Source organism: Shewanella indica, from assembly GCF_002836975.1.
Lineage (GTDB): Bacteria > Pseudomonadota > Gammaproteobacteria > Enterobacterales > Shewanellaceae > Shewanella > Shewanella indica.
Genome location: NZ_NIJK01000025.1, coordinates 1 through 57671, shown reverse-complemented (window position 1 = coordinate 57671; position 57671 = coordinate 1). Strand labels below are relative to the sequence as shown.

Annotated in this window: 47 protein-coding genes (1 of these 47 running past the window's edge); 24 read left to right on the top strand and 23 right to left on the bottom strand. The window is 54.0% G+C overall.

The window, feature by feature from the left end:
• From CX650_RS06145 to dauA, 7 genes are all read right to left on the bottom strand, one after another.
• A protein-coding gene (locus CX650_RS06145) for a sensor domain-containing diguanylate cyclase (protein WP_101095301.1) crosses the window boundary here: on the bottom strand, positions 1-598 show its 5' portion. It extends 623 nt beyond the left edge of the window; the window shows 598 of its 1221 coding nt (coding positions 1-598); the start codon lies at positions 596-598; its stop codon lies beyond the left edge, outside the window.
• 68 nt (positions 599-666) lie between these two features.
• On the bottom strand, positions 667-1746 hold the full coding sequence (purK, locus tag CX650_RS06140; RefSeq protein ID WP_039033752.1) for a 5-(carboxyamino)imidazole ribonucleotide synthase: 1080 nt from the start codon (positions 1744-1746) through the stop codon (positions 667-669).
• 1 nt (position 1747) lies between these two features.
• Positions 1748-2239 (bottom strand): 5-(carboxyamino)imidazole ribonucleotide mutase, encoded by a 492-nt coding sequence (gene purE, locus CX650_RS06135; RefSeq protein WP_025010942.1) that lies wholly within the window; start codon positions 2237-2239, stop codon positions 1748-1750.
• 241 nt (positions 2240-2480) lie between these two features.
• Positions 2481-3647, bottom strand: a complete 1167-nt coding sequence (locus CX650_RS06130) for a PQQ-dependent sugar dehydrogenase (RefSeq protein WP_101095300.1) — start codon at positions 3645-3647, stop codon at positions 2481-2483.
• 98 nt (positions 3648-3745) lie between these two features.
• The gene (locus tag CX650_RS06125; protein ID WP_101095299.1) at positions 3746-5137 is read right to left on the bottom strand and encodes an SPFH domain-containing protein; all 1392 of its coding nucleotides are present in this window, start codon (positions 5135-5137) and stop codon (positions 3746-3748) included.
• A gap of 10 nt (positions 5138-5147) precedes the next feature.
• Entirely contained in the window at positions 5148-6233 is a 1086-nt protein-coding gene (locus tag CX650_RS06120) for an alpha/beta hydrolase (protein WP_101095298.1), read from the bottom strand.
• 231 nt (positions 6234-6464) lie between these two features.
• Complete coding sequence (gene dauA, locus CX650_RS06115; protein WP_101095297.1) at positions 6465-8252, bottom strand: C4-dicarboxylic acid transporter DauA; 1788 nt, start codon at positions 8250-8252, stop codon at positions 6465-6467.
• A gap of 322 nt (positions 8253-8574) precedes the next feature.
• On the opposite strand from dauA, the gene CX650_RS06110 reads away from it, so the two are divergent.
• The 4 genes from CX650_RS06110 (at position 8575) to CX650_RS06095 (ending at position 12602) form a co-directional block, all read left to right on the top strand.
• Positions 8575-10545, top strand: coding sequence for a vWA domain-containing protein (locus CX650_RS06110; protein WP_229800091.1), 1971 nt, complete (start codon positions 8575-8577; stop codon positions 10543-10545).
• 119 nt (positions 10546-10664) lie between these two features.
• Positions 10665-11243: a sigma-70 family RNA polymerase sigma factor gene (locus CX650_RS06105; RefSeq protein WP_100145235.1), complete on the top strand. Its 579-nt coding sequence runs from the start codon at positions 10665-10667 to the stop codon at positions 11241-11243.
• Positions 11240-11992, top strand: a complete 753-nt coding sequence (locus CX650_RS06100; protein WP_101095296.1) for a hypothetical protein — start codon at positions 11240-11242, stop codon at positions 11990-11992. The genes CX650_RS06105 and CX650_RS06100 overlap by 4 nt, the downstream gene beginning before the upstream one ends.
• 139 nt (positions 11993-12131) lie before the next feature.
• Positions 12132-12602 carry a cupin domain-containing protein gene (locus tag CX650_RS06095; protein WP_101095295.1) on the top strand — a complete coding sequence of 157 codons (471 nt, stop codon included), beginning with the start codon at positions 12132-12134 and terminating at the stop codon, positions 12600-12602.
• Positions 12603-12807: 205 nt separating this feature from the next.
• Here the strand turns inward: CX650_RS06095 and CX650_RS06090 are convergent, their stop codons facing one another.
• The gene (locus tag CX650_RS06090) at positions 12808-13230 is read right to left on the bottom strand and encodes a ribosomal maturation YjgA family protein (RefSeq protein ID WP_208622106.1); all 423 of its coding nucleotides are present in this window, start codon (positions 13228-13230) and stop codon (positions 12808-12810) included.
• Positions 13227-13565 carry a winged helix-turn-helix transcriptional regulator gene (locus CX650_RS06085; protein WP_101095294.1) on the bottom strand — a complete coding sequence of 113 codons (339 nt, stop codon included), beginning with the start codon at positions 13563-13565 and terminating at the stop codon, positions 13227-13229. Before CX650_RS06085 ends, CX650_RS06090 begins: the two co-directional genes overlap by 4 nt.
• Before the next feature lie 207 nt (positions 13566-13772).
• Between CX650_RS06085 and CX650_RS06080 the strand changes: the two genes are divergently transcribed.
• Together CX650_RS06080 and CX650_RS06075 are read left to right on the top strand one after the other, a co-directional pair.
• Complete coding sequence (locus tag CX650_RS06080; protein ID WP_025010933.1) at positions 13773-14087, top strand: monooxygenase; 315 nt, start codon at positions 13773-13775, stop codon at positions 14085-14087.
• A 135-nt stretch (positions 14088-14222) separates the two neighbouring features.
• Positions 14223-17489 carry a S41 family peptidase gene (locus CX650_RS06075; protein WP_101095293.1) on the top strand — a complete coding sequence of 1089 codons (3267 nt, stop codon included), beginning with the start codon at positions 14223-14225 and terminating at the stop codon, positions 17487-17489.
• A 105-nt stretch (positions 17490-17594) separates the two neighbouring features.
• Here the strand turns inward: CX650_RS06075 and CX650_RS06070 are convergent, their stop codons facing one another.
• A complete protein-coding gene (locus CX650_RS06070; protein ID WP_101095292.1) occupies positions 17595-18038 on the bottom strand; it encodes an OsmC family protein in 444 nt (147 codons plus the stop codon).
• 342 nt (positions 18039-18380) lie between these two features.
• Between CX650_RS06070 and CX650_RS06065 the strand changes: the two genes are divergently transcribed.
• Positions 18381-19943, top strand: coding sequence for a S8 family serine peptidase (locus CX650_RS06065; protein WP_101095313.1), 1563 nt, complete (start codon positions 18381-18383; stop codon positions 19941-19943).
• 82 nt (positions 19944-20025) lie between these two features.
• Here CX650_RS06065 and CX650_RS06060 read toward each other — a convergent pair whose 3' ends face one another.
• From CX650_RS06060 to CX650_RS06050, 3 genes are read right to left on the bottom strand one after another with little or no spacing between them, the layout of a single operon-like run.
• Positions 20026-20349, bottom strand: a complete 324-nt coding sequence (locus CX650_RS06060; RefSeq protein ID WP_044734831.1) for a DUF3325 domain-containing protein — start codon at positions 20347-20349, stop codon at positions 20026-20028.
• Positions 20346-21953, bottom strand: a complete 1608-nt coding sequence (locus CX650_RS06055) for a PepSY-associated TM helix domain-containing protein (protein ID WP_101095291.1) — start codon at positions 21951-21953, stop codon at positions 20346-20348. The genes CX650_RS06060 and CX650_RS06055 overlap by 4 nt, the downstream gene beginning before the upstream one ends.
• Position 21954: 1 nt before the next feature.
• Positions 21955-22257: a DUF3649 domain-containing protein gene (locus CX650_RS06050; RefSeq protein ID WP_025010929.1), complete on the bottom strand. Its 303-nt coding sequence runs from the start codon at positions 22255-22257 to the stop codon at positions 21955-21957.
• 350 nt (positions 22258-22607) lie between these two features.
• On the opposite strand from CX650_RS06050, the gene hpf reads away from it, so the two are divergent.
• The gene (gene hpf / locus CX650_RS06045) at positions 22608-22964 is read left to right on the top strand and encodes a ribosome hibernation-promoting factor, HPF/YfiA family (protein ID WP_025010928.1); all 357 of its coding nucleotides are present in this window, start codon (positions 22608-22610) and stop codon (positions 22962-22964) included.
• 74 nt (positions 22965-23038) lie between these two features.
• Here the strand turns inward: hpf and CX650_RS06040 are convergent, their stop codons facing one another.
• Positions 23039-23761 (bottom strand): YebC/PmpR family DNA-binding transcriptional regulator, encoded by a 723-nt coding sequence (locus CX650_RS06040; RefSeq protein WP_101095290.1) that lies wholly within the window; start codon positions 23759-23761, stop codon positions 23039-23041.
• Between the two features lie 263 nt (positions 23762-24024).
• Here CX650_RS06040 and CX650_RS06030 point away from each other — a divergent pair, with 263 nt between their 5' ends.
• On the top strand, positions 24025-25599 hold the full coding sequence (locus CX650_RS06030) for a methyl-accepting chemotaxis protein (RefSeq protein ID WP_229800093.1): 1575 nt from the start codon (positions 24025-24027) through the stop codon (positions 25597-25599).
• 46 nt (positions 25600-25645) lie between these two features.
• Here CX650_RS06030 and CX650_RS06025 read toward each other — a convergent pair whose 3' ends face one another.
• Complete coding sequence (locus CX650_RS06025) at positions 25646-26227, bottom strand: TetR/AcrR family transcriptional regulator (RefSeq protein ID WP_025888319.1); 582 nt, start codon at positions 26225-26227, stop codon at positions 25646-25648.
• A gap of 183 nt (positions 26228-26410) precedes the next feature.
• On the opposite strand from CX650_RS06025, the gene CX650_RS06020 reads away from it, so the two are divergent.
• Positions 26411-27454: an alkene reductase gene (locus tag CX650_RS06020; RefSeq protein WP_101095288.1), complete on the top strand. Its 1044-nt coding sequence runs from the start codon at positions 26411-26413 to the stop codon at positions 27452-27454.
• A 338-nt stretch (positions 27455-27792) separates the two neighbouring features.
• On the opposite strand, the gene CX650_RS06015 is transcribed toward CX650_RS06020, so the two are convergent.
• Positions 27793-28308: a transporter substrate-binding domain-containing protein gene (locus tag CX650_RS06015; RefSeq protein WP_101095287.1), complete on the bottom strand. Its 516-nt coding sequence runs from the start codon at positions 28306-28308 to the stop codon at positions 27793-27795.
• A gap of 189 nt (positions 28309-28497) precedes the next feature.
• Here CX650_RS06015 and CX650_RS06010 point away from each other — a divergent pair, with 189 nt between their 5' ends.
• The gene (locus CX650_RS06010) at positions 28498-33444 is read left to right on the top strand and encodes a S8 family serine peptidase (RefSeq protein ID WP_101095286.1); all 4947 of its coding nucleotides are present in this window, start codon (positions 28498-28500) and stop codon (positions 33442-33444) included.
• A gap of 159 nt (positions 33445-33603) precedes the next feature.
• Here the strand turns inward: CX650_RS06010 and CX650_RS06005 are convergent, their stop codons facing one another.
• Positions 33604-35988 carry a Lon protease family protein gene (locus tag CX650_RS06005; RefSeq protein WP_101095285.1) on the bottom strand — a complete coding sequence of 795 codons (2385 nt, stop codon included), beginning with the start codon at positions 35986-35988 and terminating at the stop codon, positions 33604-33606.
• A gap of 227 nt (positions 35989-36215) precedes the next feature.
• On the opposite strand from CX650_RS06005, the gene CX650_RS06000 reads away from it, so the two are divergent.
• The 7 genes from CX650_RS06000 to CX650_RS05970 all read left to right on the top strand — a co-directional run bounded on the left by CX650_RS06000 (position 36216) and on the right by CX650_RS05970 (position 43427).
• Entirely contained in the window at positions 36216-37439 is a 1224-nt protein-coding gene (locus CX650_RS06000; protein WP_101095284.1) for a DEAD/DEAH box helicase, read from the top strand.
• 255 nt (positions 37440-37694) lie between these two features.
• The gene (locus tag CX650_RS05995) at positions 37695-38456 is read left to right on the top strand and encodes a phosphatase (RefSeq protein WP_101095283.1); all 762 of its coding nucleotides are present in this window, start codon (positions 37695-37697) and stop codon (positions 38454-38456) included.
• A 69-nt stretch (positions 38457-38525) separates the two neighbouring features.
• Positions 38526-39827, top strand: a complete 1302-nt coding sequence (locus CX650_RS05990; RefSeq protein WP_157822999.1) for an SDR family oxidoreductase — start codon at positions 38526-38528, stop codon at positions 39825-39827.
• Positions 39828-40015: 188 nt separating this feature from the next.
• A complete protein-coding gene (gene cysQ / locus CX650_RS05985; RefSeq protein ID WP_101095311.1) occupies positions 40016-40777 on the top strand; it encodes a 3'(2'),5'-bisphosphate nucleotidase CysQ in 762 nt (253 codons plus the stop codon).
• Between the two features lie 28 nt (positions 40778-40805).
• Entirely contained in the window at positions 40806-41708 is a 903-nt protein-coding gene (gene mak / locus CX650_RS05980; protein ID WP_101095281.1) for a fructokinase, read from the top strand.
• Between the two features lie 196 nt (positions 41709-41904).
• On the top strand, positions 41905-42684 hold the full coding sequence (locus tag CX650_RS05975; protein ID WP_308428166.1) for a YdcF family protein: 780 nt from the start codon (positions 41905-41907) through the stop codon (positions 42682-42684).
• Between the two features lie 68 nt (positions 42685-42752).
• Complete coding sequence (locus CX650_RS05970; protein ID WP_101095280.1) at positions 42753-43427, top strand: DUF2982 domain-containing protein; 675 nt, start codon at positions 42753-42755, stop codon at positions 43425-43427.
• A gap of 106 nt (positions 43428-43533) precedes the next feature.
• Here the strand turns inward: CX650_RS05970 and CX650_RS05965 are convergent, their stop codons facing one another.
• From CX650_RS05965 to galU, 6 genes are all read right to left on the bottom strand, one after another.
• Positions 43534-45801, bottom strand: a complete 2268-nt coding sequence (locus CX650_RS05965) for an OmcA/MtrC family decaheme c-type cytochrome (RefSeq protein WP_101095279.1) — start codon at positions 45799-45801, stop codon at positions 43534-43536.
• Positions 45802-46079: 278 nt separating this feature from the next.
• On the bottom strand, positions 46080-47054 hold the full coding sequence (locus CX650_RS05960) for a LysR family transcriptional regulator (RefSeq protein WP_101095278.1): 975 nt from the start codon (positions 47052-47054) through the stop codon (positions 46080-46082).
• A gap of 151 nt (positions 47055-47205) precedes the next feature.
• A complete protein-coding gene (locus CX650_RS05955) occupies positions 47206-47610 on the bottom strand; it encodes a bactofilin family protein (RefSeq protein WP_071476252.1) in 405 nt (134 codons plus the stop codon).
• Positions 47611-47724: 114 nt separating this feature from the next.
• Complete coding sequence (napF, locus tag CX650_RS05950; RefSeq protein WP_101095277.1) at positions 47725-48204, bottom strand: ferredoxin-type protein NapF; 480 nt, start codon at positions 48202-48204, stop codon at positions 47725-47727.
• 2 nt (positions 48205-48206) lie between these two features.
• Complete coding sequence (gene galE, locus CX650_RS05945; RefSeq protein WP_101095276.1) at positions 48207-49220, bottom strand: UDP-glucose 4-epimerase GalE; 1014 nt, start codon at positions 49218-49220, stop codon at positions 48207-48209.
• On the bottom strand, positions 49217-50128 hold the full coding sequence (galU, locus tag CX650_RS05940; protein WP_101095309.1) for a UTP--glucose-1-phosphate uridylyltransferase GalU: 912 nt from the start codon (positions 50126-50128) through the stop codon (positions 49217-49219). The genes galE and galU overlap by 4 nt, the downstream gene beginning before the upstream one ends.
• Positions 50129-50414: 286 nt before the next feature.
• Here galU and phhA point away from each other — a divergent pair, with 286 nt between their 5' ends.
• From phhA to CX650_RS05910, 6 genes are all read left to right on the top strand, one after another.
• The gene (gene phhA / locus CX650_RS05935) at positions 50415-51206 is read left to right on the top strand and encodes a phenylalanine 4-monooxygenase (protein WP_039033780.1); all 792 of its coding nucleotides are present in this window, start codon (positions 50415-50417) and stop codon (positions 51204-51206) included.
• 54 nt (positions 51207-51260) lie between these two features.
• The gene (locus CX650_RS05930) at positions 51261-51599 is read left to right on the top strand and encodes a 4a-hydroxytetrahydrobiopterin dehydratase (RefSeq protein WP_025010903.1); all 339 of its coding nucleotides are present in this window, start codon (positions 51261-51263) and stop codon (positions 51597-51599) included.
• A 198-nt stretch (positions 51600-51797) separates the two neighbouring features.
• On the top strand, positions 51798-53336 hold the full coding sequence (gene tyrR / locus CX650_RS05925; RefSeq protein ID WP_025888340.1) for a transcriptional regulator TyrR: 1539 nt from the start codon (positions 51798-51800) through the stop codon (positions 53334-53336).
• Positions 53337-53597: 261 nt separating this feature from the next.
• Positions 53598-54587 carry a fumarylacetoacetate hydrolase family protein gene (locus tag CX650_RS05920; protein WP_101095275.1) on the top strand — a complete coding sequence of 330 codons (990 nt, stop codon included), beginning with the start codon at positions 53598-53600 and terminating at the stop codon, positions 54585-54587.
• 165 nt (positions 54588-54752) lie between these two features.
• Positions 54753-55412, top strand: a complete 660-nt coding sequence (gene maiA / locus CX650_RS05915) for a maleylacetoacetate isomerase (protein WP_039033811.1) — start codon at positions 54753-54755, stop codon at positions 55410-55412.
• A gap of 461 nt (positions 55413-55873) precedes the next feature.
• A complete protein-coding gene (locus CX650_RS05910; protein WP_101095274.1) occupies positions 55874-57622 on the top strand; it encodes a S8 family peptidase in 1749 nt (582 codons plus the stop codon).
• Positions 57623-57671: the final 49 nt, after the last annotated feature.

The following is a 57671-nucleotide window of genomic DNA, read 5'->3' as shown; positions in this document are numbered from 1 at the left end:
GAGGGGCGGCTGCATTTAACAATAATGCTTGAGCTTCAGGACTCAGACCACTCTGGGCGTTGAGTTTGCGCATATCGTTGACCACGACTACCCGGTCGCAGCGGCCATTGGTCAACCTGTATGCGAAAGACTGCTCCAGGGTCATATTCAGCCGTTGCAATTTGGTCATATCCAGCCCTAAAGCTGATTCAAAATGTAACTTATTACTGCCGGGGTCCACCAGTATGATAGAGCCCATTTCGGCGCCATCTATCATGGCGACGGCTTTACCCAGCAGGGCATTGAGGAAGGCGTGTTCGGTTTCGTATTGGCTGGAAAGATGCACCAACTCGAAGGTGGCTTCGTTGATACCCAGCACCTGTTCCAGGTGTCGCCACAGCCGGCCCAGGCGCCCTTGGTGGACAAAGTAGCCCAGACTATAGGCCATGAAATAGATGACAGAAACCCCGACCCACTGCAGCCAGGGAAGTTCTCCGGCTGGACTGGTGACCCAAAATAATAAGGCTATCAGTAGCAGCGGCAGTAACATAAGCAGCAGATGATAACGCAGATCCAATGTGTCTATCTTCTGCTTTTTGAGTCCGTTCTGATCCAACAAATCCTGAAAGCCCTAAAGTTATGCCTTGAACAGTCGTAAAAGGCGGGCAACCCTTGCCCGCCCGTTTTTCAGTCAAACTCTGCCTGTATCCATGAGAGTGGTGCCTGATACTGAGTCGGCATCCACTGCTTAAGCTGGCTGATGCTGTTTGCCAGCGCGTTTTTATCCAGTACCGACAAGTTCAGGTGGCCTACCTTGCGGCCGGGGCGCACCTCTTTGTCGTACCAGAATAGCTCGGCATTGGCCAGGCTCAGCCAACGGTCGTCCTTATCTATGCCTATCAGGTTGACCATTACACACTGGAAGTTAACCTGAGGCGTCATCAGTGGCAATTCGCACAGGGCCCGCAGGTGCAGCTGGAACTGATCCATATGAGTGCCTGCCTGAGTCCAGTGCCCTGAGTTATGCACCCTTGGCGCCAGTTCATTGACCAGCAGGTGATCGCCCACCCGGAAACACTCCATCGCCATCACCCCAACATACTCCAGCTCATGCATTATACTGCTGAGCATAGTTTCGGCCTCGGCCTGCAATGGTTGCAACCGGGCCAAGGGGGCTATCGATGCCATCAGAATGCCATCTTGATGCAAATTGAGCGTTAAGGGATAAAAGAAGCACTCGCCGCTGCGGCTGCGAACCCCAACCAGAGACACTTCTTCATCGAAGGGGATCGCCTGCTCGGCAATCGCCTCATTACGCCAATCGGCTGGGATAGTGCTCGACTCGACCTGTTTCAGCCAGTGTTGTCCCTTGCCATCATAGCCGCCGGTGCGGCGTTTCAGTAGAACTCTTTCACCATATTTGTGATAAAGATCATTAACTTGGGTGTTTTCGTCCAGCAGTTCCCAAGGCGCAGTGGCCACCTTGAGCTGATCCAGCAGGGATTTTTGGGTGTATCTGTCGGCGAGGCGGCCAAATACCGGACCATTGATGAAATGACAGTGCTGCGATAATTGCAGGCTCAGGGGTGACTCGGGCCACTGCTCACGTTCGGCAGTAATAATATCTGTGTCTGTCAGCGGCAACTTTTCATCGCTTGGCGCCATGATATCCACCGGGCGGACATCTATCGCCAGCGGTTGGCCGGCATGACGCAACATGGCACCCAGTTGGCCATCGCCCAGTACCCAAACTCTCTTGTCAGCCATCTCAGTCTTCCCTCGGATCCGGATTATCCAGTACCGCGCGGGTCTGAGCTTCGCGGAAGGCTTCGAGGCGCTCGGCCAGTTGCGAGTCCTGAGTTGCCAGCATCTGGCAGGCCAGCAGGCCGGCATTGAATGCCCCGGCTGTCCCTATGGCCAGCGTTCCTACGGCAATCCCCTTGGGCATCTGCACTATCGACAACAGACTGTCCATGCCGCTGAGAGCCTTGCTTTGTACCGGCACGCCCAGTACAGGCAAGCGGGTCTTGGAAGCTATCATACCCGGCAGGTGAGCGGCGCCGCCGGCACCGCCTATGATGACCTTGTATCCTTTGTCTGCTGCTGATGCGGCAAATTCCATCAACTTGTCTGGGGTTCTATGGGCCGAAACCACTTCGACATGGTAGGGCACCTTGAGAGAATCCATGATCTCTGCGGCCGCTTCCATGGTGGGCCAATCACTCTTGGAACCCATTACAACAGCAACGAGGGCTTGCATGATAACTCCTTAACTACTGATTTTATTTATAATATTTTGCCTGTTTCCAGGTCGGGTACAGTAACGGACGGTGCAAACCCGTTCCATGAGTGCTCTGCGTTGGTCTACAGGCCTGGATACAAGGCGTGGTTCGCACCCTCCTTAACCCGGCGTTGTTCCCAAGGCCGGGCGATAATGGCTGCAGATAATATCACGACAGGACGGCGCGCGCTGCCCTTGAACACTGTGTTTCGGACAAAAATCAGCCCGAATAAAAGATGCGATAGAGGCGGCCTTGGGCATCATCGGCTACCAGCAAGGAACCATCCGGTAACTGCAGTACATCGGCGGGGCGTCCGGATACGGTTTCGCCCTTGAGCCAGCCTTCGGCAAACACCTGAGGTTCACCGGCCTTGCCCTGTTTTATCGGCACGAAACGCACTCGATATCCTACCTTGCTGGACCGGTTCCAGGAGCCGTGCTCGGCAATAAAAATGCCGCCGTGATAGGCCTTGGGGAAGCTATCGCCGCGATAGAAGGTCATCCCCAGCGCTGCTACATGGGCGCCCAATTTGACTTCAGGTGGGCTGAAATCGGCAAGCTGCTTACCTTTGCCGAATTCAGGATCCAGGGTATCCCCTTGATGAACGTAGGGATAACCAAAATGCTGGCCGCGTTGACTCAAATGATTGAGCTCATCGGCTGGCATATCGTCTCCCATCATGTCGCGGCCATTGTCGGTAAACCACAGCTGGCCACTGACGGGGTCGAAGTCGAAACCGACACTGTTGCGCACACCGGCAGCTTCGAGTCTTGGTTGTTTGCTTTGGAGGTCCAGGCTGATTATTTTGCTGTAGTCGCTGCCGGCATCACAGATATTGCAAGGTGCGCCTATGGGTATATACAGGCGACCGTCGGCGGCAAACTTGAGGTATTTCCAGCTGTGATGCTTATCTGTGGGTAAGTCATCATAAAAGATTCGGTAGCTCGGGGAAGCATTCTGACTCAGTTGCTGCTCGATATTATCGAAGGCAAGAATTTGGCTCACGGCGCCTACATAGAGAGTCTGGTCCCGAAAAGCCAGCCCGGAAGGCATATTGAGCCCGGAGGCGATCACTTTAACCCTGTCATGGCGGCCATCGGCATCTGTATCTATTGCGGCATAGACTTTACCTTCGCCGCGACTGCCGATAAAGAGTGTGCCCTGGCTGCCAAGCGCCATCTGGCGGGCATTGGCGACATTATCCAGATAGACTTCTATCTTAAAGCCCTGGGGCAGGCGGATATCCTTCAGTACCGATGGCGCTGAATTTTCAGCCAGTGCAGAGCCACTCACGGTAGCTGTCAACAAAGCTGCCGTCGAGAGAGCCGCTGCAAGCGAGATAGCGCGGCGCTGCGGGCGCAGTGAAACGGATGAATGCTTAGACATAAGGCCTCCTTGCGGTTGGGCATATCAGTATGACCTGAAATGAAGGCGAATAAAAAGGGAGACCGAGCCTCCCTAAAATTGACTTTCTAACCAGCCTGTTATTTGGCGGATGCTTTACTGCCAAGGGCGGTGCTTTTTTCCATCAGTCCCAACGCCGACAAGCCGGTGATCACGTCCAGATTGGAGGTCATGCCGTTGCCGCCACTGCCGTTGATATAGTTCTTCGGCATATCCACCTTGAAGTTGGGCAGGTTCTGATACAGGGCGTTGGCTACATCCCGGTTCAGCTCGGCCAGATACACTTTCTCATGAGCACCCAATGCCTTGTATTTCGCCGCCAGTACGTCGGCTTCGGCTATCCCTTTTTCACGGATCGCCTTGGCCTCAAACATGGCCGAGGCCGAGTTGGCTTTCTGGATCTCCAGGTTGGCCTGGGCGATTTCCAGCTCCTTGGCCTTGCTCAGGGTAGCGATATCTTTCTTCTTGCGTTCTTCCACCAGTTCACGCTCGGCGATTTGCCGCGCCACTTCAACCTCTTTTTGCTGGGCAATAACCGCCAGCTCCTTGGCACGCTGGGCATCCTGTACTTCGCGGGTACGCTGGATCTCTTTGCGCAGCTGCTCCGTCTTGGCCTGGGCCTTGGAGGTTTCCTGCTCTTGAATGGTACGGATCCGTTCGGCAACCAGTTTTTTCTTGTCGGTCAATAGCTTGTCCAGTTGATCTTCCGGCTTGGGATCGCCGATAGTGACCTGGGTGACCGTGATGCCATAATGTTTTAGCGGGTTATCCTGACGTACCGGATTACCGCTCTTGTCGGTAATAGGCACTGTCTTCCACACCAATTGCTTGGTGGCTTGCAGCTTGTTGGAATCTTCCTGATCGAAGCCCACCGGCACCAGATCCACCTGCTCGACTTCAACCTGGCGTCGCTCAGTGGTATAGATACCGTTGCTGAGCTGATCCGACAGTTGTGCCTTGAACTGATTGAGGCCGCCCTGGAAAAACTCCTCGCCGGTATATTGGGTTGAGGTGATCACGGTGACGTTGCGGGCGTTTTTGATCAACATGGTGTCAATCAGGTTGTCGTTGGAGCGAAACTCCCGATGCATGGTCTTGAGCTGCTCGGGATCATAAGACAGCTTAAAGCGGAAAGTGGCCGGTACCTGGCCCGTGTACGTATCGGCAAAGCGTACCTGCAGCGCCGGCAGACGTTGGTAGAACACCTCACCTTGATTGTTGCCAAAGGAGACGGTAACGACCTGATCATAGCGGGTTATTTTCGACAGAAACGGCATGCGAAAGTGGATGCCGGGCTCGGTAAACACATCCAAAGAGCCGGTAACATTGTTCTGATGCACATAGGTGTAACCGGCATCTGTCATCAATACTGAGCTTTGGGCAATACCCAGGGCCGCCAATATGCCCACCCCTATCAGAATGCGCTTGGGGGTAAAATAGGATTTAAAACCTGAGGTACTTTTCAGTTCCATCTAATCTTCCTTAATTGAGTTCCAATACGAAATTGACATAATCCGGGTATTTCTGCTGCCAGGCATCATCAAAGAAATGTCCGCCCTGATGCGGTTTGAGCTGCAGTTGATTATCCAGGCTAAAAAATTGTTCCAGCTGTTTATCCAGCGCCAGATTACTGCTGTGTTCCTGTTCGCCGTATGAGATGACCAGTCGCTTACCGGCGGGGGCCGAAGTTTTGAGCTCGGTTTGCATGCCGCCTGCAGACAATAGCAGGGCGCCGACATAATCATTCGGGTGTTTGGCCAGCAGGTGAGCGCTGTGAAGGGCACCCTGGGAAAAGCCCATCAGTGCTACTTTCTGCTTGTTGACAGGGCTGGTCTTTGCCGCCAGGGCTAAAGCCTGCTGCACCGCCCGGTGACTGGACTCGGTTTCTGTTGTGGCCCAGCGGAAGCTGTGCTCATTGAGCTTTTCCGTGCCGTTGATGCCGATAAATATTGCCCGTTCACTCGTCAGCAGTTCGGCCATATGGGTGCTGTTGCTGCCTTCTGTGCCATAGCCGGATAACCAGACTAGCACAGGCCAGCCACCTTCAGGGGCTGTCCCATGAGGGTGGTGGATATAAGCTGTACCGGCATCTTTTGCATGCTGAGGATAACGACGTTTAACCTTTTCCAGCACGGCGCGGTACTCATCCGAGTCTCTGATGGCGTTAAGTTCGTCGTCTTCCTCAAGCATTATCTGTTGCCACAGGCCGCGGCTGTCGGCCAGTTGCAGCATTTCGATAGCCTGGTCTTTAAGTTCCAGCATTGCCAGAGTACCGGCGGCTTGATAGGGCGCCCAGATATTGCTGCTATCGCGTTCTGTGGCCATTAGGTAATAGGCGAGGGCACCGGCGTAGTTGTTGTAGCGGCTTTTTTCATTATCCCCTTGGGCGATGAAGTCTTCCGCGTTGGCTTGACTCAGATACAGGTTGGCTATCGGGCTAAGTGTTTGCCAGCGGATCTCCGCTTCTGTTTTATCCTCATTAGCCTGCGCCAGTTGGCTCAGGCTGAATAGCCCCAGCCCGGCAACCAGCTTTAACAGGTTACAGAGCTTTGTTTGTTTGGCTTGCATTCCCAGTCCTTTGCAATGTACGGCGGCAATTCAATATTGCGCCTTTTTTATCCTGTGCTTTTTAATCAACGCCCTTTTTATCAGCGCGCATACTAGCAGATTGGCTTAAGTGGGGGGATAGCCAATCTCTTACAATTGTGTCAGTAGTTTGCGATGGTTATTACTTTGGCGGGATAAGCGAGCGCCCGGATAAGACCGGGCGCGTGAAGGTATAATCAATGATCAATAGTGCTATTGCGCCGGTTTGCTCTGGGCAGTTTCTGCGCTAGTTTGACCATCTATGCTGAGCGGCACCTGTTCTTCAATCAGCTCTCTCAAAGTGGGATAGAACTTGAGCACACCTTCGATAGGCTGTACCTTGGCCTTGGCCAGGGTCCGGATTGGCTGGAACTGCAGATCGGCAACCAGCAAACGGGTATCGTTACTTTGGCATTTGCGTATCAGCTTGTTCAACGCCGCCATACCACCGGCATCGAGAATGGACACCCCATCCATATAGAGCACTATGACTTGCTTATCCTGGGTCATCTGCGCTATTTCAGCAAAGATGCGCTCCGCCGCGGCAAAAAACAGTGGGCCATTAATCTTAAGTACTACCCAATCGTCCGGTAGTGGCCGGTCAATATAACGTTTATTGTGGCTGATATCGTAGAGGCGGGTCATCTCGGCGATCTCTTTCATAAACAGCAGGGCCGCCAGCATGATCCCGAAAGAGATGGCGATCACCATGTCGAACGCTACCGTCAGGAAAAAGCAGCTTAAAAATACCCAGATATCGCTGCGCGGCGCGGTTTTCAGCAGTTGCCAGGCCTTGGGAGCTTCGCTCATGTTCCAGGCTACAACCAGCAATAAGGCCGCCATGGCCGCCATCGGCAGGAAGGACAGTAAGCCGGCCAGCGCCACCAGCCCCAGGAGTACTACCAGGGAGTGGATAATCGCCGATACCGGGCTAAAGGCACCGGCCTTGACGTTGGCCGCGCTGCGGGCGATGGCAGCTGTAGCCGTGATACCGCCAAAGAAAGGGGCCACTATATTACCTATCCCCTGACCAAGCAGCTCACTGTTGGCGCTGTGACGCTTACCTGTCATGCCATCGAGCACTACGGCGCACAGCAGGGATTCGATGGCGCCCAACATGGCGATGGCAAAGGCGGCTGGGGCCAGGGCTTTTACCATCTGCCAGGAAAGCCCCAGAGGTTCACCATCCGGCCCGGGCTGCAACCAAGGCCACTCAAAGTTTGGCAGGAAGGGGGGAATACCATTGCCCTGGCTACCGTCGGGCAGCAGATAATGGAAGCGGCTGCCTATGGTTTCTACCTCTTGCCCAAAGCTGCCGAGCAGCAGTGCCAGTAGACTGCCGATAATGATGGCCGGCAGATGCGCCGGTACCGGCAATTTCAGTTTTGGCCACAACAGCATCACAGCCAGAGTGACCAATGCGACCACTAAGCTGGGAAAATCGGTTTGTGGCAGTGCCAGTACCAGTACCTGCAGCTTTTCACCAAACTGCTCCGGCATGCTGTCTATCGGGAGGCCGAAGAAGTCTTTCAGCTGTAGAACTGCAATGACTACCCCTATCCCGGCGGTAAAGCCCAGCGTCACCGACTGGGGAATATATTGGATCAGGCGACCAAGGCGCAGCAGCGCCATGGCTATCAGAATCCCCCCTGACATCATCCCCGCCATCAACAGACCGGCGAGGCCAAACTCCTGAGCTATGGGATAAAGCAGCACCACAAAGGCCGCGGTTGGGCCAGAGATTGAGTAGCGTGAGCCGCCGGTAAGGGCGATGATAAAGCCGCCTATGATAGCGGTATAGAGACCATATTGAGGGGCAACACCACTGGCTATAGCCAAAGCCATAGCCAATGGAATGGCGATGATCCCCACTGTGACCCCGGCCATCAGATCCTGGCCAAAGTGTTTACCACTATAGCCTTCCTTGGCGATGACTTCACGCAGGGCATGGCCTAGGCGCAAAGAAAAAAGTTGGGTTCTGAAATTGCTTATGTGAGGCACGTCGACAGGGCTCCAGAAAATCGAACCGGCTTGTGGCCGGAAAAAAAGAGCCGTTATTTTAGGCTTCTGTAAACCCGCCTTGTGTGACGTGTGACTCAAAAGCTAAATTTTAAGCTTTTTTTTGGGGTAAAAGTGTGTTTGGTCGAAAGCAATTCTGTTTTTCACGTTTGCTCTTCTCTTTTTATCTGCCTTGGTCGCTTGGCGTTTCTTAGCCATCATTCACCAGTGCTTTGGCTTATTTGCAAGATTTATTGTGGGTTCGATAACCCTTTTGCTTCTGCTGCCCGTTTGCAATAACAACAGCCGAATAAGGAGAAATGTTATGAAGGCGACAATGTTGCCAGGCAAATGCAAGGTGAGTACCAAAGGGAAGATGGGGATAAATCAAAGCGCCGCCATTGCTGGGCGCCAATATCATCTTAGCCTGTTGGCCATTCTAGTTGGCAGTTTGTGGCTGACTGCCTGTCAGCCACAGCAGTCCCATGAGCCACCCAAGGTAGCCAATCAAGCGAGTGAGCCTCAGTCCTCTGAGGTTGAAACTACTGTGCTGCCAAGCAAAGACCCCGGGCGGGATATCGCGAATGCTATAACCCATGCGCAAGCTCAGAAGTTAGCCGTCAGCGGCGCTGCATCGTCACGGACTTTGTACCAGCCGAGTGTCCAGCCAAGAAGCTTGAGCGTGCCTGCTGAATTGACTCTGGCGGATGTGAATTATCCCAGCGCCACTGTGCTTGCCAATGGCTCGGAGGTGTATATCGCCAACGGCATCATGGTGGCGGGCGAAACACCGTTATCGACCTTTTCCGTCGATGTGGACAGTGGCAGTTACAGCCTGATGCGGCGCAGTATCAACCTGGGAGCATTGCCAGCCAAGGGCACAGTGAGAGTCGAGGAATTGATTAACTATTTCGACTACAACTACCCACAGCCGGACAAAGGCGAGCCTTTCTCCATCAGTACTGAGCTGGCACCGTCGCCTTACAATGAAGGCAAGATGCTGTTGCGTATCGGGCTTAAGGGTTATGAAGTGCCTGCCAGTCAGATAGGCGCCGCCAACCTGGTGTTCTTAATGGATGTTTCCGGCTCCATGTCATCGCAGGACAAGTTGCCGCTGCTGAAATCGGCCATCAAAATGCTCAGCGATACGCTCACCTCTGAGGACAAGGTGTCGATAGTTGTCTATGCCGGTGAGGCCGGCGTCGTACTGGACGGTATCAATGGTGCCGATAAAGAGAGCCTAGACGCCGCTTTGGCTGAGCTTAAGGCCGCCGGCGGCACCAATGGCGGCGAAGGCATCCAAACAGCTTACCGTTTGGCCCGCAAGCACTTTATCAGTGGCGGGGTAAATCGGGTTCTGCTGGCCACCGATGGCGACTTCAATGTGGGTCTGACCAGCAGGCAGGAGCTGCTGGCACTGGTTGAACAACAAAAGCAGCAGGGGATTGGCCTGACGACTCTGGGGGTTGGCCTAGGCAACTACCGCGACAGTATGTTGGAGCAGTTGGCGGATAAGGGTAATGGCCAATACGCTTATATCGATACCTTGAGCGAGGCCCGTAAAATTCTGGTGGAGCAGCGTAGCGGTACCCTGCTGACCATAGCGTCGGATGTCAAAGTGCAGCTCGAGTTCAACCCGGCGCTGGTGGCCGAGTATCGCCTCATCGGCTATGAAAACCGCGCCCTCAAGCGGGAGGATTTCAACAATGATAAGGTCGACGCCGCCGAAATGGGCGCCGGACATGCGGTGACGGCCCTGTATGAGCTCAGCCTTACGGATTCACATAACCTGGCCAACGATGCATTGCGCTATGGTCGCGACCCTGTCAGCGGCAAGGAAAAATACAGCCGTGAAGAGCTTGGCTATCTGAAACTGCGAGCCAAACCGCCCTTGAGTGAGAGTAGCAAAGACAGCAAGAGCCAGCTTTATACTCACGGCATTCGCCTGGATTCTGCCCACAAGTCGCTTGCGCTCGCCAGTGATGATCTGCGTTTCGCCGCGGCGGTAGCCGGGCTTGGGCAACTGCTTAACGGCTCAGTGTATCTGCATGACTTTGACTGGCGCCGGGTCGCCGAGCTTGCCGATTCGGCCAAGGGCGAAGACCCATACGGTTATCGACATGAGTTTGTCAGCCTGGCTCGCAGCGCCGCGCTGTTGGCCGGGCAAGGCGCGCTTAAGCCCGGACGCAAAGTCGTGGCAGATAAAACCAGAGCCGAATCTGTGTCCGAAGCTATGTTTGAACCTATGCCGGCCGACGGATTTAAACCACTGGAACAGGGGCGTAGGCAAAACTGAGATCCAGAGTCGCGCCAGCGGGCTTTACAGCCCAATGGTGTAGAGGCAAACTCTCATCCCAATAACCAATTAAGCTGCCGGTCAGGAGAGAGAATTTGGAACAGCAAAGGCAGACGGGAATGCCAAGTGGAGAGGATGAGACCTGGATGCTGGCTTATGCCGCCGGGGATGCCCAAGCTTTTGAGCGCCTCTATCTTAAACACAAGGGCGGACTCTACCGGTATTTTGTCCGTCAGTTAAGTGACATGGCCTTGGCTGAAGACTTGTATCAGGAAACCTGGAGCCGGGTGATCAAGGCGGCGCAGAGCTATCAACCCAGCGCCAAGTTTACTACCTGGCTGTACCGGATAGCTCACAACCTGCTGATTGACCATGTGCGGGCGGTTAAACCGGTCGACAGCCTCAGCATAGATGAGGATGAGCCGGATGCGCAGGCCAATCTGCTGGGCCCACAAACCGCTGAGCCGGATAGCGAACTGCAGCGAAGTCGTCAGGTCGCCTGGCTCAAGGAGTGCATTGGTCTCTTGCCCCAGGTGCAGAAGGAAGCCTTTTTGCTGAATCAGGAGTCCGGGCTGACGGCGCAACTGATCAGTGAAGTTGTCGGGGCGACGCTGGAGGCCACCAAGAGCCGGATACGTTATGCCTATCAGAGCCTGCGTGACTGTTTGGGGCGCAAGACCCAGGAGAGCATTGAATGACAGAGAACAAACGCGATGATGCTGCCACACCAGAGTCGCAGATAGATGCGCTCTATCGTGAAGGTGCTGTCGAGCAGCCGCCTCTGGCCCTGGATCAGCAAATTCTGCAGCAGGCGAGGGACAACTGCTGTCAAGCGCCAGAGGTGATCCGTCCGGCGCCCGGTTTCTGGCAAAAGCACAGATATGGCCTATCCGCAGCGGCTTCTGTGATGCTGGTGGCAGGGTTGTTTATTCTGAATCCCGAACTGCGAAATGCATCGGCGCCGCAGCCAATGGCCGCTAAGCGAGCGGCACCTCAGGAACAGGCTGTTCAGCAACAGGATATGCTTCTTCAAGAAAGCGCTGCTGCCAAGAATCGCGCCGTGGCAGAACAGAGTGTGCAGCAAAGAGCGGGAATGGCCTCCAGGCAGCAGCAAGCTCTGGCCGCGCAGCCAAGTGATATCGACGGCCGATTGGATCTGCTGACAAGTACCATCGAAGCCGGTGAACTTGAGCAGGCGGCAGTGCTGGTACGAGGCATAGTTGCAGATTATCAACTGACGCTGCCGGATGCTTTAGCCAAGGCCTTGAGCCCAAATGAAGCGGCTCTGGTGAAAGAAGCGGCCCAGCAGCAACTGAAGCAGCAGTCCTTTATCCATCAGGCTACGGCGCCCGAGAATGCGCAAGCGCTTAATCGCGAGCAGAGCGAGCGCTGGCAAGCCTTGCTTGAGCGTCTCGAGCAGAGTCTCGAAGTCAAAGAGAATCACTGAGACGAAAGATTGAGCTTAAAAGAGAGTGACTGAGTTTAAAGAGAGTTACTGGGCTTAAAAAAAGTTACCGGGAAGTCAGTCAGTTTCAATCCATCACAGGGCAGGGAGCCTGCCCTCATTTTAATAACAGGAGTTTTTTATGTTGACCGCCGATGATGTTATCCAGGCACTCGAGCTTGAGCCCCATGTTGAGGGCGGGTATTTCGGTCGTTCATTCGTTTCGGACAGCCGGTTTGATGATAGCCGTAACCTGTGGACCAGCATCTACTTTATGCTCAAGACGGGTGAAGTGTCCCACCTGCATCAACTGACGGCCGATGAGATGTGGTATTTCCACAGCGGTGAGTCGCTGACCATCTATATGCTCTCCGAGCAGGGTGAGCTGACCGAGGCGCAACTCGGGATGGACTTGGCCAAAGGTGAGCGGCCACAGGTCTTGGTGCCCAAAGGTACTATTTTTGGTTCGGCAATGAATAATCCGGGCTATTCGCTGGTAGGTTGTATGGTGGCACCTGGCTTTACCTTCGATGACTTCAAGCTGTTCGGCCGTGATGAACTGCTTGAGCGTTTCCCTCAGCATCAGGCGTTGATAAACCGCCTGACCCGCTAGCGGGCGTTACAAGGTTTAAGCTTATTTTGAGCCGTGATTTTTAAACCGCCTTTTTGAACCGTCAAATCCACGGGGGCAGCTGCCAACCTGCTCCCGGTCTTTTAGCCCGACTTAGCGGGTAATTCTCAGTCCCAATGCTGCCCAGGTGGTGCTGATATTGGCCTAAGCCGGGGTTAAGTACCGAAACTGAGTTTTATTTCAGGGGTTATTCCCGGGCACTTTGAGCTTGTCTCTTCCCCGGGAAAGATAACGCCAGGGAGCCCGGGAGTAACAGCAAACACCCCAGGCTGTATGCCAGCAGATCCAGCCAGTCAAAGTGGCTGCCGATAACGATTCGTGCCAGGCGAATATGGCCCAGCCCCAGCTTATCCACCAAGCCAAAGGCCTGACCAAACTCTATGGCGAAGGCAAATGCCAGCACCAAGGGAAGCAGCAGCCGACTTGCCCAGGGGCTCACGGTTTTAAGGGCGCAAAACATCAGTATTACTACCAGCAGATCGCCGATAAACCCGCGGATGAAGCCGGTCGGGGCGTAGCGGGCTATCAATACTTCAATACCGAACAATAAAAGCGTGGCCAAGGCAAAATGCCAGCGCTTCATGCCATCGAGCCAGGGCACAGGTTTCATTGGGGCTTTCCCGTCAGCAAGTCGGCGTTTTGCTCGGCAAAAAGGTGCATCTGCTCCAGCAGCGGCAACAGTGCCATTCCAAGCACGCTGAGACGATAGTCGACTCTGGGTGGCACTTCAGGGTAGAGAGTACGGGTGAGTACGCCGTCTTGCTCCAGCTCCTTTAGCTGAGCGGTCAGCACTTTTTGACTGACACCGGGCAGATGCCGTTTCAGGTAGCTGAAGCGCTGTGGCTGCTGTTGCAGCAGGAACAGAATGGCGGGTTTCCATTTGCCGCAGATCAGCCGCAGAACCTGATAGGCCGGGCAGAGAGGGGCTTGCTGATTGAGTGTCATAAGGCTGGGCGCAAGTTACTTTAGGGTAACTATGCCACCAATTTGTGCCTCCTTGTAGCGAACGCGCAGCAGTTTTATGATTTCATAAGGAAGGTTCTCATGCTGCTATCTTCCAAGAGAGCAGCATTAACAGTGACAGGCATTCAAGGCCAATCACTTGTTTGCATCTTCCCTGACATTAATCCGCAAACCAAGGGGGAGGGTTGAATGACCACTCTATTGCAAATCGATTTTGAATTTCCCGCCGAAATGATGGGCGATGCCCTGACAGAGCAGGCCAAGCCTCTGGCCGAGTCCATTACCCGGGAGCCAGGTTTCATTGCGAAAATCTGGACTGAAAATCCACGCAGCGGCGAGGCCGGTGGCATCTATCTGTTTGAAGATGAAGCCAGCGCCGAAGCTTACGCCTGCATGCACTCACAACGAGTGGCGGCCATGGGCGCCCACAACATACGCATCAGGCTGTTCGATGTGAATGAATCCTTGAGCAAAATTACCCACGGCTGGCCGCTATCAGTTTGATTTTTCAGTATGCCTGCCGACACATTTGCTAAAACTTCTGTCGTCGGCAACAGCTGAATCCCGCCGCTTTCTCTGCTAACTTGTTGGGCTCGTAAAACCGCGTTAACTGATTAATAACAGAGAATAGAGGCATTGATGAAACTTCGTCACTCCGTGGCCTGCTGTATGCTGGCATTGGGAACTTTGGGCAGTGCAGCCGCCTATGCCGCAGAAGCGGGTCAGGGCTATTACCGTTCGCCCGCGATTCATGACAACACCCTGGTGTTTACTGCCGAAGGGGATATCTGGACTCAGACACTCGGGCAGGAGAAAGCTGCCCGTTTGACCAGCCTGCCGGCCGAAGAGCTGAATGCCAAGATCTCTGCCGATGGAAAATCGCTGGCGTTTACCGCCAACTATGATGGTGCCCAGGAAGTCTATGTGATCCCCATGAGTGGTGGGCTTGCCAAGCGCGTCAGTTTCGAAAACAGCCAGGTTCGGCTGCAGGGCTGGACCGCAAATGGCGAAATTCTCTATGCCACAGACAATGCCCAGGGGCCGGCGAACTACTGGGTGCTGCGTTCGGTAAACCCGGATACTTTGACAACCCGCGATCTGCCGCTGGCCGATGCCATAGAAGGCGTGGTTGACCCAGAAGGTGAGTATGTCTACTTCAGCCGCTTTGGGCTGCAAACCACAGGGGATAATGCCAAGGTGTACCGCGGCGGCGCCATGGGCGAACTGTGGCGTTATCAACTGGGGCAGGACAAAGAGGCCGTGCGGCTGGCCAAAGAGCATCAGGGCTCGCTGCGTCATCCCATGCTGTGGCAGGGGCGGGTCTATTTTGTCTCGGATGCCGATGGCAACGCCAACATCTGGTCTATGGCCAGCGATGGCTCAGATCTTAAACAGTTGACTCAATATCGTGATTTCGAAGTGCGTAGCCCCTATCTGGACGGCGGCCGCATAGTGTTCCAGCTGGGTGCCGATATTCACCTGTGGGACCTGGCTTCCGGGCAGGAGCAGAAGCTGGATCTGCGTCTGGCCTCAGACTTCCCCGAGCGGCGTGAACATTGGGTTAACGATCCGCTCGATTTTGCCACCAGTGCCAGGCTGGCCCCGGCAGGAGACAAGGTGGTCATCACTGCCCGCAGCCATGTGGCGCTGGCGACTACAGATGGTTCCCGCCTGGTAGAGCTGGACTCGGACGGCAAGCATAGAATGCGCAACGCACTGATGAGTCATGACGGCCGTTGGGTCTATGCCATCTCGGATGCTTCCGGTGAGCAAGAGATCTGGCGTTATCCCGCCGATGGCAGCGCTGGCGCCAAGCAGCTGACCCAAGATGGCAACACATTGAGAATGAGCCTGGAGCTGTCGCCCAATGGTCGTTATTTGGCCCATGATGATTATGCCGGTAATTTGTGGCTGCTGGATCTCAAAGACGGCAGTAATAAGAAGATAGTGACCAACAACGAAGGTCTTGGCCCCTATGCCGATATCCGTTGGTCGCCGGATAGCCGCTTCCTGGCTTTGACTCGCTCGGAAGTCGGTGCCCAGCGCAGCCAAGTGATGCTTTACTCACTGGAATCCGCCAAGGGCGAGATGCTGACCAGCGACAAGTACGAGTCTTTTTCGCCCAGCTTCAGCCCGGATGGTCAGTGGCTCTATTTCCTGTCAAACCGTGAGTTCCAGGCCACTCCTTCTTCGCCCTGGGGCGATCGCAACATGGGCCCCGTATTTGACAAGCGTAGCCAAATATTTGCCCTGGCATTGAGTCAGGATGCCCGTTTCCCATTCCAGCGTCCCAACGAGCTGCAAGGCGTTGCTGCCGGTGATGAAAAGGCCGCTGACGATAAGCTGAAAGTGGATTGGCAAGGCCTGAAGTCGCGGCTGTGGCAAGTCCCCATCGAGGCGGGTAACTACCAGAAACTGCAGGTGCTGGACTCTGGGTTCTATCTGCTAGATAGCGATATCACAGGCAAACAGTCGGCGCTCAAGCTGGTGAAGTTTGACCCTTTGAGTCCCAAGTTGGAAACATTCGCAGATGATGTGCGCGATTATCAACTCTCGGCCGATCAGAGCAAGGTATTGCTGCGGAAGCAGAGCAATCCCAAAGAGATGGTGATAGTGCCAGTGGGTGACCAACTGCCGGGCGATCTCAGCAATGCCGTGGTGCAAACATCCCAGTGGCAACTCGCCATTCAACCGCGTCAGGAGTGGCAGCAGATCTTTGAAGATGCCTGGCTGATGCACAGAGACTCTTTTTTCGACAACAAGATGCGCGGGGTCGATTGGCAAGCCGCCAAGGCCAAATATCAGCCATTGCTGGACCGGCTCACCGACAGACATGAGCTGAATGATATCTTCACTCAGATGATGGGTGAACTGGATGCGCTGCACTCGCAAGTGCGCGGCGGTGACTTTGCCAAGGATCCCGATATGCCCAAGGCCGCCGAGCTGGGAGCACGTCTGAGTCAGGTGAAAGATGGTGTCAAGGTCAGCCATATCTATCGCACCGACCCTGAACTGCCGATGCAGGCCTCACCGCTGGCGCGCCCCGGGGTCGATGTCCGTGATGGCGACATCATCACCCATATCAATGGCCGGAAATTGGCTACCCTGGCGCAGCTCACCTCTATGCTGCGTAATCAGGCCGACAAACAGGTGCTTTTGGGACTCAAGCGCGGCAGCAAACAGCACAAGGTAATAGTGCAGGCGATCAGCAACCGTGACAACGCCAAACTCAGGTATCTCGATTGGGTCAATGCCAATGCCGATAAGGTGGCCAAGGCCAGCGACGGCAAGATAGGTTATCTGCATCTGTATGCCATGGGCAGTGGTGATATTGAGAGCTTTGCCCGCGAGTTTTACGCCAACTACGACAAGGATGGTCTGGTTATCGATGTGCGCCGCAATCGTGGCGGTAATATCGACAGCTGGATTATCGAAAAGCTGCTGCGTAAGGCCTGGGCCTTCTGGCAACCTACAACAGGCGCGCCTTATGTCAACATGCAGCAGACGTTCCGCGGCCACCTGGTGGTGCTGACAGATCAGTTGACCTACTCCGATGGTGAAACCTTCTCCGCCGGCATAAAGGCACTGGGATTGGCGCCCTTGGTGGGTAAACAGACGGCGGGCGCCGGGGTGTGGCTTTCGGGCCGCAACAGCCTCACCGACCGGGGCATGGCGCGGGTTGCTGAATATCCTCAGTATGCTATCGATGGCCGCTGGGTGCTTGAAGGCCGCGGTGTCAGCCCGGATATCGAGGTCGACAATCTGCCTCTGGCAACCTTCAAAGGCAAAGATGCTCAGCTTGAGCGGGCTATCAGTTATCTCAAGGATGAACTGGTTCGCGAGCCGATACCGGCATTGAATGCTCGCCCCATGCCTCCCAAGGGTGAAGCGGACGATATTAAGTAAGCATGCAGCGATAAAAAACAGGGGATGCATTTGGCATCCCCTGTTCAGGTGTTAGGGTGTTATCGGCCAAGTGGTTCCCAGGCCGGTGACACCCGTTTTTATTGCTCAGAAATTGATTTCCACTTCGGTATCTGCCGCCAGTGAGTTGGCGATAAAGCAGTTGGCATGTGCCTTTTCGTGGATCTTTTCCAGTGTTTCCCTATCTATCTCAGTGCCTTCGGCAAAAGTGACTTCAGGGTTGAGGCTCATACGGGTCACGGCAATTTTGCCAGACTCCTTCTTGCCGATTTCTGCGGTGGAGTTATCCCGGTAGCTCTCGACCGGTAAGCGCTTCAAGTGAGCTATGGTCAGGAAGGTCAGCATATGGCAGGACGACAATGCTGCCAGCAGACTCTCTTCCGGGTTGACCTTGGCCTCATTGCCTTTGTATTCGGGGGCTGCTGACGCCAGCAGCTGTTGGCCAGTACCAAAGTCTATTTGATGATCTCGATTGAACTCTCCCTCGGGCGCCGGGCTGGTTTGCCAGGATACGGTCAGATGAAAACTCAATTGGATGCTCCTTGAGACGGTTTGCAAAGTAGCGGCCACTATAGCCTATTTGCCAAACCCTTGTCTGCCACAGGTCATCACGATTCCATTTGGCTTATTTGTTTTGGGTGTTTTCAATAATTTTGTTGTTTTATTTGGTTGATTTAATTTGTTATTTTTAATTTTTTACTTCTAATTCTTTAGTCTGATCTCTTTGGTCATTCCACCTACTTTAGTCTTGCATCTGAAGTCTTGCAGCGCTATAACAACATAGTGTGTAAACACTTTGTTTCAATTGTTAATAAAAATAATATTTCGAGATGAATCGAAATGCAGACCAAAAACAAATTGCAGGAGAACATTATGCAGGCATTTTACAAGCCCCTCGCAGCAGCGGTGACTTTGGCGCTGTGCGTCGGTGCACAGGCTGCAGATAACGAGCGCTACATAGTCAAGTTCAAGGAGGGGAAAGGCCCCAGCACTATGGCGCAGATGAAGGCCATGGGTGCCAAAATGGAGCTGGATCTGTCGGCCCACAACGCCGCCGCTTTTTCTATCCCGGCTCAGGCTCTCAAGGGCCTTGCCAACAATCCCAATGTGGAATATGTCGAAGCGGATGTGAAGCGTTTCCCGCTTTCACAGATAGTCCCTTACGGTATTCCCATGGTGCAGGCCGACCAACTCAGTGACGCCCAGACCGGTAATATGAAGGTCTGCATCATAGATTCGGGTTACCAGTTGGCTCATGAAGATCTATCGGGCAACAATGTTGATGGCACTAATGATCCGGGTACCGGCAACTGGTACACAGATGAAAACCATCATGGTACCCATGTGGCCGGGACGATTGCCGCACTCAACAATGGGGTTGGTGTGGTGGGCGTAAACCCCAATGGCAATCTTAACTTGCACATTATCAAGGTATTCAATGCCGATGGTTGGGGCTATTCATCCAGCCTGGTTGCCGCGCTGGACAAGTGTGAGCAGGCCGGCGCCAAGGTGATTAACATGAGCCTGGGTGGCAGTAGGAAGAGCCGCACCGAGGACAGCGCTTTTGCTGCCGCCGACAGCCGCGGCATTCTGAGTATCGCCGCCGCAGGTAACGACGGCAATACCCGCCACTCTTATCCGGCATCTTATAATTCTGTGGTGTCGGTCGCCGCAGTGGATGCCAACAAGCAGCATGCGGATTTCTCACAGCGTACCAGTCAAGTTGAACTCTCCGGCCCGGGGGTCGGCGTGCTTTCCTCCGTGCCTATGGGCACTGCGTTGGTGGCTGCGGCCTCAGTGGCCGGCAATGGTTACGAAGCCATAGGTATGGAAGGCTCACCCACCGGCAGCGCTGCCGGTACTCTGGCTGACTGTGGCACAGGTGAGAGTCCATGTGATGCCGCTGGTAAGGTGTGCTTAATTCAACGTGGTAATATCGCTTTCTCCGATAAAGTGCTCGCCTGTGAAAACGGTGGCGGTGTTGCGGCCATTATCTACAACAATGAGCCGGGTGCCTTGAACGGGACTCTGGGGGAGGTGGTTACCGCCATTCCGTCTGTGGGTGTGAGTGATACCGATGGTGCGGCCATGTTGGCGGCCGTGGGCAGCAATGCCAGCGTTGATATCGGCGCGGGTAACTATGCATACTTCGACGGCACTTCGATGGCGACACCTCATGTGGCCGGGGTTGCGGCCTTGGTGTGGAGTCATTTCCCTCAGTGCAGTAACAGTGACATTCGTGCGGCATTGCGTGCCACCGCCGAAGATCTCGGTGCTGTCGGCCGTGATGATGAGACAGGTTATGGTCTGGTGCAGGCCAAGGATGCAGTGGATTACCTGACCGCCAACGGTTGCTCAGGCGGTGGTACCGGCGGTGGCGGTGACACTGGTGGTTGTAAGGGCAAAGGCTGTAAGAGCCCTAAAAATCCTCGCTGATTGCTGGATCTATTTTGAGATACGCACTAAAAAGCGCTGCAGTTGCAGCGCTTTTTCATGGCAGAGTTTGAGCCAAAATTGGTTAGATAAACCAACCCACAACAAAAACAACCGGCGCCAACATAAGCGCTTTAGGCAGACTGCGACCGAGATAGCTGAGCTGCAAAACCACAGGTAGGGCAGCCAGCGTCATCAGGCCGAAAAACAGTATGCTGCCATAACCCCAGCCATACCCCATGCCACAAAGCACAAAGCTTGCCAGCAGGGCCAACCAACCGCCCGCATACAGCAGGCGGCTTTCCAGAGTTTTGGGAGCGCGCCCCATGGCCTCACGGAAATGACCAAACATGGACATGGCCAGCAGGCCAAAGGCGAGATAAGTCAACGCAATAAGTGCAATCATCATCCGCGCACCGCCTGAAGTTTTTGGGCCTTGGCCGTTTGTTTCATTGGCTGCCTCCCCAAACGCTTGAAGGCAAATAAGCCAAGGGCTGCGAAGGCCAGCGCCAGCAGATCAAATCCCGCCAATTGCCACTGACCGGCCGCGAGGTTGCTCAGCAGGTTGGCTGGCGAGGTCAGGGCGTTCAGCAGCGGCAAGAACGCGAGTGCAGCTGTCAGCGCCGCCAGTTGAGCGCGCCACATGGCTCTGTCTCTGCGCCAGATAGCCAGCAAGCCGCTGATCAGCAGCAGAATAAAGAAGCTGTGAACCTCCCATTGACTGCGGCCAGGCAAAGAGGCAGGCAGCAGGCGATTGGCATAAAAAAAGGCCACTGTACCCAGGGGCAGACCGAGGATAAACATCAGGTTCAGCGTTTCCACCAGGCGCAGACCCAGGCTGGGCTTGGCGCCCTGACTGATGGCTTTTTGTTGTTTCTGGCGAATCTTTACCGCCCACATCAAGGTGCCGCTGGCTATCATCACGCAGCCGCTCAGCCCCAGAAGGAAGAAGAGCCCCCGCAGTGCGGGGCCGGAGAAACGGGCTGTGTGCAAGGACATCATGGCGTCGTGAGTCGCCTTGGCGGCGCTGATGTCATTGTCCGCGCTGTAGAGAAGCTCGCCATCAGTACCGCTGAACACTATAAACAGCTCCCGTTCTGTGACCTGCTCGCCTGTGTTGAAAGTGACCATGACCCGGCTGTTGGCATCATCCGGGTTGATCACTGACACCGACTTGAGCGGCAGTTCGGCAAAGGTTTGCTGCACCTTGGGCAGGAAGCTTGCCAGTGGCAATTGAGGCGCGGCTTCATTGGCGGCAGCTATGCGGGTAAAGCTGCTGCCGGGACGGGCTTCATTGATAAATTCCCGGCGGTCACTGTCATAGTTGACCAATATGCCCCAAGGCATATAGATGATCATCAGGGTGATAAGCCCGGTATAAGTGATCATCAGATGGAACGGCAGCGCCAGTACCGAGCTGACATTATGGGCATCGAGCCAGGAACGGCTACCCTTGCCGGGACGGAAGCTGAAAAAGTCCTTGAAGATGCGCTTATGGATCACTATTCCTGAGATGATCGCCAGCAACATAAACATGGTGCAGAAACCGACAATCCAGCGTGCCGTGATGGCAGAGATATAGTGCAGATCGAAATGCAGGCGGTAAAAGAAGTTGCCGCCGCGGCTCTCCCGCACTTCAGTCACATAGCCGCTGTTATCGGCCTTGACTAGATGTTCACTGAAGGCGCCGCGGCGCTGCCCCGGCTCCGGCGGCTGTTGCCAGCCATAACTCAACATGGGGTGGCGCTCTGTGGGGAATTCAATCAGCCAGCGCTGGGCGTTGACCGCATTCTGCCTGAGATAATCCTCGCCCTGACTCAATTGCTCAGCAAGGCGGGTGTTATCGTAGGATTGGAACACCTCCTTGTGCAGCTCGGGCTGATTCCACAGGCTGATTTCATGGCGATAGTAGCTCAGGGTTCCGGCAAAAAACACCAGTAGCAGCACCCAACATACCAGCAGACCCACCCAGGTGTGGAGCCAGGTCATGGTTCGGAAAAAACTGTCTTTCATCTCAAACCCCCAGCAGTTTCAGCATGCCAAACAAGGCGGCTGCCAGCAGCAGGAGTTCTTGCCAGGCCCGCAAACTGCGTTTGACGCAAAATACCCTGATAACCACCATGGCGTAGATCAGAAAAGACAGCATCATGGCACTCACTGTACTGTCGATACGGCTCATAGGCAGGCTCACAGCCAACAGGGCACAGGCCAAAGACGCGATAAGATAACCGCCAACAATAGATGCCAGCGCCCGGCTGATAATGGTCAGGGCTTGGGGATAGCGCCTGGGAAACTGTAACAGAGATAGAGATTTCATGATTGCTGCGGATAGTCATTGACCACCAAGGGAAACAGATGCGCTGATTCTAGCTTAATAATAATTAATGATAAACATTACCATTCGTGTTTTACCTGTAAATAACGCCTGTATCGAACCGGCAGTTGACTTGATACAGAAGGGGCTGGAAATACTGAACTGAATTAAAACAGGCCAATAACCGGCGATAAAAACAGCACTAAACAGGGAACAAGATGAACTCTGGATTAATTTTGACCATACAAGAGCAGAATGAGGCACTGATCGAGCTTTATTTGAACATTGGCCCTTGTGTTTTACGCTGAAAGCCCCAAGCTCTATAAGTGAATCAGCAGAAAAAAGGAAAACCTATGAAAATTCAGCTTTCAGGTCATCATGTTGAAGTCACAGCAGCAGTACGTAGCCATATCGAAGAGAAGTTTTCCAAAATCGCCAAGCATTTCCCCAGCCTGTTAGGCTTGGACATCATCATTGCCAAAGAGCATGGCGTACATCAGGTTGATATTCGAACCAATTACGAGGGGGTGGCAGTCGCGGCCTCCGGCAAGAACGAAGTCATGTATCCGGCCATCGCCGAAGCAGGCAAAAAACTGGAAGCGGCGCTCAAGCACAGAAAGGGGCAACTCAAGGCCGATCTTCATGAAAAACCCGAGGTGACCACCCCGGAAATTGCCCACGAGATTATCCAGGAAATGGAACTGCGTTAATTCAAGTGCATTAACATTTACGTAGAAATAAAAAGGGACCATCTGGTCCCTTTTTATGTTTCAAAGCCTTGGTCTTATTCGATGATCTCGGCGTTGTGATAGACATTTTGCACGTCATCACAGTCTTCCAGTGCGGCAATAAACTTGTCGAACTGGGCGACATCTTCACCGGACACTTCCACCATGTTCTGTGGTACGAAAGTGATCTCTTCCATCTCAAAGTTGACTTCGGGGAAGGCTTCCAGCAATGCCGTCTTGGCCTTGTAGAATTCGGTGTTGGGGGCGTAGACACTGATCATGCCGTCTTCCAACTCGACATTGGCAACATCGACATCGGCCATCATCAGGGCCTCGAGCACCACTTCATCATCTTCACCGGGGAAGACAAATACCGCCTGGTGATCGAACATGTGGGCCACAGTGCCTGGACCACCCAGCTTGGCATCATTCTTCACAAAGGCCTGACGAACCTCGGTGAAGGTGCGCTTGCCGTTGTCGGTCAGACAGTCGACAATCACCATGCAGTTACCCGGGCCGAAACCTTCATAGCGGGCAGTATCATAGTCTTCACCGCCACCACCTTTGGCCTTGTCGATAGCCCGGTCAATAACGTGTGCCGGTACCTGATCTTTCTTGGCGCGTTCAATCAGGCGCCGCAGTGCCAGGTTACCGTCGGGATCGACACCGCCACCCTTGGCACACACGTAGATCTCTTTACCGTAACGGGAGTAGACCTTGGTCTTCTGTGCGGCCGTCTTGGCCATGGATTCCTTGCGGTTTTGATATGCTCTGCCCATCTTTGCAATGTCTCATCAATGCGTTGAAAAAGAGTGGCAGATTCTAGCAGCTTTCCCGCACTAAATGCACCTGTCCGCCCGCTGGGCTGCCGGCAGTGTGAAGCCACGCCTGATCATGCTTACCGTCTCCGGCCGCAGAATCTCATTGCCTCACTATAGACTTATGTCCAATTCGGCAGAGCGCCGTGCTTTGGGTTATGCTGAAAAACTCAAGGATCCCTTGTTTGGCACAAACCAACAATAAGGATAGGAAGGGAGGCTGCATGTCTGAGGAAAACCGTATTTTGCCTATGCTGGCGGGGTTGCTGCTCGGTGCGCTGGCGCTGGGTTGCGCTCAGCTGGCTTTAAGTGCCGACAATCTATTGCTTTCACTGCTTGGATGGAGTCTTGCGCTTATAGGCCCTGTATTGGCGCTGCGCTGGGCTTCCCGCCCTGTGGCCCAAGGCGCCAAGCAGACATCCGGTGAGGGTGCAGGTGATGAAAAGGCGGCGCAGCAACTGGGCCGGGATGCAAGCCGTATCGCTATCGGCGCTGCCGAAGTGTCTCACTTTGTTGACCAACTCAAGTTCACTCTGGACTCCAGCGGTCAGCAAGCCGGGCAAATTGCCGTGGCTGCCAATCAGCTGAGTCATACTACCGTGGTCTTGAGTGAACACGCCGAAGTGGTGCTCGATCAGGCACAGGCATCCCGCAGTGTCAGCATCGAAGGGCGCCAGTATGCCGCCAGTGGTTTTCGTGCGGTTGAAGCCTTGAGCCTGGATGTCGACAAGGCCGCCTCCGGCGTGGGACAACTCAAGGCGCAGGCCGATGCCATAGGCAAAATCACCGAAGTGATTGACAGTGTTGCCGCCCAGACCAATCTGTTGGCGCTCAATGCCGCCATTGAAGCCGCCAGGGCCGGAGAGGCGGGTAGAGGCTTTGCCGTGGTGGCCGATGAAGTGCGCAGTCTGGCGGCCAAGACCGCAGAGGCTACCCAGAACATTGCCGCCATGTTGACGCAGATTAGAGAGCTGACCGACGGCACCTCACAGCTAATGAATCAGGTGGTTAGCCAAACCGCCGGCGCCGTGGATGCCATGAATTCACTGGAGCAGAGGTTTGACAGTATCGCTTCGGGTGTCGAGGATTCGGCGCAGGCGTTGGAGCAGATTGAGGCCGCGTTGCGTGAATATCGCGGCACTACGGCGGATATTTCCAATGCCATTACCCATATCAGCGAGTCGCTGACAGATACAGGTCGTCGCAGTGAGCAGATCTCCCGTCAGGCCTTTGGGCTGTCGCAGACCACAGAGGGAATGTTCCGGGCGCTTTCGCATTGGGATACCGGCAGTTTCGATCAGCTTATTCTCAAAGAAGCGCAGCAGGCCGCCAAGGCTTGCGGCCAGGCGTTGGAGCAAGGGTTGGCGGAAGGCAAGTTTACTGAGCAGCAGTTGTTTTCGCCGCAATATCGGCCGATAGCAGCGACAGAGCCACCCAAATACAACACCGCCTTTGACGGTTTTACCGACAAGCACTTTCCGGCCTTGCAGGAACCGATACTGGAGCGTCACCGGGAGGTGATTTACGCCGGAGCGGTCGATAAGAAGGGCTACTTTCCGACTCACAATCAGCGTTTTTGCCAGCCGCTGACTGGTGATAGGGAGCGGGATATGCTGCAAAACCGCACCAAGAGATTGTTCAACGACCCAACTGGGATCCGCTGCGGCCAGCACACAGAGCCGGTGCTGCTGCAGACCTATAAGCGTGATACGGGCGAGGTGATGCACGATCTCTCTGTGCCCATTTATGTTAAGGGCAAACACTGGGGGGGATTTAGGATAGGCTTCAAGGCCCAGTGATGCTGTAGTGCGACTGCGCCTTGGGCGCTCAAGGCTTGCGGCCGGCTCAGAGGCTCAGGTGCTCAAACAGCTCTGTGGCCAGGGCACTGAGTTCATCGGCACTCGGGTGAGTATGGGCATAAGTGCGCAGGCCATAAATACCCATCATCAGAAACCGGGTCAGCAGCGCCGGATCTTTATCGGCGGCCAGTTCACCTTGCACCTGGGCCTGCTGCAGTATCTGCTGCAACGCCGTTTGCCATTGCTGTAGATGTTGGCTCACTCTCTGTTGTACAGCCAGATCTTGCTCACCCACTTCGCTCAAAGCCTTGACCAAAAGGCAGGCCTGGCTGGCATCACAGCTGAGGCACTCGCTGACTATGTTGTCCAGATAACGCCGCAGGCACTCGAGTCGTGAACCCTCGGCCGGGAAAAAGCCCTGCAACTGCTGCTCGCGATCGGCATGGTACTGGTCAATCGCCGCCAGAAACAGCCCGTGCTTATTGTCGAAGGCACAATAGATAGACCCCGGATGCAAGCCGGTTGCCCGGGTCAGATCCTGCATGCTCGTCTTGCTGTAACCCTTGGCCATAAAGGCATTCATGGCGCTGCGCAGCACTTTCTCGCGATCGAATTCGGCGTTTCTCATAAGATGATTTCCCACTGTGATGCGCCGAGTTTACTGCAATTTGAATATTTGTTCAAAAAAGGCTTGAATGATCATTCAACAATCTTTATCTTGAACGAACATTCAAATAGGGGCTCAGCTCCTCAGGCTCTGAATAAGGCGAATGCCAGTGACTGAGCCGTTAACTCGCCAAGGGCAGGAACCATGTACCAGAACTTGTTTGAACAGTATCGTCTCAATGACAGCATCACACTCAATAACCGCTTTATGATGGCGCCGCTCACCCGTTGTATGGCCGATGCCGATTTGGTGCCGACCGATGCCATGTTGGCTTACTACGCCCGCCGCGCCGAGGCTGGGCTGATCATCAGTGAAGCCACCATCATTCGCCCGGATGGGCAGGGCTATCCCAACACTCCTGGGCTCTTTACCCAGACTCAGATTGCCGGTTGGCGCCGGGTGACAGATGCCGTGCATGAAAAGGGCGGCAAGATTTTTGCCCAGCTGTGGCACACAGGCAGGGTCGCGCATCCGCACTTCTTTAATGGTGAACATGTGTTGGCACCATCTGCCGTGGGCGTTGAAGGTACAGTGCCGAGAATGCGCGAGCTGAGCTACCAAACTCCAAAGGCGGCCAGCAAGGCCGAGATTGCCGAACTGGTGCGTGATTACGCCAAGGCGGCAGAAAACGCCATTGAGGCCGGTTTCGATGGCGTTGAGATCCACGGTGCCAACGGTTATCTCATCGATCAGTTCCTGCATTACGATAGCAACCGACGTGAAGATGAGTATGGCCAAACGCCTGAAAACATGAGCCGCTTTGCCCTGGAAGTAGTGGATGCCACCATAGCCGCCATAGGTGCAGATCGCACGGCGCTGCGTTTGTCACCCGGGGCATACTTTAATATGAGTGCCGATCCCCGTGACCGTCAGGTGTTTGATTATCTGCTCGCCGAGCTTGGCTCCCGCCGATTGGCCTATCTGCACGAGGGCATGTTTGACGACAACATGCGCTTCGACTTCCTCGATGGCCGGGTATCGGACTACATGCGCCGCCACTACCAGGGAAATCTGGTGGGTGTGGGTGGTTACAGCCCGGAAACGGCCGCCGAGGCGATTGCTGCCGGGCGTTTTGACCTGGTCGCCATAGGCCGCCCCTTTATTGCTAACCCTGACTATATCGCCAAGGTTCGCAGCGGCGAGCGCCTGCAGGATTACTCGGATGAGATGCTGGCCACTCTCGACTGAAACAGGGCATCCCGACCAGAGTACCCTTAACCCGCTTAGCCATGGCGCCATCGAGATGCAGTATTGGCGGCGCCTGGCGTCCTTGTAGAATTGCCCCATATTTGGCGAGTATTTTGGCATACTCGCCGTTTTTTTGATTGTCTCCAGCCCTTGATTGAACTCGGCAATCAACTCTGCGCCATGGGGATGAAGGCGACTGGTGCTCAGGTGCAGGTTGCGGATATCCAGTGGCGGACCGGTAAAGTCGAAGCTATCTTCCTGTTGCAGACGCCAGAATGTATCTGTGGCGACAATCTCATCCTCCAGAGTCAAATCCAGACGACCCACTGCCAACATCTTCAGATTGGACTCCAGACTGTTGTTGGGCACGCGAATAAAATCGCTCGCGGCGCGAAAACCGGTTTGATAGCTGTATCCGCGTACCACGCCGATTCTTTTCCCCTTGAGGCTGTCGAGATCTGTGTATCAAAGGGATCACCTCGGCGCTTGATGAAACGCTGGCGATTTTGCAGATAGGGCTCGGAAAACAGCAGCACTTGCTCTCGCTCCGGTGTATGCCAGGTGGCCAGCAGCAGATCGGTTTTGGCCTCTTTAACCGACCTCAGTGCCCTGGCCCAGGGCTTTAACTCCACCTGCAAGCGATAACAGTGAACCGCCAGCGCGCTCTGAACTATTTCCAGTGCCAAACCGGCTTTGCCATCGGCCTCAATAAAAGGGGGCCAGGGATCACTGGTCAGTGTCAGATGCAGCGGTACTGCCGGTTCAGAAGTCGAAGGGGATGCTGGATTACAGCTGGCGCAAGCCAGCCATGGCTGTAGCAGAAACAGCAGAGCAAATACCCAAGTCAGTTTCATATTTGACCCTTCATATCAGAGGCTTGGAACCCAAAAGTGCTGAAAGAAAGCTGCAGGTGTCGTCAGCATCCCATAAATCCGCATGTAATTGCAATGTTACCAAATGCTACGAAATTGTTTGTTTTTGTTTGTTATATCTGGAGGGCAGATTTTCTGCGTAATTGAAAGCAAGAGTCTTAAAGAGGACCTATGACTATAACAAATAATCAGCTTGGAACGCGGTTCCGGCAGACGGCGTTGGCCAGTCTGACCGCGCTCTATTTTGGGGGCATGATGAGCGCCAGCGCCCAGGTGCAGATGCAACCTGTGGGCAAAGGCAATTTCTATCAGCCAAGTTTTACCAAAGAACAGGTGTTGGCGGCAGACAAGGCCCGCAAGGCGAGTCTTGAAGGTGATATTTATGCCGGTCAGCCGGGAGTGCTCAATCAGGTGTTGCGTCAACGGACACCGGAACAGATATTTCAACCGGATCCATCTGTCAGTGGCGTTCAAAGTTATATAGTGCAGCTTAATGAAGAGCCTCTGGCAACTTATGACGGTAGTATTTCAGGGCTGGCGGCCACCAAGGCACCAAAAAATCGTTCGCTGATCGCCAAAGGTCGGGTCAGTGTCAATACGACTGATGCCAGGGCTTACAGCCGCTTCCTGGAACAGCGCCAGGACAGTTTCGTAAACCGCGCCCGTCAGGCCGGCGCCAATCTGCAGTTGAAACAGCGCTTCACCGTCGCCAGCAATGCCATGGTGGTGGAGATGACTCAGGAAGATGCCAAAATTCTTGCCCGCCAGAGCGGCGTCAAGCGGATAACCCCTAACCGCATTTTCCAACTGCGTACCGACAGAGGGCCTGAGTTTATCGGTGCCGACCGGATCTGGCTCGGCCAGGACCCGAGTACAGGCCTGGCTGCCAAGGGCGAGGGCATGTTGGTCGGGATCATAGATACCGGGGTTAACACAGATCACCCGGCCTTTGCCGAGGATCAGGACTATGTGCGTTTGAATCCGCTCGGTAGCAACAAGTTTACCGGTGATTGTGTCGACAGCCCTGAGCTGTGTAACAACAAACTGGTGGGGGTACATTCCTATCCCGAGATCACAGATGTTTACGGTGCGCCGGAATTTCAGGCCAACCCCTGGGGCACACCTGTCATGGTGCGCCCGGCCAATGGTGAGGACTATAACGGCCATGGCTCCCACACCGCCAGCACAGTAGCAGGTAACCATCTGGATAATACACCTTTGCAGGCTGCAACAGGTGACGCTACCAGTGATGGGGTTAATGTGCCCTTTAACTTCCCGTCTACCAGCGGTGTAGCGCCGCGGGCACATATCATCTCTTATCAGGTGTGCTGGCCCGGCAATGGTGGTGATCCCTATGCAGGTTGTCCCGAGTCGGCGATTCTGGCGGCTTTTGAAGATGCGATTGCCGACGGGGTCGATGCGATAAACTTCTCAATCGGTGGCGCTGAATCTTTACCCTGGGCCGACCCTATGGAGTTGGCGTTTCTGGCAGCCCGTGAAGCGGGGATTTCTGTGGCCGTAGCGGCCGGTAATGCCGGCGCCTATTGGAGCGCGGATCACAGCTCTCCCTGGGTGACAACTGTTGGCGCCACCACCCACGACAGGGTGCTGGAAGCCGGTAGCAAGCATATAGACAACTTCGGCGGCAACGAACGTTATCGCCCGTCCGAGCCTATTGCAGGCAAGAGTTTCTCCGGCAGCATTACCGGTGAGGTGGTGCTGGCTGAAAACTATGCCGACCCTGACCCCAGTGATGATTTCAACGCCGCTTCCTGCAACGCCCCTTTCCCTGCCGGAACCTTCCGCGATGACCAGATTGTCATCTGTGAGCGCGGTGACATTCCCAGAGTGGACAAGGCCAAGAATGTAGCGGCCGGCGGCGCCGGTGGTTTTATTCTGCAAAACGTGGACTATCAGGTCGACAATCTGGTGGCCGACAGCTTTGTGATCCCTGGGATCCAGGTGAAGCAGAGTAACAGATATAAGCTGAAAAACTGGGTTAAATACAGTGAGCCTGGCACGGCTGTCGCGACTATCTCGGATTTCAGCAACGAGTATCTATTTGACGACGCGTTGGCCAATAACCTGGCGCCTTTCAGCTCAATGGGCCCGAGCCGCACCAACAACACCTTGGTGCCGGATCTTACTGCTCCCGGGGTACAGATTTACGCTGCCAACGCAGATGATCAACCCTTTACCGGAGCGCCGGATGCTTCTGACTGGACCTTTATGAGCGGCACTTCAATGGCAGCCCCCCATGTGACGGGTGCCATGACGTTGCTGATGCAGCTGCATCCAGAGTGGACCCCGGCTGAAGTGCAGTCGGCGCTGATGATGACTGCCGGGCCTGTGTATCTCAACACAGGTTATGAGTTGCTGGAGCCTTTCTATCACTTTATGGCCGGCGCCGGTGCCATTAATGTGGCCCGTGCAGCCGATACCGGCCTGGTGATGGATGAGACCATAGAAAATTACCGTAATGCCAATCCGGAAAACGGTGGGATAGTCAATTGGCTCAACCTGCCTTCCATGGTGGAAATGGCCTGTGAGCAAAGCTGCAGCTGGATGCGTACTGTTACTGCTACCCGCGACGGCAGCTGGAGTGCCGAGGCTTTGGGTCAAGAGCAGGGCTTTGAGCTCAGCGTTTCTCCCACGAACTTTACTCTTGCCAAGGGTGAGAGTCAGACCCTGGTGATCAAGGCCAAAGTGCCGCCGCTGATTGAGTCCAACGTCAATCCGAGCGAACCGGGAACGCCTTGGCAACAGGTACAAAACAAAAACACCTTCTTCAATGGTGAGCTCAGGCTCACTGAAGCGTCGGGTGCTTCCCCTGAGCTGCACATGCCAGTGGTGGTGGCCAGTAAGGCAGATCAGATGCCGGTATCCATGGATTTGGAGATCAGCCGCTCTCAGGGCAGTGAGACTCTGAAGATGAATACCTCGGCCTATGCCCAGCTGACGCCACGTTTCTACGGCCCAGTGCAGCCTGAACTTAAAAGTGCCACCCTGGAAGCCGTGGCGCCATTCCTTGACCTGGACTACATAGAAAAGGGCTGGGATATTCAAACAGTCACGGTTCCTGAAGGCGCCAAGCGTTTGGTGGTGGAAGTGCAGAGCGCCAAGCGCACCAGCACGCTTGAGGATATGAACCCACGCTATTCAGGGGTGTTCCCTTTTGTGATCCTGGGTCGTGATGCCAACGGCAACAACGGCTTTATCCCTTCGCAGGAGGAGATGGAACAGGATGACAGGGCGCTCAAGGCTGAATACGATGCCGAGCTGATGTGTTTCTCTTCCAGCCAAGCCGAAAACAATCTTTGTAGCCTGGAAAATCCTGCTCCCGGTACTTATTGGTTTGCCACCGCCATGGCTTATGGCAAGGGGGAAGTGGAAGCTGTGACCGGCCATGCGGTGATCATGGCCGATGACGATCGTGGTATGTTGAGCTTGGATGGCCCGGCATCGCACGATGGCAACGGTGACTACCAGTTGACTCTTAACTGGAATATTCCCGATGCCAAGCAAGGGGATGTTTTCTATGGCGGTATGGATCTCGGTGCCGGGCCGGGCGCTGAAGGTTCTTTCGGTTTTAGTGCCCTCAATATCCGCCGCAGCGAGGATGCCGTCAGTTGGACAGTCAGCCAGGACAAGGCGCTGAGTGAAGATGTTGTGGATGTTACCGTTAAACTGGCGGCCAACCTGGAATCCCGCGATCGCAACTATGAACTGCAGCTCAAGTTACCTGAAGGCATGCGTTTGGCGCCGGCGACCATCAAGAGCAATAACCCTGCGGTTGCCGAAGCGATTGTTGCCGATGAAAACGGTTTGACGCTGACAGGCTTGCAGCCCAGCACTCGGCTCCTTGAGCGGCAATACAAAGTCAGTACCAACCTTAACGATGCCATGTGTCGTACACCTATGATTGATGAGTACTCCACCGGTGGCTACATAGATCTCTTTGGTGAGTTTGGTATGCAGCCCAATGCCGACTGGTTGGTCGGTGATTCTCAAATCAGTGTCGATGTGCCTATTGACTGGTTGTTCTACAAAGAGGGCGCCGAGTTTAAGGTGTACAATCAGGCCAATGCCGGTTATATGCGGATGAGCACAGTAGGCGCGTTGCAGTTTAACACTGCCTCCTGGTATATGGGTGCGCACCGTGGCCCGGGTTTCCTCTACGAGGCGCTGGCACCCTTCTGGCGTGGCAGTTTCGAGATGAAGTACCGCCGTCATTGGGAAGAACCATGGGGCCTGACCATAGCGTCTCAGTATAAGGAAGAACGTCCGGATCTGGGGGATTTGTTGTTCCTCGAGTTTGATAATGTTACCGACCGCCAGACAGGTCAGGAGTTTGACTTCCAGACCATACTGCGTAGTGGTATCGACGATCATCCAGGTATGTATGAGATCATCTATGCCTACCAGAATCTGGGGGCCGATGTGGCTGACGGTGCTGTGTTTGTCGAAGGCTTTGACAGTACCTGGTCCAGTGATGCAGGGCCGAAGAATGGCTATCTTTATGAGATGCTGGGCTTCGATAATCTGGATACCTTGCTCGAGGAAGACCTGGTGATCTGTTTTGATTACTCAGGGCCTGAGCAAAGCAGGGTCGAGCTGAGCTTCAAGGCGGCGATTCAACCCGGTGCTACCGGTAAGGCGCTTGCCATGACACTGGATTACGATCTTGAAGGCGGCGAACCGGAAACCCTGAGCCATCAAATTGCGGTTAAAGGCAATATCCAACTGGCGCCACTCAGTGACATGAGCGTTGCTGAAAATGGCCGTATAGACGGTATTGCCGTGACTTATATTGATGCCGATAAAGTGCCTAATCTGTTGGAGGTCAGTGGTGAACACATCAGTGCAGAGATTGACGGTGACAGTTTCAACCTGATCCCAGAGGCCGATTTCCACGGTGAAACCCTGGTCACAGTAACTGTGCGTGATAGCCTCAACAGCGGCGATGCCGCCAGCACCAGCTTTATGCTGAAGGTGGAGTCCGACGGGATTGACCCTGTGAGCCCACCAGAGCCGCCGGTGGATGAGTCAGACTCGGGTGGTTCACTCGGCTGGAGTTTACTGCTCTTGTCGCTGGGATTGCTGCGACGTCGGCGTTAAGCCCAGTTCAGGTGGTTCGCCTGGAACAATAGCCAGATGAAAAATCCCCGCCATTAACAATGGCGGGGATTTTTATTGAGTTTCACGGCCTGGTCACCGACGTTTTGACTCCATACCGGAAAAGAGTGCGTTTTGCCCAGAATAGGTTTAAGCCTTGTTTTAATCCTTGTCTTGGTTTTTAGTTTTCAGTGCTGACAGCCTGGCCGAGGCCAGCCCCAGTAAACTGCCATTCGGGTAGTGACCACGCTTGTCGGCCTTACCGGTTTCCATATCACACAGCAATGCCATCGCCTCGGTCACATGCTCGACCGTCCAGATATGGAACTTGCCCTTGCTGATTGCGTCCACCACAGGCTTTTTCAGCATCAGGTTGTGGGCGTTGGTCGCGGGAATGATCACCCCTTGGGTATGTCTGCGCCCCTTGATGGCACAGACATCGAAAAAGCCTTCAATCTTTTCATTGACTCCGCCTATGGGCTGGGCTTCACCGAACTGGTTCATTGAGCCTGTGATGGCGATATCCTGGCGCAGGGGAACCTGGGCGATTGCAGAGATAATGGCGCAGCATTCGGCCATGGAGGCACTGTCGCCATCGACCCCGGAATAAGATTGTTCAAAGGTCAGGGAGGTGGTCAGCGGAATATCGGCCTCGCGTCCCAACAGGGTTTTGATATAGGCCGAGAGGATCCACACCCCCTTGGAGTGAATACGGCCGCCGAGGCGCACCTTATGTTCTATGTCCAACACTTCGCCCTTGCCAAAGGCTGTGGTCGCGCTGATACGGTTAGGCAGGCCAAACTGATGATCTGTGGTGGCGATAACCGATAGGGCGTTGACCTGGCCGCAGGCTTTGCCGTGCACATCAATCAGGGTGGTACCCTTGTGAAAGCTCTGCATCAGTTGGTCCCTGAGACGCGATACCCTTTGCTCCTGCTGCGCCAGTGCCTGCTCTACATGGGTGAGGCGAATACTGCGGGCGTTGGCCGCCTTGGCGCAGTAGTGGGTCTCCCGCAGCAGATTGGCGATATTGGCCGAATGCAGTGACAGCTGGGTTTGGTCATCGGCCTGGCGCGAGCTGAATTCGATTATCCGCGCAATGGCGCTGCGATCGCAGTGCAGCATCTGGTTGTCGTGCACTATCGAAGAGATAAATCTGGCATAGAAGCATTCGGCCTTCGGACTTCTTGGCATCACATCTTCAAAGTCGGCGGTTACCCGAAACAGCTCACTGAAGTCGGGATCATAATGCTGTAGTAACTGGTAGGTCTGGTTGTCACCGAAGAGCACGATTTTGACATCCAGAGGGATAGGCTCAGGTGCCAGTGAAACTGTGCCGGACAGGGAGACTTCACGCTCCAGCGAGCTGAGGTCCAGACTGCGGGAACGCAGTGCCCGTTTGAGTCCGTCCCAAACGTAGGGCCGCTCCAGCACCTTGACCGCATCCATAAGCAGCACCCCGCCATTGGCCTTGTGCAGGCTGCCGGGTCGGATCAGCGAAAAGTCGGTAAAGACAGTGCCGCGGTAAGTGGCGTTTTCCACATATCCAAACAGGCCGTGATAGGTGGGGTTTTCCTCTACCACCACAGGGAATTTCTGCTCTTCCTGTTCTACCAAGAGATTAACCTGATAGCGCCTGGGCATTTTCTTTTCCAGCGAGGCATAAGCCAGCGCCAGTTGGTCTTCACTCTCCTCAAGGAAGATATCCAGGTTGCCGAGCATATCTTTTTGCATCGCCGTCAGAAAAGAGCGGATTTCCGGCAGACTGCGGTATTCATCCTTGAGCGGCTTGAAGAAATGACTCAGTACTTCGCGGGCCACCTGTTCATCGTGCTCCTGCTGCTTGGTGCTGAACTCTTCTTCCCATTCGGTCAGTTGGCGGATAATACCCCGCAGGCGCGATTCCAAGTGCTTGATATTCTGTTCAAACAGCTGTTGCTCGGCTTCTGGCAGGGCGAGATAGGTTTCCTCGGTATGCGGCTCTTCGCCGTTCAGCGCCATCAACTGATACTCGCCCTGAGTGTTGATGGAGAGGCTTATTTTCATCCCCTTGGCTTCTTCGCTCAGAGCCAGCAGCGCCGCTTCCTGTTTTTGCGCCAACTGACTCTTGAGCTTGTCGGCGCGGCGGTAATACATCTCGTTGTCAAACGCCAACGGCAGCGCCTTGACCAGCCGGAGAACCAGTTTTTCCATCTCTTTCTTGAAAGTGACGCCCTTGCCGGCGGGCAGTTTGAGCACCTTGGGGGTCCGGGTCTGGTCGAAGTTGGCCACATAACACCAGTCGTTAAGTGTCTTGTCGGTAAATTCATGGCGCTTGAGATAACGCAGCATCATGGTGCGTTTGCCCAGACCATTTTGGCCTATGGCATAGATGTTGTAGCCCTTCTCCTTGATGGACATGGCAAATTCCACCGCACTCTGGGCCCGCTCCTGGCCTATGATGTCATCCAGCGGCTCCAGTTCGCGGGTAGATTTGACCTCATCTCCCAGATTGTCGAGATTGGCGGGACGATATACCTGACTGGCATCTAAGCTGGTGACGGCCATGGGCGCTTCCTTGTTCAAATAGGGCAGAGAAAAGTAAAACTGCTTTTTATGACAATAAGATGCGCTGCAGCCTAAAGCAAACGTCAAGCCGAATAAGTCTCTCGGGCGGTTAATTTTTCACCCGTAAGCAACGTTTGCTGCCTGAACCCAGGGATAACACCTACCTGTCACCAGGTAGCAGGGTATAATGGCGGTTTGCCCTAAGCTTTATTTTTGAAGGACTCTCCATGGAATTTGCCGCTTTTTCTCTGCCCGAACCGCTACTGACCAATCTGGCCGGACTGGGTTTTAGCAAGGCAACCCAAGTGCAGGCAGAGGCCATTCCTTTGGTGCTCGCCGGCAGCGATCTCCTGGTGCAGGCACAGACGGGCACAGGGAAAACCGCCGCCTTTGCCTTGCCGCTGCTGGCGCGTTTACTGCCCGCCACGGCTGAGAGAGCAGTAAAACCCGCAGCGCCCAAGGCTCTGGTGCTGGTGCCTACCCGGGAGTTGGCGCAGCAGGTTTTCGATAACATTAAAAGCTATGCCAAGGGCTGCGAGCTGAAGATTGCCATTGCCTATGGCGGCGTGCCACTCGATGGGCAGCTAAAGAACTTCAAGGATGGCGTTGATCTCTTGGTCGCCACGCCCGGGCGCCTGCTGGATCATCTTAAAAAGCGCAGTCTCAGGCTGGATAAGGTTGAAACCTTGGTGTTTGATGAGGCCGACCGCATGTTGGACATGGGGTTTGAAGATGAGATCTCGGCGCTGATGAAAAAGATGGCCAAACAGCGCCAGACTCTGCTGTTTTCCGCCACCTTCAACGACAACATCTGGCACCTGGCCAAGACTTTGCTGCAGTCTCCCAAAGTGCTGGAGCTGCAAGCATCAGAGCAGGATGGCAGTATCAAGGAGCGATTGATTGAGCTCGATAGCGAGCGTAAGGCCGCCGCCGTTGCCGCCCTTTGTCGTCGGCACGACTGGCGTCAGGTGTTGCTGTTCAGCCGCACCAAGGAGGGCGCCGACAAACTGGTCTGTGAGCTCAGTGCCGAGGGCTTGGCCGCCAGTGCGCTGCACTCAGATCTGAGTCAGGCCCAGCGGGAGCAGACCTATCAGGCGTTCAAGGCGGGTGAATGCCGTTTGCTGGTGGCTACAGATGTTGCCGCCAGAGGCCTGGATGTAGCGGCCTTGCCTTGCGTTATCAATCTGGAGCTGCCGTTCAAGCGCGAAGATTATCTGCACCGCATTGGCCGCACCGGCCGCGCCGGCATGGAAGGGCTCGCCATCACCCTATTCAGTCGTGACGACGAGCGCCTCCTCGAAGAGCTGGAAGCCATGCTCGACAGGCGCCTCCCCAGAGAATGGCTGCCCGGGTTTGAGCCGGATCTTAACCGCAGTTTTGACGCGCCGAGAAACCAGAGTAAAGCTGCCCAAAAGCAGCGGGCCCGCAAGAGAGCGCTTGGTAAAAGATAGCAAGTCCGATTTAGTTGAGCCATCAGGGATGATTTCACGGCGTGCCGAGAAGCCGTTAGGACGAAAGCTCACGGCAGATGCTTGAGAGTTTTGCCGAGTGTAAACCTATGCTGTTCAAGCCGTTTGAGTCGATGCATCCCCTTTATCTTTGGGGTGGCCGATAGGTAGGAAACGCTATTGGGTTCATTCGCCAAAGTGGGTCAGTTGCGCTAAGCTAGTGGCCCGGTTTTCAAGAAACAGTCTCCTGGGGGAGCCATGTTCGTAGTCGATACCCATACCCACACAGTTGCCTCTACTCACGCCTACAGCACGATCCATGATTATCTGGCAGTCGCCAAGCAGAAAGGGATCCGTTTGTTTGCCACCACAGATCATGGTCCGGCGATGGCCGATGCACCGCATTTCTGGCATTTCGTGAATCTCAGGGTGTTGCCGCGGATAGTCGACGGCGTGGGGATATTGCGCGGGATTGAAGCCAATATTACCAATCTGGAGGGGGAAATTGACTTCTTTGGTGAGTTCCTGGAAGAGCTGGACTTGGTGCAGGCCGGGTTTCATGAGCCGGTATTCCCTCCCGCCGACAGTGACAGCCATACTCAGGCGCTGCTGAACTGCATTCGCAGCGGCAAGGTCGATATCATTACCCACCCAGGCAACCCCAAATATCCACTGGATCAGGAGCTGATTGTCCGCACCGCCGCCGAGCATAATGTGGCGCTGGAGATCAATAACTCCTCTTTTGCCTGCTCCCGCAAGGGCAGTGAAGACAGTTGCCTCAATATTGCCAAACTGGCGAAACGATTCGACGCCCAATTGGTGATGGGATCAGATTCCCATGTTGCCTTCAGTCTGGGTGAGTTCCCGCTGGCGCTTGAGATAGTGGATGCCGCCGGTTATCCAAGAGACAGGCTGCTCAATCGCGAGCCATTGGCACTGCTGAATTTCCTGCAGCAGCGAGGCCACAAGACGCTTGGTGAGTTAATCGACTACTTTGAGAGTGAGGCGGTTGCAGGCTAACCTGGTTCGCCTGCTTTAAGTATACGAACCACAAAAATCCATCAACTGATTAGCCATGAATCCCAAATCGTGACAGCCAAGACTACCCGAATATTGATCACCGGCGCTCATGGCCAGCTCGGACAGGCGCTGCTGGCGAACTTACCTTGGTTACCCGAGTTTTCGCCTTCCAGGCTGCGAATGAAGATACCTGAGGTAAGCCTGGTGCCCGGCAGTGCTGTAGAGCCCCGCAGTGCTGTAGTACCTGGCAGCGCAATTGAAATTGTGGCGCTCGGGCATCAGCAGCTGGATTTAACCTCGGCAGATTTGTCTGAGCGGCTCAGTGAAATCAATGCCGATGTGATAATCAACTGCGCCGCCTACAACGCCGTGGATGCGGCTGAGCAGGATATGGCTGCCGCGATGGCGCTTAATGCCGAAGCGCCGGAGCGTTTGGCTATCTGGTGCCGGCAACAGGGTGCTTGGCTTATCCATATTTCGAGCGACTATGTCTTCGGGAATGTCTTCGGAAATGTCTTCGGGAAGGATTTGGGAAATGCTCTTGGAAACGTTTCTGGAAATGCAGCTGCCAATATGCTCGGGAATGCGCCCAGAGCCTTGACCGAGAGTGATGTTTGCGAGCCTTTGAGCCTGTACGGTCAGAGCAAGCTCGCCGGCGAGCAGCGCTTGCTTAAGGCCAATCCCGGCGCCCTGGTGCTGAGAACCTCTTGGCTTTACAGCCGTTTTGGCAGCAACTTTGTGTTGACCATGCGGCGATTGCTGACCGAGCGTCCGGAACTCAAGGTGGTGGCAGATCAAGTCGGTACGCCAACCTGGGCCGAGGCGTTGGCGCGGCTTATCTGGCAGTTGCTCATCTGGTTTCATCTTAAGCCAGAGAAGTCCGCGGTGCTGAGCGGCTGCTTTCATTACGCGGCAAAGGGGCAGTGCAGCTGGTATCTTTTCACCAAAGAGATAGCCGAGCAAATTGCCAAGCAGCAGTGCAATTCAGTGCCAAGCTCTCAGGCGGCGGTGCCATTGCAAACCGCGTCGCCATCTCAAGCTACATTGCATTCCCAAGCCGCGTTGCAATCTCAAGCTGCATTGCAATCTCAAGCTACATTGCATTCACCAGCAAACCCGGCGCCAATCACGCCAGGGTGCCGGATAACGCCTGTCAGCACAGCAGAGTACGGCGCCTTATTGAATCGAGCGCAGGCGCCGCGCCCGGCGTATTCGGCGCTCGACTCAAGCGCTCTCAAAGATGCCATGGCGGCCATGCCTTCGGCATTTCGCTGCTATTTGCCAAAAGACTATCCATCACCCATCTGGCTTTCCTGGCAGGCGCAGCTGGCGCTGATGCTTTCGGGGCTTGGTGCACCTTCCTTGGATTGAATGGGGTTAAACAGGATGAAAAGTAAGGCAAAACCGGCTGTAGATTATAACCAGTAGCTAAAGGTTATACCCACCAAAGCCGGGTGGCTGGCATAATAAACTATCTTGTTGATCCAAAGGATGAAACCTTGTCGAATAATCCCCCCAAGACCTTGCTTGATGCCAAGCAGCTGACACTCTTGACCGAGATGGCCCGCGCCGCCGGTGAGGCGATAATGCACTACTATCAGGGCGGCGAACTGGCGATTGAGCACAAGGCCGATGACAGTCCGGTCACGGCTGCCGATCTTGCAAGTCACGCCGTGTTGCAACAGGCGCTGGCGCGTGAGTTTCCAGCCTGGCCACAGATGTCGGAAGAAGCGGCGGATATCCCCTGGGCGCAGCGGCAGGGCTGGGAAACCTATTGGCTTATCGACCCACTCGACGGCACCAAGGAGTTTATCAAGGGCAACGGTGAATTTACCGTCAACATTGCGCTTATTCACCGAGGCCAGGCGGTCGCAGGTGTTGTCTATGTGCCTGCCACAGCCGTGTGCTATTTGGGCGCACTGGGACTCGGTGCCTGGCGTGAGACCCCAAATGCGGCTGGATACCAGCGGGTGGAATTGAACGCCAGGGCCGGAGTTAAGCGCCAGGTTCCTGTGATTGTCGGCAGTCGCTCGCACTCGAGCCCGGGGCTTGGCGAGTATCTGCAGCAGCTTGGCGAGCACGAAATGAAGAGTGTCGGCTCATCACTCAAATTCTGCCTGCTTGCTGAGGGCAAGGCGGACATCTACCCCAGATTGGGCCCTACCAGTGAATGGGACACGGCGGCGGCTCAGGCCGTACTTGAGAGTGCCGGTGGCCGGGTTTTGGAATATCCAGCAGGCAGCAACTTAAAATATAACCAAAAAGAAACTATCCTCAATCCTTGGTTTATCGCATACAGCGCCGATTGGCGGTGCGATTAAAGCAGATACAAACACCGGAGTTGAAAGCATGATGCGTATCGGCGTTGATTTGGGCGGCACTAAGATTGAATTGGTGGCTCTGGGTGATTCCGGGAGTGAGCTGTTTCGCAAGCGAATTGCCACCCCCAGAGACTATCAGGCGACCCTTGAGGCCATCTGTGCCTTGGTCGATGAAGCCGAGACGCAGCTGGAAATGACAGGAACTGTGGGTATTGGTATTCCCGGGGTGATCTCGCCCTTTTCCGGTTTGGTGAAAAACGCCAACTCCACCTGGTTAAATGGTCATCCGCTCGATAGAGATCTCGAGCAGCGTCTGGGGCGCAAAGTGCGGGTTGCCAATGACGCTAACTGTTTTGCGGTCTCCGAGGCGGTGGATGGCGCCGCCGCAGGCAAAGAGGTGGTGTTCGGGGTGATCATAGGTACAGGCTGTGGTGCCGGCATTGCCATCAATGGCAGGGTACATCAGGGCGGCAATGGTATAGGCGGTGAATGGGGCCATAATCCCTTGCCCTGGATACGCGCCGAGGAGTTCAACAGCACTGAGTGTTTTTGCGGCAAGCACGACTGCATCGAAACCTTTATTTCGGGTACCGGGTTTGTCCGCGACTATAACCAGGCTGCCGGTGCGCAGCTCAGCTCAGGCGCCGAGGTGATGGCATTGGTGGAGCAGGGGGATGCCGAGGCCGGCGCGGCCTTTGAGCGCTATCTCGACCGTCTGGCCCGCTCTCTGGCCCATGTGATCAATCTGCTGGATCCGGACGCCATAGTACTCGGCGGCGGTATGTCCAATGTGCAGGCCATCTATCCGGCATTGCCGGATAGACTCAAGCACTATGTGGTCGGCGGCGAGTGCCGAACTCCTGTGTTGCCCAATCACTACGGCTGCTCCTCCGGGGTACGCGGCGCCGCTTGGCTGTGGGGCCAGGACTGAGTTTGGCGAGGTGCCCGGGCCGTGTTACAGGTATTCGACTGAGACACTTTAGACACTCTAGGCACTTTAGACAAAAGTGAAAAGCGCTCGAACATGTATTGGGGCAAGTGAGTCCATCGCCCTTCGCCAATCACTGGTCAGCCGAGTAACGCTTCTGTAAGCTATGGCTACTTTTGCCAACCTTCGGATATCAAGCGTGTTCTGGCTGAAAAAAATCCTCTCTCAATTCTTTATGCCCATCCCTCTAACCTTGGTCACTCTGCTGCTTGCCTGTTTTTATATCCGTCGCAGGCCGGGTGTAGCGCGCGCCCTGGTGGTTTTTGCCATTACTTGGGTGCTACTGCTTTCCAGCTCTATCGGCAGCAATACACTGCTTGCCGGGCTTGAGCGTCAGTATCCACTTTATACCGCAGCGCCGGCGCGCTCCTGTGTGGTGATGGTGCTGGGTTCGGGCCATGATGATGAGGTTGGCGGACTCGCGCGACATATGTTGTCGGCAACGGCGCTTGAGCGTCTCAGTGAAGGGGTGGCGCAACTCAAGGCGGCCAACAGCAAAGATTGCCTGTTGGCGGTCAGTGGTTGGAGCGGCGGTCTTGAGCAGCAGAGTCATGCCCGGCGTATGGCCGAGGCCGCCATCGAGTTGGGGGCCGAGCCATCGCGAGTTTTAATGTTGGATTCGGCTCGCGATACCATAGAAGAAGCCCTGGCGCTGCGGCAGGCCTTCGGTGCCGGCGCTGATGATAAAGGGATAGATGCCTTGGGTGGCAGACAACTGATCCTGGTCACCTCCGCCAGCCATATGCCAAGGGCGATGCGAATATTCCGCTCGACCGGGCTTGAACCTCAGGCGGCACCGACTGACTTTCTGCTTAGGCGCGATCACTGGTGGCGCCTGACCACATCCAATCTGGATGATTCACAAAAGGCGTTGCACGAATATCTGGGATTGGCCTGGTTGACTATCAGCGGCCGCTAATGGCTTCTAGCCCTGGTTATAGAATGAATAAACGGCTGATAAGCCGCTGGCAATAGAGCGAAAGCGTTATGGAAACTATCACAATAAGGCCGGGCAGTAAGCGCAATGGCATTACACTGACTCTGGCTGGAGGGCTGGGCATAGTCCTGGGGTTGGTGTTGTTTATCGGTTGGCCCTGGATGTTTGCCCCGGGCATAGTGTGTTTTGCCCTTGGGGCCGTGTCTTTGGTGCTGGGCATTGCCAAGCAGCTCGAGCCCCATGTCAGTCTTGAATTCAGCGCTGAAGGGCTGAGATTCTTCCATCGCCGCGGTAGCTTGTTTGTGGCCTGGGATAATATTCAGCGGCTGGATCAGCCCAGAGTCACCCAAGGCATGGAGCAACTGACGCTGCCCTATGTCGGGCTCAAGCTCAAACGTATCAATCCACTGCTGGATGCCATTTCACCCAGGTTGGCGACCGGGCTTTTGTCGGAGCAGCGGCCCTTGTTGATGACAGCAGCTGCCCAGGATGAAGAGTTGCAGACACTGGAAGCGGCACTCAGCGCCGAGTTTGAACCTCTTACGGTCAATGATGAGCGTTACCGAGGCGTATTGGCCATGTTTGGCCGCCGTTGCCTGACGCTGGACAAGTACTTGGGTTATCACCTCTATATTCCCGTGGACGCATTGGATCAACCGCCGGAGAGATTTGTTCGTAAACTACGACAGCTGTGGCAGCAGAGGATGTCGGCTACAGAGTTGTAAGTTATGGCTTAAGTTGGATAAGGAAAGATAAGGGGACCCAAGTGGGTCCCCTTGTTGTTGCAGAGTTGAGGGAGGGCCTTGCAGGGACAGCCCTCAAGGTACGGTACTAGTGAGCACCCCCTGCGTGTACCTTATCTACGCCATAGGTTTTGCCTTCGGCGTGACAGGTGGCACAGGATTCAACCGGCAGGTTGGCGTCTGTGGCAGCATCACCGGCAACGAAGGCACCATTGCTCTTGAAGTGGGCCAGAGCGGCCGCGTCAGAGTGAGCGTGACAGGTACGGCAGGATTCGGCAACGGGAGAGATATACTCGGTAGCTGAAATTTTGATCCCACGCTTGGCGGATGTCAGGCCACCATCGGCGGCAAACAGCGGTGTGTCGTCTTTGTGGCAGGCTGCACACTCGGTTTCCACAGCTGGATAGCCGTGCAGCTCGCCTGCAGCGTCACGGAAGATGGCGGCTTCACCCCAATTACCACTATGGAAGCGGTGGGCAACTGTCATCAGATCCCGGTTGGCATACAGGAGTCCGGGGACTTCGGCAAATATCGGCTTGCCATCGGCATCCAGATTACCCGTGTTGTACTCGGAGGTGCCGTGATAGGAGCCATCATAGCTGTTGTTATGGCAGTCCATACACTGATCGAAGGTGTAGGTGCCGTGACGGTAGCCCTTGATATAGTCCAGGGTGCCGTGACAGGCATTACACTTAGCTTCGCTGGCGCTCATCCGCTCAGCAATGGCAAAGCGGGCTGTGACAGCATCACCACCATCTAGGTTATAGAACTTAACGCTTGAAGTGGCGCCAATTGGATTGACGGCATCGAAGGGCATGCCTTCGGCACAGGCGGCTATCTTACCTGAGTTATCGACACAGAAGTTGGCCTCGGTACCGACGTAAATGGTGCCCATTGCCTGAGCTTCCGGAACATCAGTAGTCAGGGTCAGCACGCCATTGGCGGCGCTGCCGCTGGCAAGACCGGGTCTGAGGCCCCAGCGGGTGACTTCGCCTCTGGCATCCACATTGCCTATCAGAGTGGAGTCTTTGTTGAGCACCGCCAGTTGAGCTGCATCTGTCAGTGGTTGACCATTGAAGCTGACATTAGCTGTGATGGTGACCAGTTTATTGCCCGCTGTGGTGGAAGCCGCAGCAGTGGCAGAAGTGAACTCAACGGTCAACAGCTCGGCATATTCAGCCCGTTTACCCACTTTATGAGCTTGCACTGGGCTGAGTGCTCCGCTGCCATGGCAAGACTGACACTGGCTGTCGTCGGCCTGAGCCAGGTTGAAGTCAGAGTGGCCTACGCCGGTTTCAAAGTTAACATTGATATGGCAACCGACACAGGCTTCGCGGTAGATATTGGCGTTCCAGGAGTCACCGTTGTTGTGGCAACTGGCGCAGTTGTTAAGTTCTGCCGGGAAGCCTATTTCACCGAAGTACTCTTTGGCTTCACCGGAGAGGAAACCTGCGATGTGATGGCCGGCATGCAGCCGGTGAACCATAGGGCCGAAATCAAATACCCAACCTTCGGCTTTTTGGGCTTCGTTAGGTACCAGAGCCGGGTTGTGGCAGGCAACGCACTTCTCAGTGCTTTGGTAGTTGTGGTGCGCGTTTATCTTGGCGATGCGGCCTTCGACTTCACTGTGGCAGGCAATACAGGCGGTATCTGTTACCGTATCCTTACCTGTGGCTTCAACCAGCTCGCCGGATGCCGGAATATAATCCAGCGGCGTAGAGAGCACCTTGTCTGCTATGGCTGCGCCGCTGGCATCCTTGAGGTTATAGGCGCGCAGGAACAAGCGATGAGGTGCGCTGAGGTTGTCATTGGCATTCATGATGGGAGCGACTCCATCATGTGCCCAAGTGCCGGTATAGGTACCTGGCTCGGCCGGATCTTCAACCAGAAGACAGGCATCGCCAGTTTGACCCCTGGAGCTATAGGTGCCATCCAGGGTGCAGTACATGGAGCTGCCCAGTTCCTGAGCCGTGGCATTATTGACCCATTGTAGCGGCGCACCGCTGCCGGAACTATTGCTCATGGCGGTAATAGAGTAGAGGGCGACTTGATCCAGGCCCGTCAGTGGGACTCGCTCCCCTGAGCCGTTGGTGGCCGAGGCCTTGAACTTGAGGGCGAAGGTTTCGCCGCCTGCCAGTGTGTTGTCGGCCGGCACTATCTCGAAACTGACATCGCCGGCACTGATAATGGTGAAAGTACTTGAACCTGCGGGGGCTCCTGGCTGTCCGGGTTCGCCTGGTATGCCAGGTTCACCGGGGGCTCCGTCTTTTCCGTCCTCACCGTCCCCGCATGCGGTAAGGCACAATAGACTGGTCAGAGCCAGCGCCAGTAATGACTTATTGTGTTTTTTCATCATTGCGTCCCTTTATTCAAATTATGGGTACTGCCTGTGCAGTCATTTGAATATACATACATCCAAAGTGGTAGTTTTGACTTATTGTTTTATTTGTGAAATATGAGTTAAGAAATTGATAAAGAAATAACGGGTGGCGAAATCGGTAATTTCAGTTTTTGAAATTACCGAATGCGCAGAGTGACAAGCTGACGCTGGCTATAAGTAGCAGATAGTTCTGGACAAATAGGAGAATGGGCTAATTCTGAAGGTCGCAAAGATGCCAGGTGATCAATCAGTTCTCAATATTCAGCCTTGGGGTAGAGTTCTTGAGTGACCAGATTCAACAACAGTTTTCTTTGTTGTTCGGAGTAACGGCGATAGCTGGGGGCCTTTTCTACCAAGGAGTAGCTTGGCAGCGAAAATGCCCGGTGGAGTTTAGCCACTTCGGTCTCGGGCAGATGTTGCACCCGCAAACCCGGCATGCCTTCAATAAGCGCCATTTCATTGGGGGTGCTGAAGGCTACACTGCTCATGGTCAACAGATGAGCATGCCATTCTTCCCTGTCGTGTACGGCATGCACTTGGGATAGGGGAATGCCTTCTTGCTGACAGAAGAGTTCCATGGGATCCATGCGCTCGTTGAAGCCCTTGATGGTCAAGTAAACGAAAGTATATTGGCTGATATCTTCGAGGGTGATAGCCGGTGATTTTTGCCACAGCGGATGATCCTCTCGGCTGACAACACACACACCCATGGTTTGCCCAAGCGAACTCAGAATGAGATCCAAATGCTCGGGGTGCTCCAGACAGACCCCTAAGTCTAATTGTCCACGGTGAATTTTTTCTGCTGAATCATCTTGCCAGGGGTAGAGTCTGATCTGGCCCAACTGCTGCTGAATGTTCGTCTGTCCCAGTTTCATCGCCAGCGAGGAAAGCAAGCCATGCGCTACGGCTACATGAATACAGATATCGCTTGAAGGCAAGCGGCTCTGATGAACTTGCTGTTCCAGGCGGTGCACTGAATGGATGAAATCGCAAACCGGTTGGTATAGATTCTCCGCCAGAGGTGTAGGCTTGAGTTGTTGCTGACGGCGATAGAAAAGCTCGTCGTCAAAGGCTAATCTCAGTGCCGCCAGGCAGCGGCTTATTTTAGGGGCAGACACTGCCAATTCTCGCGCTGTACAGTTGGCGTGCCCTGTTTCATAGATGTTCTTGAACACCATGAGGGTAAAGATATCCAGCTCACACAGCTGTTTCAATAATCGACTCGACATTCGCATCCATCCTATGGATTTATACCTCTTTGGAGATAGATGCTAGACCAGCACAAATATGATTACTGTGACTGAGCACAATTCAGTGCGCTTTTCGAATTTATTGTGATTAAAATGTGATAAAAGTCATGTTTGTGTGCTTTTTTGATTACTACTCTTGAGCTTGGAGCTTAAGTTCAGTCATAGGGGGATTATCATCGCCAAGCTCTTTAAGCAAGTTAACCTCATCTTTGACTCTGATACCGATAAATTGACCACCTTCGAAGATCTCCATTGATTTACTGGCGACTTCTCCCTCGACCGTGCCGGTACCGCAGATAGTTAATTTTTCACAGTGGAGTTTACCGCGAAATAGCCCGGAAACCTTGAGTTCCTTGCAGTTAAGTTCGCCATCAACCAGGCCGTTGGCTTCGATGATCAGCTTATTTTCAGCTGTTACTTTTCCATAGATGGCGCCGCCGACCAGCGTCTCGTCATCGAAGTGGCTCTCGCCGGTAATCTTGCTACCCTGGGCAATATAGGTGAGCCCTGCCGTTTTTTTGTTTTTACCAAACATAGTACTTTTTAGTGGTTTTATCAGGGGAAACTCGATATTACCTGTTATCACAAAGTAACAAAACCACTAATATTTGGCGCTGTGGGAGTCAGATTTTTGGCTTCCGGCAGAGCGTCAGTCGGGGTTTGGCTCTCGTAGCTTGATGGCAGAGGCGGGGCAGGGGGCAACGCAGGCGCCGCAGCCACTACAGCGCTCAGCATCCAGTACCGGCAGGGCGGTAGCCCCTAAAAGGGGCAGAAAGCGGATCGCCCGTTCGTCGCAGGCATCCTTGCAGCTTTGGCAGACAATACCCTGGCGAGCGAGGCAGCTGTCGGCAAATTGGGCAATGAGCCGCCAAGGCGCTTCGCTAAGAGGCCTGAATGCCGGCTGTTCACAGCTGGTGACACAGGCCTGACAAAAGCTGCATTCGGCGTGTTGGAAGTTAAGCTCCGGAAAGCCGCCATCCCCCTTGATAAGCACTTGAGTCTCGCAGGCATCCACACAGGCGCCGCAGCGGGTGCAGGCGTCGGTAAATTCCGCCTCCGGCTTGCTCCAGGGCGGCCGAACCAGATCACTCTTGCGGCGACTGAACAGGCGTCTGCGGGAAAGATCCATGACTAACCCTTGTAACCGTTAGGGTTGTTGGATTGCCAGTTCCAGCTGGAGTCGGCCATATCCTGCAGGCTGTGCTCAGCCTTCCAGCCCAGCTCTTTGGCAGCATGGGCGGGATCAGCATAACAGGCGGCGATATCGCCGGGACGACGCGGGGCAAACTCAAAGGGGATCGCCTTGTTACAGGCTTTCTCAAAGGCTTTGACCATCTCAAGTACACTGTAGCCCTGGCCGGTTCCCAGATTATAGGTGACCAGACCTGGATTGGTGGCGAGCTTGTCCAGAGCCTTGAGGTGACCTATGGCCAGGTCAACCACGTGGATATAGTCGCGCACACCTGTGCCGTCTACTGTGGGGTAGTCATTGCCGAAGACGCTGAGTTTATCACGCTTGCCGACGGCAACCTGGGCGATAAATGGCATCAGGTTATTTGGGATATCGTTGGGATCTTCACCGATACGGCCGCTCTTGTGGGCGCCAACCGGGTTGAAGTAACGCAAGCGGGCGATATTCCAGTTGGGTTCGGCCGCGGCTAAATCCGCCAGAATATGTTCCACCATCAGTTTGGATTGACCATAGGGGTTGGTGGCCGATGTGGGAAAAGTTTCGGTGATCGGCAGACTGGCGGGATCGCCGTAAACAGTGGCCGATGAACTGAATACCAGGTTGCGAACGCCATATTCTTTCATCACCTGACACAGAATTAGGGTGCCGGTGACATTGTTTTCATAATATTTCAGTGGCTGGGCGACGGACTCACCTACCGCCTTGAGGCCAGCGAAGTGAATAACGGCTTCGAAGCTGTGGTCGCTGAAGACTTTCTGCAGGAATGCCTTGTTGAGGATATCACCCTGATAAAAGAGTACGCTCTTGCCGCTGATCTCTTCGACTCTGGCCAGGGCTTCAACACTTGAGTTGCTCAGGTTGTCTATTACCACAACCTCTTTGCCCGCGGCCAAGAGTTCGACCAGAGTGTGGGTGCCAATATAACCGGCACCGCCGGTGACCAAAATTGTCATGCTTTACATCCTTTTATTAAATCGCCCAGATAGGCGGCAAATTCACTGCCAAGCTCGGGATGGCGCAATGCATGCTCTACCGTTGCTTGCATATAGCCAAGCTTGTTGCCACAGTCATGGCTCTTGCCACGCATATAGTAAGCGTTGACCTGCTGGCTTTGCATCAGCATGGCAATGGCATCAGTAAGCTGGATTTCATCACCGGCACCGGCCGGTGTTTTGCCTAGCAAGGGCCAAATGGCGGCAGGCAGCACATAGCGGCCCACTACAGCCAAGTTCGAGGGGGCTTCGTCGACATCCGGTTTTTCAACCAGTTTGATCAGCGGCTGGGATTCGCCCGGCTTAAGATCGTGGCCGTTGACATCGGCTATTCCGTATTGGTCTACCTTCTCGTGCGGTACACCTTCGACCATTATCTGCCCGGTTCCTGTTTGGTCGAACAGGCTGACCATTTCGGCCAGGTTATCGCGGGAAAGATCGCTGGCGGCATCGTCTACTAATACATCCGGTAGCAGCACGGCGAAGGGCTCATCACCTACTACCGGACGGGCACAGAGAATGGCATGCCCCAGCCCTTTGGCCTGAGCCTGGCGGACGCTGATAACAGTGACATTTTGCGGGCAGATGGACTGCACTTCATTGAGCAGTTGCCGCTTTACCCGGCGCTCTAGCTGGGCTTCCAGTTCAAAACTGGTATCGAAGTGGTTTTCAATGGAGTTTTTACTGGCGTGGGTGACCAGCACTATCTCCTTGATGCCGGCGGCAATCGCTTCGCTGACTACATATTGAATCAAGGGTTTATCTACTACCGGCAGCATCTCTTTGGGAATCGCCTTGGTGGCCGGCAGCATACGGGTGCCAAGACCCGCAACGGGGATCACCGCCTTGCGGATGGTGGTTGATTTTATCGGCATTCAGATACCTTGGGTGCTCGGGATAAATCAGCCCCTATTGTAATGCAGTAAAACTGAAAAGCCATTTGCAAAAAGGGCTTATTTTGCTGGAAACTTGCAAAAAATTCTGCCTGGGCTGCAAGAGCAAGCTACTGAGTTTACCGAGCTAAATACTATTTTGTAACCAATTCTTTACAAATTTTTATCACTAGCCTCCGGAAATAAAGTGTGAGCTGGTTAACAAAAGTTCGCCCTTGAGTGAACATGAAATCAGAAACGATTCAGGCAGTGAGTATGGACTATGAGTAAAGCAACTCAATATGTGGCACGTCATCCAGGCAGTGATGGCCGAATAGATTACCCGCAAGATGAACACGCCATCTGGCAGGAGTTGTATTCCCGCCAGGAACACAACTTGCCCGGTCGCGCCTGCGATGAATACATGCAGGGACTCAAGGCGTTGGACTTGCCCAAAGACAGGATCCCGCAACTGGGAGAGCTGGATGCCGTGTTGCAGGACACTACGGGTTGGAAGACGGCGGCGGTGCCGGCGCTTATTTCATTCGGGCGCTTCTTTGAACTCCTGGCCAACAAGGAGTTTCCGGTGGCAACTTTTATCCGCAGCAGGGAGGAGTTTGATTACCTGCAGGAGCCGGATATCTTTCATGAGATTTTCGGTCATTGTCCCTTGCTGACCAACCCGGCCTTTGCTCATTTCTCCCATATTTACGGTCAGTTGGGGCTTGATGCCAGCAAGGAAGACAGGGTCTTTTTGGCGCGTCTCTACTGGTTTACCGTGGAGTTTGGTTTGCTGCGTACCCAGACTGACGGCTTGAGAATATACGGTGGCGGCATTTTGAGCTCGCCGGGCGAGACGCTGTACGCCTTCAGTGACACTCCGGAGCGCAGACCTTTTGAACTGCTGGATGTGTTGCGCACTCCCTATCGGATAGACATTATGCAGCCCATCTATTACGAGATAGAGCATATCGATTTTCTGGATGAAATCGCCCGCATGGACATTATGAAGGCGGTTACTCAAGCCAAACGATTGGGACTCTTTACCCCCAAATTTCAACCCAAAGCCAGCTGATACTGGCGGTAATGGCCTGTGTGCAAAAGTGCAGGCCACTTTCAAGGAGATGTTATGACTGAACTGGCCAATATGAAGTGCGAAGCATGCCGCGCCGATGCTCCCAAGGTGACAGATGCCGAGCTTGCCGAGCTTATTCGGATGATCCCGGATTGGGGCGTGCAGGTGCGCGATGGCATCATGCAGCTGGAGCGGGTTTACAAGTTTAAAAATTTCCGGCAGGCGATGGCCTTTAGCAATAAGCTGGCGGACTTGGCTGAAGAAGAGTTTCACCACCCGGGGATCCTGACTGAATGGGGCAAGGTGACTGTGACCTGGTGGTCGCATTCCATTAAGGGGTTGCACCGTAACGACTTTATCATGGCTGCCAAGACAGACCAGTTGCTGGATTAATCTTTTCCTAATATATTCAGTGTGTTGATTGTATCTTCACACTGAATCCTTTCCCTTTGTTACAAATCCGCTGTAAAGCGAGCTTGCCACTTGTGTCAGAACCTTCTAACGTATAGGGCGCATTTTTACATCGCTTGCAGACCTCTTCATGCAGGCGATAATCCCAAAAAATCTGAATTATAAAAGGGAATGACAGTTATGCGCTTGGAAGTCAGTTGTCAGGATCGCGTTGGTTTAGCCAAGGATATTTTAATGGTGCTGGAGCGATACGGGATTAACCTTATCGCTATCGACGCCAGTAACAAGGGATTCTTATATTTGCAGTTTGCCGAGGTCGGCTTTGAGACCTTGAGTGAGTTGATGCCCCAAATCCGTAAGGTGGAAGGGGTGCACGACGTCAGAACCGTTTCCTTTATGCCCTCGGAGCAGGAGCATTACGCCCTAAAAACCCTCTTGAAAACCCTGCCGGATGCCGTGTTCTCCCTCGACGGAAAGGGGCGAATTCGTATCGTCAACGAGTCGGCCTTGCTTATTCTGGAAATGGCCGAACATGAAGTAATAGATGAATCCCTCAATCACTGGGTGCAAGGTTTTAATTTTGGTCGCTGGCTCAGTGAGCCCAAGGTGTTGGCGCAGGCTACCCGGGTTGCTATTGGCAGCAACGAGTATCTGGCCGAAATGCTGCCTATCTATCTGCCGGATGAAAACGACAAGAGTATTCTCGCCGGCGCCGTGGTGGCACTCAAGTCACCGGCGCGGGTGGGCAAACAGTTCAACGCGCTGCAGAGCCAGAGCAGTGGCTTTGACTCAGTGCTGGCCGTCAGCGACAAGATGAAAGAGGTACTCAAGCAGGCCAAGCGTATGGCACAGCTGGATGCGCCTTTGCTGATCACCGGGGAAACCGGTACAGGAAAAGAGCTGATGGCCAGGGCCTGTCACGATGCCAGCATGCGACGGGAGAAACCCTTTATTGCCATCAACTGCGCCGCCATGCCCGACAGTGCCGCGGAAGAGGAGCTGTTTGGTTATGTCAGTAAGGGGGAAGTGGTTAAGCGGGGTTTCTTCGAAGAAGCCAAGGGCGGCACCGTCTTCCTCGATGAAATTGCCGAGATGTCCAAGGCCGCTCAGGTCAAATTGTTACGCTTGCTGCAGGATGGCAGTTTCCGCCGTATCGGCGGCGATGTAGAGGTGCGCGCCGATGTCCGTATCATCTGCTCGACCCAGAAGAATTTGGCGGAGCTTTGTCAGACCGGTGAGTTCCGTGAAGATCTCTACTACCGAATTCATGTACTGAGTTTCCATATGCCGGCGCTGCGTGAACGCAGGGTCGATATTATCCCGCTGACGGAAATGTTCCTTGAACACTACAGCCAGCAGCTTTCCAGCCCGGTGCGGCGGATCTCGGCGTCCTGCCGCGAGCACCTGTTGACCTATGCCTGGCCCGGTAACGTGCGGCAACTGAAAAACGCCGTGTTCAGAGCGGTATCCATGTGGGACGGTTCGGCCGAATTGACTATAGAACAGTTGAAACTGCCTTCCTATGCCGAAGGTTTTGGCTATTTCGACAAGGAGTTTGAAGGCACCTTGGATCAGGCCATGAAGCAGTTTGAAGCCGGTTTGCTGCGGCGTCTCTATCCGGCGTACCCCAGTACCCGCCAATTGGCGAAAAAGTTGGGGGTATCCCACACCGCCATTGCCAATAAACTCAGGGAATATGAGATCAGCAAGAAGCGCTGAAACCCTGTAAAGCGGATTTGCCGCCGGAATGGCTGATATTTAGCCATTCCTTGAACGCAAAGCCTTTGCCGGCGCTTGCTGGTGATAAGTGTCAGTGAAAGTTTACAAACCCGTTCTCAAAGCGGTTAAATGTGAAGTGAGTCACAGAGTTTTCATTGCCCGCGGCATGAGGTATTACTGGCGGGATAACAGAAACGGATTGAGCCGGGCAGATTGCCTGATGAAAACCATTAATCCGGACAGAGACAGGAAGGAGCAGGTATGAAATTAGCGACATATGACAATGGACGCCGCGATGGTCAACTCATGTTGGTCAGTCGAGATTTGAAGCAGACAGTGGCTGTTCCCGCCATAGCTCAGACCATGCAGCAATTGCTCGACAGTTGGTCACTGCTGGAACCTCAGCTCAGAGAGCTTTCCGATGCCCTGAATGCCGGCATGTTGGATAACACCCAGGATTTTGACGAGAGCCGTTGTTTGTCACCTTTTCCCCGCGCTTACCAGTGGGCCGACGGCAGCGCTTATGTCAATCATGTTGAGCTGGTGCGCAAGGCCCGCGGCGCCGAAATGCCGGAGTCTTTCTGGACAGATCCCTTGGTCTATCAGGGCGGTTCAGACAGTTTTATCGCTCCCAGAGCCGATATCCCGCTGGCAAGCGAAGATTGGGGCATAGATTTCGAGTCGGAAATTGCCGTGGTTACAGATGATGTACCCATGGGCGTGAGTGCTGAAAACGCCGCCTCTCACATCAAGCTGTTGATGTTGGTTAACGATGTGTCGCTGCGTAACCTGATCCCGGCCGAGTTGGCCAAGGGCTTTGGCTTTTTCCAGTCCAAACCTTCCAGTAGTTTTTCGCCGGTGGCAATCACACCGGATGAGCTGGGGGATAAATGGCAGGATACTCGGGTTCAGCTGCCGCTGATCACCCATCTCAACAACGAACTGTTCGGCAAGCCCAATGCCGGGGTGGATATGACCTTCAACTTTGCCGAGCTGATCGCCCATGTCACCAAAACCCGCCCCCTGGGCGCCGGTGCCATCATAGGTTCGGGCACCATTTCCAACTATGACAGAAGCGCAGGTTCCAGCTGTTTGGCCGAAAAGCGCATGCTGGAAGTGATTGCCGAGGGCAAGGCGGTGACGCCATTTATGGGCTTTGGAGACAGGGTCAGAATCGAAATGCTGGATGATGCCGGGCACAGCATCTTCGGCACGATAGATCAGCAGGTAGTTGAGTATATAGCCGAGTAAAATAACTTGATAACAAAACGGGGCTTTCAATAAAGATGAAGCCCCGTTGGTTTTTATACCGGCTTGGTATTGCCTTCGAATGTGTCAGCGTTAAGGCTTTGGATAAAACATCACCAGGGCAGAGTCGCAATCTAAGGTTAGCGAGCTTTGGGAGAACAACTTATGTTGAAATTATATGGTTACTGGCGCTCCAGCGCCGCTTATCGGGTGCGGATTGCGCTCAACCTCAAGGGGCTTTGCGCCGAGCAGCTCTCGGTTCATCTGGTGCGCAATGGCGGCGAGCAGCATCAGGCCGCTTTCAAGGCGCTAAACCCGCAGGAGTTGGTACCGGCTTTGGTGGTGACGGATGACAACGACGAGCGCGCCGAGTTGGTGCTGTCCCAATCGCTGGCGATCATTGAATATCTGGATGAAGCCTTTGGCGGTGAGGCGCTGTTGCCGGGTGATATTGAGCAGCGGGCGCTGGTCAGGGCTATGGCGATGGGAATTGCCTGTGAGATCCATCCTTTGAACAACTTGCGAGTGTTGCAGTATCTGACCGGGACGCTCAAGTTGGATGATGCGGCCAAGAATGATTGGTATCGCCACTGGGTCGAGCAGGGCTTTGGTGCATTGGAGCAACAGCTGCAGCAGTACTCGGGCCGGTATTGTTTCGGCGACCAGGTCAGCCTGGTGGATATCTGTCTGGTTCCTCAGGTTTATAATGCCAAGCGTTTTAATATTGACTTGTCTCCATACCCCAACATTTGCCGTATTAATGATGAGTGCCTGACTCTGCCAGCCTTTATTGATGCTGCCCCTGAAAATCAACATGATGCCCAGTAGGTTTATTATTTTATAGTCATCTATGCGGTGACTATAAAATAACCTCCAAAATTCCCAGCGCTTGAAAAACCTTTCTTATAAAATGATACCTTTCTGTTAATAACAGGCTTTTAAAAATAAAATCTTCCCGGCAATTTGTAACTAATTATTTAAACAACATGCTGTTTTTATTGCGTTTTCGTTTAGGTTTATACAGGAAATTATTTTTAGATTTATAGGTTTATCATTTCTTTATTTAGTCTTTTATAACATGCTTAAAATAACGCATCTCGTATCGTATGTAGGATTTTTCCTGCTTGTCGTTTTTCTCCTATTGAACTCGCTGTTACATGTGATACATATGTTAATGCTTGGTTTTGACTAAGCTATAACAATAAAAAATACGCCATACATATTAAAGATTTGCTTCTGAAACCCAGTTTTCGGCGGTATGGCGTTTTATTATCAAAAGGAAAAGAAGCATGCATAAGTCGATTATTTCACTGAGCATAGCTGCAGCCTTATTGGCGGGTTGTGGCAGTGACAGCAAGAAAGCGCCTGAGCCGGTTAATACACCTCCGGAAAGCCGGGATGTAACCTATGACGTTCGTCAGTCGGTACGCCTCAATGGACAGCTGGAAGGAAAAGATGCCGAAGGAGGGATCACCTTTTCGTTAGTGGATCCCGGCGAAGTCAAGTTAGGGACTTTGACCATCAATGATGCGGCCAAGGGCAACTTCAGCTACCAGACAGATGCGTTGGAAGGCACAGAAGTCGTGCGCTTCAAAGTCAGTGACGGCAAGAGTGAATCTATTTCGGCATTAACCTTGAGAATAAAGGGAGGCGATCCCTTGTATCAACATCAGTGGCATTTGAAAAACACAGGCCAAAATGCCTTTGCCAGAAACCGTGGTGTGCTCGGTGAAGACATCAATGTCAGCGATGCCATAGCCTCAGGTGTTACCGGTAAAGATGTCATTGTTGCTGTGGTAGATGATGGTCTGGAGATCAGTCACCCGGATCTCAGTGCCAATGTGATAGCGGGCGGATCCTATAATCTAATCACAGGTACAGTTGACCCGACACCATTTTCCAATAGTGCTTCACATGGGACTTCGGTTGCAGGAATCATTGCTGCTGCCGGGTGGAATGGTATAGGTGGCCGGGGAGTTGCACCTGAAGCCAAGCTTATCGGTTTTAACTTCCTGGATAGCGACCCTAGCCGTGAGATCCGCAATGTACAAACCTTTGAAAATTTCGCCAAGTCCCATGGCGCAAGTGCTTATAGCGACCGAGCCAGGGTGTTTAACCAAAGTTATGGAAACCAACCTGTGATTCCAGGTCTAATGAGAGAAAATGAGTTTGAAGTTTATCAGCAGGTGACTACCAAGAGTTTTAATGGCAAGGGCAGTATTTTCGTCAAGTCTGCCGGTAATGGATATAATTATAATTTTTTGGGGTACAACGCCACAGGGCAACCTAGATATCTATTACCAAGAGACTTCTTTACAGCCAGAGATGAAAATAGGCCAGCCAATAAAGGATTACCCTATCACAATGCCAACATGTCTCCCAATAATACCAACCTCTATAACCTTGTGGTCAGCGCAGGAAGTGCAAATGGTAAACGTAGCAGTTATTCATCTGTGGGGGCCAATGTTTTTGTTAACGCTCCCGGGGGGGAGTATGGTACTCAGAACCCTGCAATTGTGACTACGGACAGAGCCGGTTGTGACAAAGGCAGTTCGGTTACCGAAGAGCGCCCCAGAACCCCTTTTAATGGGGGCCAGCATCCACTCAATCTTGAGTGTGACTATCGTTCTACCATGAACGGGACATCGGCAGCAGCCCCGAATGTCAGTGGTGCGATTGCCATGATAATGAGTGTCAATCCATCACTCTCCTGGCGTGATATCCGGCATATTCTGGCCATGACGTCCAAGCAGGTAGATGCCAATATTCAGCCTATCAGAGTTCCTTTAAATACGGATGCTAGTCAGCTTTATGAAGCTGTGCCTGCTTGGTTTACCAATGCTGCTGGGTTTAAATTCCATGATTTTTATGGTTTCGGACGCATTGATGTCAGTAAAGCTGTTGCCATGGCTAGAAATTATAAGGTGAACTTAGGCGAATATCAGATAAGTGATAACTTGTCTCGTACCGAACTGAATGGGGCAATACCGGATGCTTCCTTGGAGGCAGGGCGGGATTCCACTTTGCTTATATCTTAACCAAATAACAACTCTGAGCGAAATGTAGGACTCCAACCAGCACGGCGGC

Coding starts and splice junctions, on each gene's coding strand:
- CX650_RS06130 (WP_101095300.1), bottom strand. CDS start 3,647: ATGTCTAAGCATTCATCCGTTTCACTGCGCCCGCAGCGCCGCGCTATC.
- galE (WP_101095276.1), bottom strand. CDS start 49,220: ATGACAATTTTGGTCACCGGCGGTGCCGGTTATATTGGCACCCACACT.
- CX650_RS06095 (WP_101095295.1), top strand. CDS start 12,132: ATGTTGACCGCCGATGATGTTATCCAGGCACTCGAGCTTGAGCCCCAT.
- CX650_RS05995 (WP_101095283.1), top strand. CDS start 37,695: ATGTTCGTAGTCGATACCCATACCCACACAGTTGCCTCTACTCACGCC.
- CX650_RS06040 (WP_101095290.1), bottom strand. CDS start 23,761: ATGGGCAGAGCATATCAAAACCGCAAGGAATCCATGGCCAAGACGGCC.
- CX650_RS06105 (WP_100145235.1), top strand. CDS start 10,665: ATGCCAAGTGGAGAGGATGAGACCTGGATGCTGGCTTATGCCGCCGGG.
- CX650_RS06080 (WP_025010933.1), top strand. CDS start 13,773: ATGACCACTCTATTGCAAATCGATTTTGAATTTCCCGCCGAAATGATG.
- CX650_RS06030 (WP_229800093.1), top strand. CDS start 24,025: ATGTCTGAGGAAAACCGTATTTTGCCTATGCTGGCGGGGTTGCTGCTC.
- CX650_RS05910 (WP_101095274.1), top strand. CDS start 55,874: ATGCATAAGTCGATTATTTCACTGAGCATAGCTGCAGCCTTATTGGCG.
- CX650_RS06010 (WP_101095286.1), top strand. CDS start 28,498: ATGACTATAACAAATAATCAGCTTGGAACGCGGTTCCGGCAGACGGCG.
- napF (WP_101095277.1), bottom strand. CDS start 48,204: ATGGATCTTTCCCGCAGACGCCTGTTCAGTCGCCGCAAGAGTGATCTG.
- mak (WP_101095281.1), top strand. CDS start 40,806: ATGATGCGTATCGGCGTTGATTTGGGCGGCACTAAGATTGAATTGGTG.
- CX650_RS05930 (WP_025010903.1), top strand. CDS start 51,261: ATGACTGAACTGGCCAATATGAAGTGCGAAGCATGCCGCGCCGATGCT.
- CX650_RS06100 (WP_101095296.1), top strand. CDS start 11,240: ATGACAGAGAACAAACGCGATGATGCTGCCACACCAGAGTCGCAGATA.
- CX650_RS06000 (WP_101095284.1), top strand. CDS start 36,216: ATGGAATTTGCCGCTTTTTCTCTGCCCGAACCGCTACTGACCAATCTG.
- CX650_RS05955 (WP_071476252.1), bottom strand. CDS start 47,610: ATGTTTGGTAAAAACAAAAAAACGGCAGGGCTCACCTATATTGCCCAG.
- CX650_RS06015 (WP_101095287.1), bottom strand. CDS start 28,308: ATGAAACTGACTTGGGTATTTGCTCTGCTGTTTCTGCTACAGCCATGG.
- purE (WP_025010942.1), bottom strand. CDS start 2,239: ATGCAAGCCCTCGTTGCTGTTGTAATGGGTTCCAAGAGTGATTGGCCC.
- hpf (WP_025010928.1), top strand. CDS start 22,608: ATGAAAATTCAGCTTTCAGGTCATCATGTTGAAGTCACAGCAGCAGTA.
- CX650_RS06120 (WP_101095298.1), bottom strand. CDS start 6,233: ATGCAAGCCAAACAAACAAAGCTCTGTAACCTGTTAAAGCTGGTTGCC.
- tyrR (WP_025888340.1), top strand. CDS start 51,798: ATGCGCTTGGAAGTCAGTTGTCAGGATCGCGTTGGTTTAGCCAAGGAT.
- CX650_RS05960 (WP_101095278.1), bottom strand. CDS start 47,054: ATGTCGAGTCGATTATTGAAACAGCTGTGTGAGCTGGATATCTTTACC.
- CX650_RS06065 (WP_101095313.1), top strand. CDS start 18,381: ATGCAGGCATTTTACAAGCCCCTCGCAGCAGCGGTGACTTTGGCGCTG.
- purK (WP_039033752.1), bottom strand. CDS start 1,746: ATGGCTGACAAGAGAGTTTGGGTACTGGGCGATGGCCAACTGGGTGCC.
- CX650_RS05970 (WP_101095280.1), top strand. CDS start 42,753: ATGGAAACTATCACAATAAGGCCGGGCAGTAAGCGCAATGGCATTACA.
- CX650_RS06005 (WP_101095285.1), bottom strand. CDS start 35,988: ATGGCCGTCACCAGCTTAGATGCCAGTCAGGTATATCGTCCCGCCAAT.
- CX650_RS05965 (WP_101095279.1), bottom strand. CDS start 45,801: ATGATGAAAAAACACAATAAGTCATTACTGGCGCTGGCTCTGACCAGT.
- cysQ (WP_101095311.1), top strand. CDS start 40,016: ATGGCCCGCGCCGCCGGTGAGGCGATAATGCACTACTATCAGGGCGGC.
- CX650_RS06125 (WP_101095299.1), bottom strand. CDS start 5,137: ATGGAACTGAAAAGTACCTCAGGTTTTAAATCCTATTTTACCCCCAAG.
- CX650_RS06055 (WP_101095291.1), bottom strand. CDS start 21,953: ATGAAAGACAGTTTTTTCCGAACCATGACCTGGCTCCACACCTGGGTG.
- CX650_RS06090 (WP_208622106.1), bottom strand. CDS start 13,230: ATGAAACCTGTGCCCTGGCTCGATGGCATGAAGCGCTGGCATTTTGCC.
- CX650_RS06110 (WP_229800091.1), top strand. CDS start 8,575: ATGAAGGCGACAATGTTGCCAGGCAAATGCAAGGTGAGTACCAAAGGG.
- CX650_RS06060 (WP_044734831.1), bottom strand. CDS start 20,349: ATGATGATTGCACTTATTGCGTTGACTTATCTCGCCTTTGGCCTGCTG.
- CX650_RS06050 (WP_025010929.1), bottom strand. CDS start 22,257: ATGAAATCTCTATCTCTGTTACAGTTTCCCAGGCGCTATCCCCAAGCC.
- phhA (WP_039033780.1), top strand. CDS start 50,415: ATGAGTAAAGCAACTCAATATGTGGCACGTCATCCAGGCAGTGATGGC.
- CX650_RS06085 (WP_101095294.1), bottom strand. CDS start 13,565: ATGACACTCAATCAGCAAGCCCCTCTCTGCCCGGCCTATCAGGTTCTG.
- CX650_RS06020 (WP_101095288.1), top strand. CDS start 26,411: ATGTACCAGAACTTGTTTGAACAGTATCGTCTCAATGACAGCATCACA.
- CX650_RS05920 (WP_101095275.1), top strand. CDS start 53,598: ATGAAATTAGCGACATATGACAATGGACGCCGCGATGGTCAACTCATG.
- CX650_RS06025 (WP_025888319.1), bottom strand. CDS start 26,227: ATGAGAAACGCCGAATTCGATCGCGAGAAAGTGCTGCGCAGCGCCATG.
- CX650_RS06075 (WP_101095293.1), top strand. CDS start 14,223: ATGAAACTTCGTCACTCCGTGGCCTGCTGTATGCTGGCATTGGGAACT.